Here is a 55,637-nt window from a genome sequence, read left to right on the forward strand (position 1 = left end):
CTATTAAACTTAATGATTCATTGCCTCTAGTCATCTACCGCTATTTATTTTTATCCCTCTTTTACCCCCTTTATTTCATCTAAAACAATAACTTAAATGTATAGCTAACACTCCTATCTACGGTTATGCACTGACTTTTAATGCTGTTATTGGTGACTTTTGTGTCCTAACTTGTGTACCATTTTATTTGTGACTCTATTTTTGGTCACATTTGGTACTCAGAGTCGGAGAGTCAATGAACATTACAGCAGCCAAACTAAAGAGCTTGAACGGTAAAGAGTATGCCGGTAAGCCTGAAATAACGGACGGCGATAACCTATCGTTAAGGATCTCACCAAAGGGCAAGATCTCATTTCAAATACGCTATCGAATTAATGGTAAGCAGGTTCGATATAAATTAGGAACCTATCCAGCAATGACACTTGCACAAGCACGTAATGAATGTGCGGCGCAAATGGCACTGGTAAATCAAAACTTAGATCCTCGGAATATGGAGGCCGTCAACGCGGTTGAGTCGGAGGTAATAGAAAATCCTACGATCAGAGATTGCATTGATTATTGGTATATAAATTATTGCCTAAAAAAGCGCGATAATCCTGCAGGCATAAAGAGCCGTATGGTGTCATGTATAAATGATACGTGGGGTAATCAATATATTTCACTAATGGATAAAACGCACTTTACCGCGTTTTTTAAGTCGATGGGTGATGTATCTATCGAAAAGGGCAGAGGCAAAGGCTTTGCTTTTAATGCCATTATAGAGATCAGATCTGTGTTTAGGTTTTGCATTCGCCAGGGCTTTATTAGCAACACGCAATTTGAAGCGTTAAGGCCAAGCGATTTTGCAACGGATTATGATTCCCGGGAGCATTATTTAACACTAAAAGAGTGCCAGTTAATTTGGTCCAATTTAGATGAAATAAACATGACGGATAGAAACAAAGTGATACTGCGCTGCGCCATGGTGTTTGGTTGTCGTATAAGTGAGTTATGCAAAGCTAAAAAAGATGATTTTGATTTAGATAACCAACTTTTTACAACTCAAAGAGAAAATACAAAGGGCGCTTTGCATTCTATCGTTCGGCCAATACCAAGCGAGTTAATTGAGGACTTAAAATATATAAAATCGCAATCGCCATCGTATAGCTATATGTTTCCTAACCGTGGCGGCGATCATCCTGCTAGCAGCTCAAGCGTGAGCCAAATATCTAAATCGTGTTATGAAGCGATTGAAGGTGTTGGACCGTTTAGGATGCACGACTTTAGGCGGACTATATCAACGCACTTAACGGATGCGGGATGCCCATTGCAATTCACTGAGAAGTTGCTAGGGCATAAGATGAAAGGCGTATTGGCGATATACAATAAATCGCCAATGCTCGAAGGCTTAACTGAGTGGATTAACCGTTGGGTTCTCATGCTGAAAGGCGGTTAGCTTGATCCCTAAGCGCTTCGCAATGCTGATCAACTACTTGAGCATCCCAGCGCTTAGGCTTTCCAACAATTGTAGCCGGCGGGAATTTACCCTCTTTTTCCCATTCCAAAATAGTATTTGGTCTTACGCCGAACAGGGCGGCTACGTCTTTTGTTGCTAAGTATCTGCTTGTTGGTAAACTCATAAATTTTTCTCCCATGCTGCGTAGACACTTTCAATGTGAGGGTGAGTAATAGCTGCTGACGCTTTGATTAACTCATTTTTAAAGCCTTCTGCACTCATATTCTTGATTGTAATTAATCTCTCTGGACTGATTACTACAGGGCAAACTAATGAATCTAAATAGTCCTCGCCATCCCCTCTATATAGCCAGCATTCTTCCTCATTAAACCGCTTAAATTTAAGTATTTTTAATTCGTCTCTTTCTTTCTCAACTTTTCGGTAGGAATACCCTATGTCTTTTATTTTTTCCTTTAAATTTTCATTTTGAGAAATTAGTGATTGAATTTTTTTTGCTGCTTCGTTTGCTAGCTCGAATATGTCAAATTCTGAACTGCCTTCCCTGCCTTGCTCATCTTCGCCTAGAACTTCTATAACTCCTGTTTCTATTTGTTCAGGCTCTGATACCGCAAGCTCACTCAAGGCCCATATTAAAATTTCAGTTTTCATAAATCACCTCTTTCATAATTTTTCAAACGCGAGCTTTCTTTGCTAGCGATTTCAATGCGTGGTTTCAATAGCGCCTTGTTTGCTTTTCCTATAGTGCTATCAGTTAGATCAAGGCCTTTAAATACTTTGGTTTTGTTGTGTTCTTCTTTGATTATTTGGTTGCGCTCGAAGTCGCGCATTTCAATTACTTCATCAAAGTGTTTTTCACAGGCAAAAGCGCCGCGATATTCGTAAGCCTCATTTGCTCTTAGCTTTGCATTGCATTTTCGGCATTTGTAATTGCTCATAAATCACCTACGCTAACTTTTTGGCATAATCAGGGTTCATAGCTCTATAACATGCCGACTTCATACAGCCTTTGGCGTTGTTAAAGCGCTTGTTTAAATCTTCGCGTGTGTCGGGTACTTCGCACTCGAACGTGTCTGAATTAACGCCGTTGTAGAAGTGCCACTTTAGGCGCGGGTTATTTGCACACACATCATTTGCGTAAATCTCTACGCGGTAACCTGCACAACGTTCGGGTATACAGCTTGCCGCATCTTTTAATAGGTCGGCTAAGTAATTCGCATGCGACACATTAGGTTTACCGTTTTGAAGTAGAGCCCAGGCGAACGAATAAACGTATTCGTTTAAATCCATTTCACCGCCTTTTTGCTCTTTTAATTTAAAGCCATGCTGTAACGCTAGGGCTTTGATTTTTGCATTGTTCATGTTTTCACCTTTGCATCTTTCTCTACTCTAACTTTATGTTCACACTTGGTATTGCCATGTGCGCCACAACCGCCTTTTAACTTATGCTTTCCGCAAAGTGCTATTGCTTTTCCCGCCTTACCAACAACACCATTTACAGCGCACTGGTAAACAATTTTGCCGCTCATATTAATTGCTCCTGACTCTTGATTTAGCGCATACCAGGTATGCGCTCTGCGTTTAGTGCGTGGTTTCATTAGGCTGCTTTTGCCTTTTTATTAAGCTTGCCTACTTCATTGCCCCAAACCGACCAGCCTTTAACTCGCTTACGAGAAAATAGCTCGATGCGTGGTACATCACCGGCCAATTCAACACACGCCTCTCTAAACTCATTTGGCTTTTCGCTGTGTTGGCCGATAGGGTAGGCGCCAGAAAACACGCCTCGGCCTAGTATTTCGTCTAGGCTTTCGGTGTCATAGTTACCTACTGCGCGCACTGAGCGGCTTGCTACTTTCGGTTTACCCTTGACTGCGATAATGGCCGACTCGCTACCGGCGCGGGTCCAAAATCCCATGCCGAACAGCGGGTTGTTGTTTATGGTTAGCTTATTCCAAACAAAACCATTCATATTTTTAAGTGTGAAACCCCATGCTTTCACAACGTCTAGGGCTTCTTGTGGCATTGAGCCCACGTACCACATAACCAATATGCAATCGTCCGCCGCAATATCATCAATACGCATAGCTTTTAGCTCGTCTACGCTCATGGTTGACTTGTAGTGGTGTGCTGCGCCGCTTTTCATGCTGCCGCCAGTTTTTTTGTTGCTAAACTGCCAAGCTGGATCAGCATAAATAAGGTTAAATTTTTGGCCGTTAAATTGCTCAAACATGGGGCTCTCCTTACATGCACATTAAGAGTGCTGGGTATTGCAGGCCAATTGGCGCGAAAGGAATGTCGTCATCAAAATCTATGCCTGGCTCCATAGGGTTAGATGCGCCACCGCTCATGTATTGACTATTACTAACGCCTTGCTTCTGCTTTGGAGCAAAACCACCTTGTTGCTGGCTGTTTTGGCCTTGGTTGTTGCCCTGGTAATTATTATTACTATTGCCGTAATTATTATTACCCTGGCTATTTTGCTGGCCTTGGTTGTTTTGACCGTAACCACCTTGCTGCTGCGCACCTTGCGCATTGCTCGCTTGGCCTTGCTGTCTTTGACCTAGCATTTGCATTTGACCTGTAAAGCCATCGACTACAATTTCAGTCGTGAAACGTTCAATGCTTTGTTGGTCGGTCCACTTGCGAGTTTGCAGTTTACCCTCAACGTAAATTTGTGAGCCTTTGCGGCAGTATTCACCAGCAATTTCTGCTAATTTCCCGAAGAAAATAACGCGGTGCCATTCGGTTTTTTCTACCATTTGGCCTGTGTTTTTATCTTTGTAGCTTTCGCTAGTCGCAAGGCTAATTTTTGCTACTGGATTGCCGTTAGGCATGTAACGCACATCAGGATCTTCACCTAAATTGCCCACTAAAATTACTTTGTTTACGCCTCTAGCCATGACGGACTCCTTATTTAATTAAAACTGTTCTAGCGCCGTTATGACCTGGCGTGCTTACAATGCCGTTAAATTCAAGTCGCTCAACTAGCCTTGCTGCTCGGTTGTAACCTATTCTGAATTTGCGTTGAATACGTGATACGGATACGAAACCCTGCTCTATGACAAGCGCTTTTGCTTCTTCATAAAATGCGTCATTGCCGTTGCTGTCTGTATACTTGGCGCTGTGTTCGGCAAGTAGCGACTCGTTGCCATCGTCTTGAACAAGATCTTCCTGTTCGCTGGTCGTACTTTGTTTATCGAACGCATTTCTTAGCTGCTCGCAATGACTTGTCATTAGCTCAAGCGCTATTGTCTGCTTGTGTATTTCATAATCATCAGCGTTATCGAACATGTCGCCTTCAATTTCAAACAGCTCTTTTACGCCTTTAATTTTGAAGTTGTGATTTAGGTAGAATGAAAGCCCATCTTTTGAAAGAGCAATTTCTTTGATTTCGTAACCTTGCTCGATAAGTTCTTTGATATTTTCGGTAGGGTAATCACCTTTAAAGCGTGCAACGTCTTTATCTTTGTTTTGCATAACCAACAAATCGCCAACCTCAAAGCCAGCAAAGTACAGCTTGGTGTCGTATTCGTTATTTGAATTATTCAGCTGATCAAGCATATTGGTTGTTAGTGAATTGGAAATACCGCTACAGTGAAGTGTTTTGGTTTCAATTGACTCAACTAGTTTTAGTAGCAAACCTAATGCGCGTTGCGCTAATGCGGCCTTACAATCAAAAATTAGCGTTTGCTTTTTTTCATGATAAAAAGCTGAGAAGTGAACTGTTTTTGCTATTGAACGAGCGCAAAAATCCGCGCTCACTTCTTCGGTTATTTTTCCCATTTCTTCTTTGCTAGGTTCGTGAGGCCAAGCGTCTACTACTTCATTAATACGCTCTAAAACCTGCGCTTTAGGGTAGTCTTTAGCGCTATAGGTAAAATCTATTCGGTAACCGTTATCAAGCGCTACAAACTGACGCTCTACTTTAAATCCCAAATTGCTCCACTGACTATCTGTTAGCGGCGTAAAAATAACGCCTTGTTCTTCTGCAACCTTACTTTCTAAAACTGAAATACCTGGCAGCTCTGCTGCGAATACATGAATGTTTTTCATTGTTATGCCTACTTAGTTGTTAATAAAACGATGATGGCAACCACTAAAACGCGAACGCTGTTAACCGCTACCATCTTTAAAAAGTCTCGGCGCTGCTGCTTTGCAATAGCGCTTGAGCTGTTACCTTTGATTGCCATGTAATCGTGCATATTTAGTAGTGATCCCAGCTTGTTTCGTAGTCGTCAGCATCAAGCCCTTGGTCTAGCTCTATCTGACCTTTCATTGCGTACACATTGAAAAGTATTTTTTCCATGCTATATAAGCGGCCCATAGCCAAAGCCTCTCCAGGCTTTTTACCATCTACGCGAATGCTTAAAATGTCGTATTTACCCGTTTCCTTGTCTTTGCTTAGGTGCAGACTAAAGTCACAGCTATGCTTGTCTTGGTCAGCTTCTTTGTCTATGTAGACAGATAGTGAATCGCCTGGCTTGTTCCAGGAATAGCCGTTATCGTTTATGATCAGTGTTATATCACCCTCGGATTCATCACCTTCTTGTGCTTCTTTAAGTAGTGAGTTAACAATGTAAGAAAGCGTTATTTTTTCTGGCACTTCGGCTAGCAACTCTGCAAACTCTTTATCAAGCACTTCGGTTAAGCGTGAGTCGTAAAAGCCTTGAGCCGCCACTTTTAGGCGGTTTAAAACAAAGTCGTGATAAGTTGGCAAGTCGTCTAAACTCTCAATTTGCGGCATAATTGCCTTGGTCATTTTTTCTTTTAGCGCCTTACCTAAATCGCTGTAGCTACGAAAAACATTGTCTGCAGTATCTTCGATAAGCGAATCGACCTTTTTGCTAATTGCTATTTCAAGCGCGCCAGCTTGGATTTTTTCATTTAGAATGCGGCCAAACATTTCCTGAACTGTAGTGCTGCTTGGGTCGATTGTTGGCTCGAATGTATTTTCTTTTTTATCTGTCATTTTTCTGTCCTTTATGCTGCCTGATTGCGCTTTGGTGGCTTTGGTAATCCGCCATTTGTTTCGATAATTGCGTGCATTTTTTTGCAAACGTTGAACGCTTCAATACGGTTGCGAGTGAACTTACACCCCGGTAACGTCCAGCCTTCCTCGCCTCTAAACTTTGTGGCCTTAACCACCGCCAAACCGAAGCAAAGATCATCACAGCGTAAGTGTTCAACCATTCTTAGCTGCGGTACTCGTAAATTTGTCATGTAAACCTCTGTAAAGAGCTTGCGCCCGTAGGCGCTCACTCGGTTGGAGTTGGAAACTTATGCTGCTAGCGCTTTATTTAGGCGCTGCTCTAACACTTCGATATAGCTTTCAGCTACGTCTAGCTGGTCACAAATACGGTCTAGCTCGTCATTGTCGGCGCGGTCCTGAGTGCTCGGCCATATATCCAGCGGCGTGTAACCTGTAGGCGCGCTAGTGCTTTCAAATACTGGCGATTTAAAGTTATTACCAAGTAAAGGCTCGACTTCATCTTTTACTGGCTTGTTGGCTTCTGCTAATGCGTCACGCTCTTGCTGCTCAAGCGTTGGGCCTTGCTCAACCGGCTCTTGGCTTACTTGAACTTGCGGCTCTGGATCTGTAGTAACGGCTACAGACTCAAGTTGTAGTTTTTGTTGGTGCATCATTTTTAGCTGCTGGATAACTTGAGCTAACACTTGGATAACTTCATCTAAGCGATCACCGAACTTATCTGCGGTAGGCGTGAACTGCTCTAACTTCTCAATGCGCTCGGCTACCGCTGCGCTAGACTTATCAAAGTAATTCATTGGATCATTGCGGAGGTTGTTAATGCGTTCGCCAATCTCTTGCGCTTGCTTTTGTAATCGCTCTTGTTGTGCAATTGCTTCTTGCTGAATGCGTAATTGCTCGCGCTCTGCTTCAACTGCTTCGGCTGCTTTAGCCGCTTGATACATATTGTTAAGCGCTTCAAGGATATTTTTCTTAGTGTCGATAGCTTCGTGAATAAGCTCTTTGTCGAACGATTCAGTATCTACCAGGTCTACAGCTTCGATTGTGTCAGCAATGAATTGTGAGCTTTGATTTTTACATTGCTCAGTAAAGTCGTGCATTTGCGCTATTTCTTGGCGCTGCTTGTTTAAAAATGCTTCACGCTCTTTAGCTTTGCGTGCGGCTTCTTCTTTGCGGCGCTTATCTTCTGTTTCAAACGCTTCAATGTAAGGGTTGTAAATTTTATCAATGTCACCGATCAGCTTGTCGGAATAAACTTTAACTTCGGCGCAATAAGCCTTGCGCTTATCGTCTATCGCTGTTGTAATTTTGTTGCGCTCAGTTCTGATTTTGCGCGCTTCTTTAAAGTCATCATCATTGCGCATATCAAGCTTTAATTTACGTGGGTACTGCTTACGTAAATCTTTAAGCGTGGTTTCTGTTACGTTTTCAGAAAAAACAAACGGTAAGATCTGAGTTGATTCAACTAACTCAACTAATTCGCCGTTCACTTCTTTTTCAACTTTATTGATAGTCATGGTTATACTCCGTTTCTTAGGTTGTTTAGCGCCTCTGTATGCGCTTGGTTGACTTGAGCCACAAAGTTACTGCTATCTACCTTGTTTGCTCTGCAATGACCCTTTAGCTCTTGCAATAAGTGCTTATGGTTCATTGTTAAAACTGATTCGTTTTCCGCTGTGGTTATGCGGTCTTTGATGTTAGTGTTTAGCCAGACGTGAAACTTTTTATTAGCGTTCAAGCTGCTTTCTTGCTCTTTAGCTTCAAGCTCTGCTTTTTTACGATCTTTTATTTCAATCGCTTTATCGCGTATATCAATGCGGTTAACCGCCATGGCAAATTTGTAAGCTTGCTCGTACTGTTCGCGAAGGGTGGCTAAGCTAGTAGCCTGTTCAATAGCGTCTAAATATTTATCAAACTTGGCATAAGGCAAAGCCCAATCGGGTAGAGTAGGCGGGAACCATTCAGCGCTCATGCGTGGGCCTCCTTTATTACCCTTGTTAATCGGTATATTGATAAATTCACCGTTCGCTTTGAGTCGGTTTTCAACCGGTACGCATGTTGCAAATTCGGTATCAAGTGAGTAAAGGTAGCGACCAATGCCAAATTGCACCGCTGTGCGCTTCATAGCGCCAGATAAAGCACCTTTTAACGCTTCAATTTGCGAATACTCTGAACCATCCCATTTAGTTACCCAGCTATCGCCAAAGCGAATGCTTAAACCGCACAAGTAACCCTTGCCGCCGGCGGCTTCTTTAAATTCGTTTTTCCATCCATCAATGCCGACTACATCGTCTAAACGCTGCTGAATAGCGCGGTTAGTGATGTAAGGAATAACCATTACCCATGGGTTGCTCTTGCTAGATACGCCACTTTGCTGCACACGCCATTCAACATCGTGCGCTTCAAATGGATCGGCTAATAAGCGTTGGATCTCTGCTGCTGTTTTAGTGTTGCTCATTGGTCTAGCTCGCTAGTAGAGTTGGTAAGTTGAACGTGCCAATGCGTTTAAAGCGGCGTACTTCATTGAGGACTTGGCTAAGCTGCTCTATCGCATCGTGATCAGTTAAAAGAACGGTGCATGATTTTTCTGCTTTACCGTCAACGTAAACAAATACGCTTATTGACGGGTCCGTTGCACATGTAACTACGTTTACGTGTGAGCGACTTCTAAAACAAAATGACTCTACAGAAAGCGCCGCTATAAGCGTTTTCGCCTCAAGCGAAAGTGCTGGGAATGTTTGAGAGTTGTTATTCATATAGACACCGTTTTTGTTTAATTCGTTATACAATGACGATAAGTATAACCATTTATACAAAGTGGTCAATACTGTTGTTTAATAAATTATACAAAAAAGGCAAGGAAAAGCGCCTTGATAGGCGCGGAGGGCTGTTATGTACTGCTATCTACGGTTTATTTATTTCACACTTATACGCGTTTGCGGATACGCTAGGGGAGTAACCGCCATTGATATTTAGCCATACAATATGTGTAGCACCTGAATTAATTGCTTGTTGTTTTGCCTGTTCTTTGGCGTTTTCTATCCCAGACGAAGCGGCAAGCCCGCCCCAGCCCGAAGTGCCGCTAACATTGGCAATATAATCACAACGCTCTACATTTTTTGCACTGGTTTCTTTAATCGTGCCTATCGCTTTGGGTGAAGCGCAACCAGTGATAACCAAGATTATAAGAACTGGTAGTATGTTTTTATTCACTCTACACCTCTGCTTTTATTATTTGTTGTATAAATTATTGCAAGAGTGAACAACGGCCTTAGCTGCCATATCTGAATTGGCATTTTCAATATTGCTTAGGATGCATTCATCTGCGTTTTTTGGTGTTAAATAGGTGTGCACACAAACTATTGCGATGAAGGATGAAATAGCGATTGCGACCCCTATATTTCTCATTTTTTGACTCATTACTAACAGCCTTTTGTAAGTAAAGTTAAAAATCTTGTATCAGCTGTTTAACAACGCCAATAATCGTGCAGTTTCCATTTATCGGCAGTGTTGGATAGCTGTTATTAAAAGGCTTTAAGTATTTAGCTCCGCCATCAATAACCAGCTGCTTTAATGTTGCCTCATCGCTATCTTCTAGCCGCGCAACAACAACCTTGCCATGCTCTGCTGGCACGTTGGGGTCAACGATAATAACTGAACCCTCTGGTATAGACTTCCCTCCGTTAAAGCTTGTCATGCTGTCGCCTTTGACACGAAGCGCAAACGAGTCATCGCTCACATTTGCCGTGTGTTGGTAAAATACGGTGTCACTTTGGCGTAGGCTTTCCATATCTATTTCTTTCCATTTACCTGCTTGCACCCATGAAATTAAAGGAGCTTTACCCCTTAGATCTGGCCCAAGTTCTAATTCTACATTCCCTTCTGGCGTGCCAACGCCGGACGCAAGCCACCTGGCATTGCATCTCAATGCTTTCGATAGTTTTAATAGGTTCTCACTAGATGGAACAACTTGACCAGTTCGCCAATGACTAACAGAAGCTCTACCAGTACCAAGCTGCCTGGCTAGTTCACTTCCTTTTACTCCCAAGGTGTTCATTCGAGATATTAATCTTTCTGAGAAACTCATAGCAATCCAAAAGTGTTTAGTTATCTATACATTGTATTTAAAGTTTGTTTATTTGTGTTGAACAATTTCTTTGTATAACCTATTATACAAAAAACAGCATAAGGAGCGCTTTATGAAAACTCAAGACGCTATTGATTACTACAAAACTAAAGCGGCACTAGCCAGAGCTTTAAAATTAACTCGCGGCGCGATCACCCCATGGGTAGAAGCAGGCCGGTTGCCAAAAGGCAGAGCTTGTGAGCTCCAGCTTATTACAGGCGGCCAATTAAAAGTTGATCTGTCTCTATACGAAGATGAACAACCTGAATCAGCAGCGTAAGGAAACTATAAATGCTTTTATCTAAAAAGAGTACGAGAAACGCAAAGCCAAGCGCTCGCTGTCCACTTGAAGCAGCGGCAAGTATCGCGACCGATTTTAATGTATCTGAAATTGCGCGCCTTATGGCTAAGTCACCAACCACACTCAGCAATAAGCTTAATACGAATATTGATTCGCATGTATTAACACTGCAAGAAGCCATTGCTATTCAGCATATCACTGGGGATAGCCGAATTTTAAATGCCTGGGCTTACAGCGAAGGCAAGACTGTTATTGATTTGCCAGAAGTAGGCTTGTCTGACGATGAATTAGCAGATCAGGTTTTGCACCTGCAAGAAACTATTGGCGACTTTGCTAAAACCTTTCGTTTGGCACGGCAAAAAGGCGTGATCACGCAATTAGATTTTAATGCAATACAGAAAAATACCCTTTCTATTATTTCCACAGCTTTGCAGCTTAACGCTGAAATTGAACAGATGGTTAGGCCTGATCCTAATGGACCAGTTGCAGCTAAGTCAGCATCGTTGAAGGTGGCGTGATGAGTGAAAAAAGTAAAGCTAATGATGAAATTTGCTTATCAGCTGAGCAAAAAAGAGAAAGCTATATCAAGTATGACGATGCGACAAAAGGTTTAAGCAAGCTGATAGGCCAAAAGGCTGATCTATTGGGTCTTCACGGTAGCGCACGCGATGGGTTTGTTCTTGATGTTGCAAATGATGTGGAAGGCCTACGAAAAAGATTCGTAAGCCAGTAGAGCAGTCGTGAGTTAGCAGCCCACTTTACCTTGCTCGTAAACGGAAGGGGTTTTGTTGAACTCTTTTTCGAAGTCGATATTAAGCAATGTTAGGCCTTTTTCAGTTAAGTGATAGTCGGCGTTGGAATAAGTGCTGCCTTCATGAGAAACGTAACCATTTTCCAATAAGAAATAGAGGACGCCCTCTAACAATGAGATGTCATTTTTATAGTCGAAATCAGGCGCTTCATAACGTTGCGCGTGGATATGAAGAGATAAAGGGAATTGCTCAGCAAGTTTATTTAATAGTGGCTTTGCAATTCTATTAAAAGAAGAAATATCGAATTTCATGTTGTTGTCCTTTTGTTTGTTGGTTTAGTAATTCGCACTTGCATGCTAGCAGACAAAAGGGCGCTTTTTAATCAGTTTTAATTTTAGGTTTTGTTTATGGATACAGCAGATAGTGCACAAATAGAAATAGAGCAAAACGAGTCTCGTTTAATTGCCAACTTAAAGCAACAAGACGTTGAACCAACAGACGATTGCATTGAGTGCGGCAACGAAATTAACGAAGCACGTAAGAAGGCGATAAAAACCAATTTATGTATTGGTTGCGCAGAAATGCGCGAGTTGCATAGCAGAAACTACGCAACTCGCAGGTAAAACAAAACCCGCATCAGCTTTGGCGGCACGATAGCGGGTTTCAATTTAGCGAGATAATTATGAACAATTTAGCAGAAGTTTACAAGTTCCCTGATAAACGAGGGGGCGAAATTAATCAACATGACACAGGTGGTTATGTGAAAGCAGATATTGAGCAAGGTTATGACAGGCTAGCCCAAAAGCTAACTGACACACTTGCAAACCCACCGGTAAAGCTAAGTGCGCGCGAGTATCAAATTGTATTTGCTGTAATGAGTAAAACGTACCGTTGGCATAAGCGAACTGATTGGATAAACAACGTTCAGCTAAGTGAGCTTACGGGTATATCGCAATCTCACATTAGTGAAATTAAAAATACACTTGTCGAAAAGGGCGTTTTATTTTTTGAGGGGCGCAATATTGGGATAAACCCAATTGTATCTGATTGGGGTAAAAGTTACCCGAAAACGGGTAAAAAGAAAGTTACCCAAAAACGGGTAAAAACTTACCCAAAAACGGGTAACGACTTACCCGAAAACGGGGAAAAACTTACCCAAAAACGGGTAACACAAAAGAAAGAAACTATTACAAAAGAAAAAACAAAAAAAATAAACAAAAAAAGTTTGCTTGAGACTTTAGATTTTTCTACATGGCCTGCATTGCCAAACCAGCAAATATTTGATGATTGGGTCGCTATGCGTAAAGCAAAAAAAGCGAGCATTAGCCAAACCGTGATCAACAACTTCGGCAAGCAATTTCAAATCGCTTTTCAAAATGGCTTGAGCGTTGATGAATGTTTATCTGAGTGCATAACACGGAACTGGCAAGGCTTTAAATATTCTTGGATAGCTAACGCAAACCAAAGCCAGTATTCAAGTATGGCGCAACGCCAATCAAACAACGTAGGCGATCAGCTTGCTTACTTGCAAGACTCACTTGCGCATATTCCAACCCCACACGATGACGAGGTGTTGTAATGAATAATCAATTATCAACACTTCACCAAGACAGCAAGCCACAAGCAAATAGCGTGCTTGTAAAAATCATTGGCGGCGAAGTATTGCCAGCGCTTAAAGCTTACTACCCAAACAGCGATTTTAATTGGCGCGGTAACTTAACGTTATTTGCTAACGAGTATGCAAGTCAGCTTTACGGAATGGGGATTATTGCAAAGCATGTTCGCATGGCACTTGAAGCAGCACGCATACGATCAGCCTCCGAACGACACGCGCCTAATCCAATTGAGTTCAAAATTTTATGCCTGCAGGCACGCGGTATGCCAACGCTTGAGCAGTGTATGAGTGAAATCAGCGAGCAGCGCATTAAAAACTACGGCAAAGATAAAGAATGGTCTGAGCCCTTGGTTTATTGGCTAAACCAGCAAATAGCCGCAGCACGCGCAACACTGGCGGATAACGCATGGCAAAAAATGGCAAAAGACCGCTACACAAATCTTGCTGATAAATACGGCAAGGGCGAGCTAGAACCTATACCGCTCAAAATCGAGTTTAACGAGCCGCCGGCTTACTTGAAGTACGTAGGTTAAGCCATGGCTAAATCATACGAGCAAGATCAAAAAGAGTTTATTCGCGCACTAAAAGAAATTTTAGGGGGTGATTACCAAAACGCGTTAGTCGCAGCAAAAGCAGCAAAAGCCGCAGCGCTGAAAGGAATTAAAACGCCGACACCCAAGCAAATGGGCTTTGCAACAGCAGAAGCTAATCGGGCTATGGCAAGAGCGGCCAAAGAGCATGGCATTGATAGCGTACCGCAGTATATCAAGGACCAAAAAGAGGCAGCTAAAAACAAACATGCAAACCGTAATAAGGCGCATAGTAAAAACAGGCAAGCGGCTAATCGTATGCAAGACGTTAAAGCAAGCCCTGGCAACTTTACATCAAAGAAGGTGCCGGTAAATCAAGGTTACTCGCTTAATGAGCAGCTAGAAAAAACATATCAAAACGCAAGAAAAACAGCTTAGGAGCTAATTATGACTACCAAAAAAAGCACACTCACTCAGTTATCACCAGCCGGCGAAGTTTTTTGTGATGGCTTTATCTCAAATTCAAAGGCGCAGGCATCAAAGGCGATTCAGGACGGCGCAGCGGTAAACCATGACGCAGCATTTGCCAACTTAACCAAGTCCGCCGCTGTATTAGCTGAAAAAAATTGCTTAGATCGCCAAGTGCGTGATGCGCTTATATCAATCGGTGCTCACATTTTAGTACAAGCACAAAAAGAAGCGGTAGCAGCCCAAGAGGCAAAGGCCGAGCCAGCTAAAAAAGCAGATAAGGCCGCGTAATGGCAAAGAAAGTAGTAACCACTACTAACGCCCAATACTACATGCCCCAAATTGGGCAAGCGGTAAGGGCGCTTTTAAAGCAAGGCAAAAATGTTGTTGTCGAGTTTAAAGAGCACAAAGCTAAGCGCTCTTTAGCTCAAAACCGTTTGCTTTGGCTGTGGAACCAGATGATTGCTGATTATTTTCGCGAGCACTACGGGCAAGAAAATAGCTCAGAGGACGTACACGAAGTATTTGTGCGAAGGAAGTTTGGGGTGAAGGTTATTCAAGCTGGCAACGAGGAACCAATAATCGTGCGCAAGCGGACCCGCAAGCTAAACACAAAAGAGTTTTGCGAGTATCTAAATTGGCTAGAGCAATACTGTGCTGAGTATTTAGAGCTTTTACTGCCACAGCCGGACGATCTTTATCACTTGGCTATGTATGGAGAGTCAAACAATGTCGCTCATTAGTAAAAAAATAAGAAATAGCGCACGCGGCCAGCAATGCCAAGTGCGTATGCCTGGCGTATGCAACCGCAATCCTGAAACCACTGTTTTAGCGCATGTTGGTAAGGGTTCAGGTATGGGCCAGAAGTGTGATGATATTCACGCAACTTACGCATGTTCAGCGTGTCACGATGTAATTGATAGGCGTGTACGAATGGGAAGTGCAAACGAGTTACTAGTTTACGCCTATGAGGGCATGGTTAGAACGCAAAAGCTTTTACTCGAGCAAGAATTGATACAGGTGGTGAAATGATTAATTTAACTTTGCCATACCCACCAACAGTTAACCACTATTGGAAATCATCTGTAAAGCGAGTAACCGGCAGTAAAAGCCGAGTAGTTACACGTGTAAGCGACCAAGGGAAGGCGTTTTCTGAGCATGTATTTTGGTTGGTGCGCGAGCAAAAGGCTAATAAAAAGCTTAAAGGTGATTTAAAGCTGGTTGTAAACGTGTACGTGCCGGATAACCGCAGGCGCGATATTGATAACTTGTGTAAGTCTCTATTCGATTCGCTACAGAAAGCCGGCGTTTATGAAGATGATACACAAATCAAAGATTACCGCATGATTCATTGCGGCATCATCAAGGGTGGCAAGGTTACTCTAACTGTAGAGGAAATAGAGCCGTGAATGATAAGCCACTAAAGCTAAGAATGACTCAAGAGCAACACATTTATGGCTGGATGCTTAAACAAGGTTTAATTGAAACTTTTGATTTATCTTGGCCGTGTTTAGCACTAGAAGGTTTACTTGCTAAGCCCGCTGATTTTGAGGCTCACAGAGAAGTTACCGCTATATTTAAACGTATGGGAGTGAGATAATATGCAACCAATTAAGCTACTTGCAAAGCTTACAACTAAAACGCTAAATCTCACTGGTACGTTTGGTGGCAGTGGGCAAGACGTTATTGATTGGCGGACGGCGGCACATGCTTTGGCAGGTTTACCGCAGTGCCAAACCAATTGGGCTTACTTTCGCTATGTGGGTGAGGAGACAAGGCTTAATCGTGTTGTACGCTCGCTAACTATGCACGCAACGCTGTTTGTAAAAATACGCCAATACAAAATAAAGCCAGATACATTAAACGGCTTGGTGATGGCAGCAGTACATGAGTTTGTTCAGCCGGTGTGTGGTGAATGTGATGGTAGTGGTTTAGCACCGGGGCAAAAGGCTACTAACCTAGAAGCTGATACATGCGTTAAGTGTCACGGACGAGGACGCAAGCCAATATCAAACCGCAGTCGATGTAAAATTATCGGTATCGGACATAAAAGCTATACCAGCGCACACGATGAAGTAACAAAGGAGTTGTTGAGGCTTATAGCTGAGTGGGAGCGCGATATATTTAAAAATATACACGTAAAAATGGGTGACGTAGCATGATAACAGCCGCCGAACTTGCAAACGCAACCACACGACTACCAGACCCCGAAACGTTTAGATATAACAGCATTCAAATAATGCTTCATAACGTGCTTGAGCCAACAGCAAGCGATAAGGGCAAAACCACTTACTTAGAGCAAAGCACTGTAACGTTTGTTAAGCGCAGTATATTCGGTATTGATACGTGGGTTGTAGAAAGTATGGATATAAACAACGCGCACAGATAAGTATATTTAAAGCAAGAGCGAGATAAGCATGAATAAGATAACAATAAACGGCAAAACAATTACACACTCAGGCCGTGGCAGTGTGTGTATAAGCAATAACAAAATTACTATTGGTGGCGTGGATATAAAAGACCTAGACACCATTGAAGAAAAAACAGTAAACATTGTCATTGAAGGTAATGTTGAAAACATAATGACCGAAGATGCTGATATAACAGTAAACGGAACAGCCGGCGCAGCAACCACTAAGAATGGAAATATTACGTGCGGCGATGTAAGCGGCGATGTAGAAACTAAAAACGGCAATGTGATGTGTGGAAGTGTCCAGGGTGATGCTACTACAAAGAACGGAAATATTATGAGAGGCCGATAGCATGAAAAAGCCTAGCAAAGAGCAAATAGAAAAAATAAAAGAAGAATTACCGCACCCTAGAGATTGGATGGGAGACTTTTATAAGGTGGTTTGGCAAGACCCAAAAGAGCTAGAGCCAATTGGTATGCTAGGCCGTGAGGCTAAGCGCTCTGAGTTATACGATGTAGAGCTGCTATTTAAAAAGGTTGTTAATGCAAACGGGTATGGGATGAGTTGGGAGCTTGACGAAGGCTTTAAAAGCTTTGATGAGTTTGTGGCAGAGCAGACAGAACAAAGCCAAGCCCCTGTCGATGAGTACGGTATCATTGAAATACTAAAGAAACATAACGCAGAAAGCGCTTTAAATGAGATTACAGCCGTTTTTGATAGGTTTTGCGAGTCTTATATGGGCTCAAGAGAAAGTATACGCAAGGGGGCTTTTACAGAGGTTAATTGCTACTTAATGACTTCGCTTATTGAGGGTAGAAAGGACGCAGAATTGTTAAGGGCAAAAATAACCGACCTAGTAGACTCTTACAATAATTTATATACAGGGAAACCCCATGCTAATAAAGCCAAACAAGATACTAACAGCGATAATGATTAAGTATCCAATACTCATAGACAAGTACCTAACGGAACATTAAAGAACAAAACGGAACAACATCGGAACAAAACAGCGCTCTTAATTAATTTAAGGGCGTTTTTTATTGCCTAAAGCAAAGCTTTAGCGGAACAAAGCGGAACAAATAGCGGAACAATTGAAAATTTAAGTTATTGATATTTAATTGATGTTCGCTTTAAACGGAACAATTGAAGGGGGAATATAACGATTTGTCCTGTTTATCGACTAAATGTTCCTTTTTATATTGCTTAACGTCACCTTATACTTTTAAATAGGAACAAATGAGGTTTAATTTTTCTTAATACCATTTAAGCAAAAGGCACTTAAAAAGCTTATGGAGGTGAGTTGCAATAATGATGGAAAGTAACGTTAACAAAGCCAGCGATTACGCACAGTTGCCAGATGGATTAACTGGTTTGCTTGAAAAGAATAAAGACGCTACGTTTTATGGCGTTGCTAGCGGGCGCTCAATGGAGGGCGTTGGCATATTTGATGGTGATGTGCTTTTGATTGATAGGAGCTTAAACGTAAAGCCAGGCGATGTAATTGTGGCAGTATTAAACGGTCAGTTTGTTTGTAAAATTGCTGACCTTAAAAACAATCAATTATTGTCTGCGAGTGACGAATACGAACCTTACAAGCTCAAAGATGGTGACGAGTTCACTTTAGAGGGAGTGGTAAGCCGGTCTGTTCGCATGTTCCGCCGAAATATTAAGGATAAATTGTAGAGTTATATGGAAAAGATAAAACAACTACCAACTTCAAAATGGGATTGTGCGTTTACCGTTTCGTTTCATCTTACGTGGATTGTGCCCATTTCTTTATTATTTATCCAACTGATTAGTGTTGGTAAATACATAAGCTTTGATATTACTAATCCAAGTAATTGGAAAGAAATTGATAAAACTTTCTCAGTGCCATTTGGTTCATTTCTTTTTATGGTAACTACAACTACGTTGATAGGGCTATATACAAGAAGCCTACAAATAAGTGAGCAATTAAGATTGGCACGTGCTCAGCAGGAACTGTCAAATGAGCAGCTTTTACTTGCTCGAAAACAGGCAGAAAGATACGAATCACAGCTAAATATATCATTAAAGAAAGAAAGCTTTATGCTTTACATGGAGCATACTAAGCAGTTTCAAGAGCATTTGAACCAAATAATTAAATCGTCTAAAGGTGTATTTAGGATGATTAAAAGCACTGATAAAGAAAGAGTGGTCATTAATTATGCGCGGCTTTATAGAAAAACGTTTCCAGAGAACACCCCTACAGAAATGGGTAACTTGACATTAGAGTCAAAAGAACGGGCATTTGACTGTTGTAATCCTCCAATAAATACACGCATTTTAAAAAATTTAAAGCTGGATATGAGTGAGAGAGATATTGAGTTTACATTAAAAGGCTCGATAGAAAGCTTGCTCGCTATAGGTATTTTTGTTAGGGCAAACTCAGATGCTGATGATATATTCAATATGCATTTTTTCATGCTAGATATACTGATGGTCTTGACTGCTCTTCAATCTATAGGGCTCGTGGGTCGAGAAGATGCAGACCACATAAAGAGTGAAACCATGAAATATTTGAAGCCGTTTTTTAAAGAGTCAGAGCAAGATTGATAGAACTTGCAAACCCCCCAAGATTGATATATCTTTTCACATGTTGAAGAAATCCGCTTAGTTTTACGACTGAGCGGATTTTTTTTGCTCTATGCTACTTGCTTTGCCCGGTTTAACAGCCGGGCTTTTTTATGCGTGAAACAAAAGGTTAACTATGAAACTTGTACTTAAGCGTTTTCCAACTCCTATTGGTGCATTTGGTACTTTTGGTGAGTTGTATGATGAAAAAGGCGAGTTTGTTTGTTTTACAGTAGAGCGCGAGTGGAATAACAACAAACCTTCTATTTCGTGTGTGCCTTGTGGAATCTACGACCTAGAGCCCCACGAAAGTCCTAACCATGGAACGTGCTACGCGCTACAGCAACAAAGTTTAGGCGTAACCATCTATGGACCATCACAACGAACGCACATTCTTATACACATCGCAAACAAAGCAACGGAGTTAGCCGGTTGTATTGCACCAGGTAAATCGCTTGGTGTTGTTAGCGGTGAGTGGGCTGTTTTGAATAGTGGCGGCGCTTTTAACTTGTTAATGACTTTGCTTGACGGTAAGCCGGCAACTTTGGAGATAGTAAACGCATGAGCGATAACTTTTTCACTAAAGCAATAGACTTTGTAAGCGGTGGCTTTGGTTCGACAGTTGTAGAAGCCGTTAAAGATTATTTCCCGCCAAGCATGAGCGAGCAAGAGAAGGCCGAACTTTCTTTTCGCATTCAAACGGCCACAGATCAGCAAGCATTACAGATGCAAGAACTAAACAATGAAGCGCAAGCTGAGTTTAATAGACGCATTGCTGAGCTTGAAGGTACGGCTAAAGATTTAAAGTCTATTCCTTTGCTTGGTCCAATAATGCTGTTTTTACGGGGTTGTCAGCGTCCGGTGTGGGGCTATTCGACTCTGTATATTGATTTTAAAGTATTCAGCGGCGCTTGGGTTGGTTTGACGGACACACAAGAAAGCGCCTTGTGGATTATTAACTTTTTAGTGCTTGCCTTTCTATTTGGCGAAAGAGCAATGAAAAACGTTACACCGCTTATTGAGCGGATCATTAAAACAAAATTAGGAAAAGCGTAATGCCACCAGAATCAGGACCAATCCTAAAACACCTCATTGATCTAGGACTTGGTTATGTGTGGTTTATCTTGCTCGCTATATGGGGTGGAACCGTGAACTATATCAACCGCAGAAAAAGCGAAAAGACACCGTTTAGCGTTGTTGAGCTTATTGGTGAGTGGGCGATTAGCGGCTTTGCTGGAATTATCACAGTGCTTATTTGTCAAGAAATGGGTATGTCGGTAACCATAACAGCAGCAACGGCTGGCATATCGGGGCATATGGGCGGTAGGTCTATCTTTTTGCTAGAGCGATATTTTCAAAGTCGCATTGGCTTGAAGGGCGGCAACGGTGACAAGTAGTGTCAAAGTGGACCGATTTAAACGAGCTATTTCAAAAGCAGCACGCAGAAACAGGCGTATCACTTAAAGAATTTTGCGACAGCCACGGTTTAAGCTACAGCACAGCGCGTAAGCACATAAAAACATCAAGAAAAGCACCGCGCAAAGTAGTTAAAGACGAAGGGCAAAAGCTAAAAAGAGCGCCGAACTTTAAACACGGTGGCTATACAAAGTATTTTAAGCAAGGCATTAATCAGTTAGTAGAAGCAACAACGCTAGAAGATGAACTTGATTTATGTCGCGCTCGCATTCACATGGTTATGGACTCGATTGAGGGTATCCAAAAGCTATTAGATGATGCGGGCACGACAAACGAATCGAAAGTGATGCTTTACGAGTCGTTATTTAAAGCTGAAATGTCACTTGATAGAAATGTCATACGTGCTGAGTCGATAACTAAAACGCTATCAAGCCTTGAAACAGACACATTAGCACGCGGCAAGCTTATTGCTGAAACGACACGTATTAAGCAACAAACACAATCCCTGATCAACGCGACCAAACGCGGTAAGCATCAGGCGGAAATTGCAGAGCATGAAGCAGCCAAAGCACGTAAAGAGGCCGGCGGCACTAGTAAGCTTGATGATTTCATTGATAAGCGCACAGGCGGTTTAGATACGGTGGTTAGTCAGTAATGCAACCAAAGCCAGCTAAATACCCTAAGAGCACATGGCTCACAGAAGAAGAACGCTTTAATTTAGATGAAGTAGAGCTGTTAGAGCGATGCGAGCCCTATCTTGATTGTTGGTGGTGGCGTTTAAACAACTTATACATCATAGCGGACGAGAAAGGCCGTGAAGTGTTGTTTCGTTGTCGTATAGCTCAAACCATGCTTTTTGTAACGATGTGGTTTTTAAACATCATCTTAAAAGCGCGCCAGCTTGGCTTTAGTACAGCAATACAGGTTTTTATCCTAGACCATGCCATGTTTAACGATAACAGGCAGTGCGGGGTAATCGCCCAGGGTAAAGAAGAAGCCAGCGCCATATTTTCATCGAAGATACTTTATCCCTACGAGCGGCTACCAAGTTGGCTTAAAACGGGCAAGCGCTCAGTTAAAAGCAAAACTGGCACCGGCATAAAGTTTAATAATGACTCATGGATACGTGTTGCTGTTTCGTTTCGTTCGGGAACACTTCAAGTATTACACGTATCAGAATACGGCAAGATATGCGCTAACTATCCATTACGAGCAGACGAGGTTCAATCTGGCTCACTGAATGCGGTACATGAAGGCTCTTATATTTTTATAGAGTCAACAGCAGAAGGCGCAAGCGGCAATTTCTTTGATATGTCAGTCGATGCCATGGATTTATCAGCATCAGGCATTGCGCTAGGCCAGCAAGATTTTAAATTCCACTTTTATCCATGGTTTGATGATCCTAAGTATGTGGCACCAGTGCCGACAGGTGGTTTAAAACTTTCAAAGGAAAAGGCCAAATACTTCAAAGCAGTTGAAGCAGCTAACGGCGTAAAGCTCACAGACGAGCAAATAAGCTGGTATATAGGCAAGGAGCGCAACCAAAAAGGCAAGATGAAGCAGGAATATCCATCTACACCGATGGAAGCTTTTTTAACATCAGGCCGCAAAGTATTTGATAGCGATGATTTGATGCGTGTCGAAGGGCGCTGCGTTAAGCCTTTGCTCGTTTATGATCTTGAGCCATACACCGGCAACATGAAGAAAATGAACGGCAAGGTTGATTTAAACGCCAAAGGTAGCGATAAGCTGGCCCAATCAACGCTAGGCTATCTGCTTATTTGGGAGTTACCAGACGAAAACGAAGATTATGCGATCGGTAGCGATGTTGCAGAAGGACTTGAACATGGCGATCGCAGCTCATTAGACGTTGTTGCCAAATCGGATGGGCGACAGGTAGCACATTGGTTCGGTCATATAGACCCTAAGCGGTTTGCACACATAAACAAACATATCGGACTTATGTATAACAAGGCCTATATTGGCGTTGAGCGAAACAATCACGGTCATGCGACACTTCAAGAGCTTGTTGAGATTTACCCAACGAGCCGGATTTACACGGAAGAACACATTGATCGCGAAGATACGGACGAAGAAACACGCAAGGTAGGCTGGCACACAAGCGCACAATCAAAACCAATTCTTACCAGTGGACTAGACGCACTACTAACGAATGATGCTGACGGCATTGTTTGGCGCGGTACTTCTAGCGAGCTAAGCACATTTGTTTACGACAAAAAAGGCCGCATGGGCGCACAGCCTGGCGGGTTTGATGATCAGGTAATGAGTTACATGATTGCACAAGAAATGCGAGTAAGAATGCCTAAACGACTAATAAAAGATAATACACCCGCACCACACAACCCTAATCATTGGATGGCAAGATAACAAATGGCTGATCACGTAAAATCAAATAAAGACGGCTTTACGCTAGACAAGCTGTTAACGCTACTTGGTGACATTGATAGCCAACCAGATTGGCGCACGCCAGCAACAAAAGCCTGTGCTTATTACGATGGCGACCAGTTAGCGGAAGAAATACGCGCAATACTTAAACGCCGTGGGCAACCTGAAATAGTACACAACATGATTGGCCCCACTATTGATGGCGTACTTGGTTTAGAAGCGCGCTCGCGCTCTGACTTAATGATCGTGGCCGATGATGATAACGGCGAAGAATTAGCAAAAGGCTTAAACGAAAAGTTTAAGGACGCATGGCGTTTATCACATGCTGATCGTGCGTGCTCGGATGCGTATGCAAGCCAATTAAAAAGCGGCATAGGCTGGGTTGAAGTTACTAAAAACCCTATTCCATTCGCTGCGCCATATCGTGTTAAGTATATTCACCGCCGCGAAGTGTGGTGGGATTGGAACGCTCAAGAAGCAGATAGAAGCGATGCACGTTGGATGCTGCGCAAAAAGTGGATGGATTTAGACGAAGCGTTAGCTACGTTTCCTGAGCACAAAGAGGTTTTAAAAAACTCGGTTAACTTGTGGGAAGATTTTTACAACACGGTTGATAAAGAAGGTGTTGATGATCACGCCTTGCACTCAGCCTGGCATGATAGTCAAAGTTGGAACCGTGGCATGAGCGAATGGCTAGACCAAACGCGCAACCGTGTTTTACTTCAAGTTGTTTACTACAAAGTATGGAAACGCGCACACGTTATCAAGATGAGTGATGGCCGTGTAATCGAATACGATAAAAACAACGATTTACACCGCGCAGCAGTACAAACAGGCAAGGTTAAGCTTGAATACGCCTCATTCCCTAATGTGCGTGAAGCGTGGTTTGTTGGTCCTCACCGCATTATAGATAGAGCCAGTGAAGCGCCTAACGGCATGTATAACTTGATACCATTCATTGGTTACCAAAAAGACGCAAGCGGCGAGCCTTACGGCCTTGTTAGTCGAATGATACCCGCACAAGATGGTATTAATGCCCGCGTGATCCGCCTTAACTACTTACTACAAGCACGCCGTATTGTGGCTGATGAAGATGCTACGCAGTTAAGCGATGACAGATTAAAAGAAGAAGTCGAAAAGCCGGACGGTTATATACCGCTAAATCCTGATCGTAAAAGCAAGTTAAAAGCCGCTGATGCGCTAAGCATTCAAAATGATGTAGGTATCGCAGCACAGCAATTTAACCTCATGCAAAACGATATGAAGTTAATTCAGGATACTGCCGGCGTTTATAACTCGATGTTAGGCCAAGACAGCAATGCGACAAGTGGTGTTGCTATTTCTAACTTGGTTGAACAAGGCACTACAACACTTGCTGAGCTAAACGATAACTTTCACTTTTCGCGCAATCGCGTAGGTGATTTATTGCTTGCTTATATCATTGAGGATTTGAAGCCGCAAAATAACATACAGATAACCGTTAATCGTGATGACAAGGCCAAGCGTAAGGCGATTGTGCTTAATCAGCCTAACGAAGAAGGCAAACGCACAAACGATGTAGCGCGATGGAAGGGCCATTTAGCACTCGCGCCGGTTAAAGCTACGCCAACGTATCGCCAGCAGCAAGCAACACTGCTAAGCAACGTTATGGCGCAAATACCGCCAGAAGCACAAGCGGCAACCATGCCTATGTTTGTTGAATTAATGGACCTGCCAAACAAAGAGGAATTTTTAGCAACACTTCGCCAGGCTTTAAACATTCCAAAGCCAAAAGAAGATATGAGCGAAGAAGAACTTGCACAAGCACAAGCCCAAGCTGAAAAAGCACAGGCAATGGAGCAAATGCAAATGCAAGAGATCCAAGGAAAGCTTGAAAAGCTCATGCTAGAACGAGAGCAGCTAAAAGCTAAAATTCTTGAGCTACAGAAGAAAACCGAAACAGAAGAAGTGAAAGATGACAAAGTAATAGCTGAAACTGAAAAGATTTTAAGTGAAGTACGCAGAAGCAACGCGGAAGTAGCCGCAATGAAATCTAACGTACAAGCCAACATTCAACAGCAACTAGACGCGATACAGGTTTAATTATGAGTGGTTTAATTTCACCAATATTAGAACAAGCTGGGTTTGTTAAAAGTAAGCTTGCGCTTGCTATTGAGTGGGTTGCTGAGCTTGATGGATTTAGCCAGCAATGGAATCTTTCTTCGCCGGTAACAATACCGTTTGGCAGTGATTTTAAGGTTTCTGGTGCCGGTATTTTTTCAAGAGACGGATTTTATTTTGCTGCCTCAAAAGATTCTGATAGGGGTAGGTTTATGATTTCAGGGTCAACTGGAAATGTTTATTTTAACGCTTCAAATATAGGAAACTTATCATCTGAAAAATTACAATCCTTAGCTGATGGTAACCCGCACAAGGTTACCTTTCAAAGAGTTAATGGGGTCGATGCATCATTGTTGGTAGATGGTGAGGTCTACATGAGTAATTCTTGGAGTGATCAAGAGGTCTATTTGGACTCCATAGGGGCACAATGGGGTAATAATACATCCATACCTAGTTTTGAAGGTGCTCTATACAATTTCGAGATTGAAATAGATGGTGTATTGACCAATTCAATCCCGCTAACAAACAAAGAGCAAGGAGCTACACAGTTACCAACTGTCGGCAATGTATCAGCATTTATGCCCAACTACACAGACGCAGTATGGAAAAACAAGGCAAAGCTATGAATCTATATCAACTTTACGCTTTTGTAACCGCTGCGGGCTGGGAGCGTTCACTGTCTACTCGTTGGCCTGATGCGCCTTTAATTAACAATTACCGCTTATTAGTTTTCACTAACCAAGACTTACCAAAGCTTAAAACTGAATATTCAACCGCCGAATTTAAAGAGCTATCTACAGAGAAAACAATTGAAGCAATCAACGCGGGCGAAATCGGGCCATTTATTTGCGATATTAACCAAGCGCGTAAAATTGTTGCGCACTTCACACCAGTAGAGGACGAGCAAAATGCCGTTTAGACCAAACATTACAATCCAGCCTAAAACAACAAATGATGTTTTAGCTTTACTTAATGAGCAACCCAATTTGCCGCAGTTACCAGTAGGCACAGTGCTTAAAATACAAAACAAAAGTGAAGTTGATGTGTTTATCCATGAAACGGACGGCGAGCCGACTTCTAATGACGGTGGCTTAGCTATTTACCATAAGGGCTGGCGCTATGAAACAAACGCAAGCGCACCAGGCATAAAGGCAACGGTTAAGGGAACAACGGTAGCTGTACTTGGCATTGAGGTGGTTGAAAGTGAGTAAACAATTAGAAAGCCTAGACCACATACCAGATGAACACATGGAGCAAATACAGGCTATTGCAAAAATGTGCCACGAAGTTAACCGCGCATATTGCGCAGCGCTTCGAGAAGAACAGCCAGCTTGGGAAGATGCCCCACAATGGCAAGTTGACTCAGCAATTAAAGGCGTAGCGTTCCATATATTAAACCCTGACGCACCGGCAAGTGCTTCGCACGATAGCTGGATGGCCGAAAAAGTCGTTGCTGGCTGGAAGTACGGCAAGGTGAAAGACGCGGATAAAAAAGAGCATCCTTGCATGGTGCCTTTTCACCACCTACCAGTAGAGCAGCAAGCTAAAGACTATATTTTTAGCGCGATAGTAAAACAAGCCATTCACGCGGGGTAAGCATGAACGTACTCAAGCACTGGTTTTTAAAATACATAATGCCAGCGTTTGAGCCGGCTAAGATAGAAAAATCAAATGACGCGGTACGGCCTGCGTCTTATTTAAAAAATGGCCGGCGAGTAACAGCAATTAGCTGGGGAGGTTTCAATGTAAAGCTCCGCAAACCATACAGATAAAGATATTTACGTACTACGCAGAAACGAAGCCGCTTTTGAGCAATCAGAGGCGGCTTTTTTGTGCGATGCACAAAACTCGCAAGGGCAGCGATACGCCTAAATTTTAATTTTCGTAACCATACGTTAAATGGTCGATGGGGTAATAAAGTGGATGAATTAGACGAGATATTAGCAACTGGCACTGATGAAGAAATCGAGGCGGCATTAGCAGGCCTAGATATTGATGGTGAAACACTATTTGGTGGCGAAGATGGCGAAAAAGAGCCTGTAGTAGAAACCAAACAAGAAGCACCAACAGCCGAGCCAGAGCCAAAGCAGGAAGTAAGCGAAGCACCAGCTAAAACAGACGTAGAAGGGGAGTCGTCAACCAAAGAGGGTGAAGCACCAGAAGGTTTTGTTGAAATTGACGGCAAGTATTACGTTGAAGCAACGGACGTTAGCAGTAAAAACGGTCAACACAGTTTGCCGTATGAAGTGCTAGCACAAGCGCGTGAACGCGCAGCAGCAGCCGAAGCCGAAAAACAACGTATCGCCCAAGAAAAAGCAGAGCTTGAAAGTCAGTTTGAGGAAACCAAACGTGTAGCCGAGTTACACAGCAGCCAGTTAAAAGAGGCTGGTATGGACCCACGCAAACTGCCAGGTGAAATGCTTAAAGATCCTGAGCTAATGGAGCGTATTAAAGATGAATACCCGGAGCTTGGCGAATTAGTTAGTGAGTTAGCTAGCCAAATTCAGCAATACGGTTCAAAGAACCAGCCGGCGCCAGAAACACCACAAGCACCTTCACAAAATGAAGTGCAAGAAGCGTTTGCGCAATCACAGCACTTAAAGCAGTGGATGCAAAATGACGTTGATAAGTGGGATATGGCAAAGGTTATTGATGACAAGCTCGCTAAAGACCCATCGTTTGCAAACAAAACAGTCGCAGAGCGATTTAAAGAAGTTGAAAAGCGCGTACAAAGCGCATTTGGCGAACAGCACAAGCCTAAGCCAAGCAACACCGACTCTGCACCAATCCCAAATACACCTACTGACATAGGCACACAGGCAAGTGATTTAAATGCTAGTGCCGGCTTACTTGAAAAAGACGCAGCGACTATCGCAGCCGAAATGGAAGGTATGACGGAGCAGCAAATAGAAGCAATGCTTGAGAGCGCGTCAGATTTTCTCTAGGAAATTAAAATGAGCACAATTACAAAAGCACAAGCGGCCAAAATGTTTGGCGCTGCCCTGTTTACACATACACGCCGTCAAAATACGTTCGTGAACATGCTAACAGGTGCCGCACCAAAAGCGGCTAAAGCAGACAAAGCACACGGCAAAAAGCAAACTGAAAAGGGCGCGCCGGTGGTTATGATCAACGACTTGCAAAGCCAAGCCGGCGACACGGTTGAAATGGATTTATTCCACAACCTTAACGGCTTACCAACAATGGGTGATAAGAAACTGGAAGGCCGAGGCGAAAGCTTGAGCAAAACAGTGTTTGAGTTACGCATTGACCAAGGCCGTAAGATGGTTGATAGCGGCGGTAAAATGTCGCAAAAGCGTACTAAACATGATTTGCTTAGCACTGCTAAAACGTTGCTAGGTAACTACTACAACGACTTAAAAGATGAAGTGGCCATGTACCACCTTGCCGGTGCGCGTGGTTCATATGCGCCAAGCGATTTCATCATTCCAACCGAAGATCATAGCGAATTTAAAGAAATCATGGTCAATGATGTTCTGGCACCAACGTATGACCGTCACCAGTTTGGTGGTGATGCGACTAGCTTTGAAGCGATTGATGCTGCGGATATTATGACGCTAGAAAAGCTGGACGACTTAGCGCTTATTTTGGAAGAACAAGCCAACCCAATGAAGCACATTAGCTTTGAAGCTGACCAAATGGCGAACGAGTCGCCTTTCTTCTTATTATTCGTGACCCCGCGCCAATGGCGTGACCTTTGGGCTTCTGCGACTGATAAAAAGTTACAAGAGCTTCAATCTCGCGCAATTAAACGCGGGCAAGGTTTCAACCACCCTGTATTCAAAGGTGATGTGATCATGTGGCGCAATATTCTTGTGCGTCAATACCGCAAGCCAGTTCGTTTCTTTGCGGGCGATACGGTAACAGTATCTAACAACGATAAGAAAGCAACAACCAAGCAAGTAACAGCCGGTACAACCATTGACCGCGCTATCTTACTTGGTGGTCAAGCGCTTGCGAATGCTTACGGTAAGTCTGATTCAGGCTCGCACTTCTCTATGACTACAGAGAAAACCGACCACGGCAACGCAAACGAAACCGCTATCGTGTGGATGAATGGCTGTAAAAAAGTACGCTTCTCTGATAAGACAGGCCGCGTAAACGATTACGGCACAATGGTCCTTGATACTGCGGTATCTCTACAGTAAGCCCCTTTTAGCCGGAGCAATCCGGCTTTTTTATTTTAACTTTTAGTAATTGGATAAAATTATGAAAGAAACATTTTATAAAGGTGCCGCCGGTAATCTATCGCTTCACCTGGTAACAATTTCGCTTGCTGCTTTAGCTACTGAGGCGACAAAAGTTGTCACTGAGTCTTTACCTATTGGCACGCAAATCACAGGCGTTCGCATTGTGAATGAAGCGCTAGGCACTGGCACTAAGCTAACTGCTCAAGTTGTAAGCCATGAAGGCGATACCACCGACTTAGTTGAGTTTGACACTGAATCGGCGGGCAATGGTGGCGCATTCATTAAGCCGGCTTACATTGGTGATGAAGGCCCAAGCGATTTAGTTGTTAAAAATACGGGTTCTTCTTCTGCTACCGGCGAAGTTGTACTTCAATTAGAGTACCGATACACAGGTTACTAAGCCTTTTCGATACACGTTTAAATCAAGCCCTGCTATTGCGGGGCTTTTTATTGGGGAAAATCCATGAGCAATACAACTAATATCGTTTACATCGGTAAGAAACCTTTTAAAAAAGATACCATATGTAGCACACGCACCATTTTTAAGCAGGGCGTGCCAACACCTGTACCGGCAGAGCTTGCACAACGCTTTTTAGATTTTGGTGAGGTATGGGTGGCTGAAAAAGAAGCCAAGGGCCACATTGAGCGCCAAAAATTCCTAGAGGAACAAGCAGAAAAAGAGCGTCTTGAGCGCGAAGAAGCTGAAAAGCAAGCACAGTTAGATGCAAGCCTTGTTGTAACCGTAGACGGCGAAGAAATTGATTTAGGCAAGTACAGTTCAAAACAGCTTGATACATTCGTTGTAGCGCATGATCTCGTTATTGAAGGTGCTAAAAAGCCGGTGCCTGATTATCAGCTAAAAGTACGCGATGCAATGCGCGCTAAAGCAGCGGACGAAGGCGAAGAATAATTATGGCGCAATTATCTAGCTTGATCCCGTTAGTTCGTGAGCGCTGCGGGGGCGTTCTTGATCAAATGGCGAAAGACCAGCTAGGTCGCGCCTACCAAAAATTTTGTTATGAATCTCGCTTTTTGGCTCGCACTCAAGAAATTGAGCAGGGGCAGGACGGGGCGCTTAACATTGATAGTGATCATGTGTTTGTTAGCGTTGATTTTGTTTTAGATGCTAATGGATACGAGCTTAAAAGCTCAGATGATTACACCGTATCACCCAATGGCACTGTTACGGTTATAAACACAACGCCAAAGGTGCGCGTGTTTTACCATATCGCCCCGCAATTCCTACTACCCAATGACTTTGAAGCGGACAACACCATTGTTAACCGCTGGGCTGATACGATTGCCGATGGAGCCGCAGCGAATTTATTAATGATGCCTAATACCGATTGGACTGATCTGGCAAAGTCTGACTACTACAAGCGCCGTTTTACAGATGGCTACCGCGATGCTTTTCGAGTTGCCGTTAACGCACTGGACGAGCAAAGACCTTCACAACCAAGAGTGTTTTACTAATGGCTATTGTTTCCTCAAATGAAATCTTAATGCGCGTTAATAAGCTACTTAATGATCCAAACTTTACACGATGGACCAAAGAAGAACTGCTTAATTACCTTAATGACGCGCAGCGTGCAATTGTATTGCGCCGACCAGACTCTTATACCGTAGATACCGATGATTTTACGTGTGTAGAAGGCACTAAGCAGTTGTTGCCGGTTGATGCGTTAAAGCTTATTGATGTGACGCGAAATGAATCAGGCAAAGCGATACGCGGGCCATACAATCGCCAAGTGCTCGATGATAACTACGACACATGGTATGCGGGCAAAGAGTCAAGCGAAGTTGAGCTTTATATCTATGACGAGCGCAACCCCAAGACGTTTTATGTTTACCCAGGCGTTATAGCAGACGTAAAGCTAACGCTTGTTTATTCAAAAGCACCGCCGGCTATTAGCTTGGCAGATAATGAAGCGGGCGAAGTCATTGCACTAGATGATATTTACGTTAACGCAATTATTGAATGGATTTTATATCGCTCATACATGAAAGACGCTGAATATGCGGCCAATCCGAATAAGAGCCAAATGCACATGAACGCGTTTAAAAGCCAGCTAGGTGAGAAAAGCCAAGCTGATGTAGCGATGATGAGTGAGGAAAAGGGGTAATAACATGGCAGCAAGCGCAGGCGCGTGGTATCGCGTAGGTAAAGTAAACGTAGTTGGTGGTAGCCAATCAATCGTTGGTGTTGGTACAAACTGGCAAAGCGATGTAATTGCTATCGCTATTGGTGATGCTTTTACGCTAGATGCAAAGACTTGGTACGAAGTGGTTGCAGTCAATAGCGACACAAGCATTACATTAGATCGCGGCTTTGAAGGCGGCACAGACACAGATAAATCATATGCAATTTTACGTAACACTTCCGGCACGATACTCACACGCATAGCCGGACAGGTATCCGTTCAATTCAACCAAAAGCAATTGTTCTTAGATGAATTGCGCACTTGGCTTAACTCAGATAACGAAACAGAAGAATTAACCGACAGCCATGGTTTGAAGCAGTCACTTAAAACGCCATCGCAAATGGTGCGTGATCATGATAATAAGCTCGCTGAGCTAGATGCTATAAACCCTTATCCTTGGGCTATGCGTAAGGTTGACTTTGAGAACGATAGAGCGGCCAACAGCGAAAAGTATGCAGCCAGTGGTTTTGTGCATTTTGGTAAACATTGGGATAATGAAACGCCAAACAAATTTATTGGTGAGGGATTATATACTCATCATTCCATAGAAAACTCACTCCTTTTAGGTAGAGGTACTGGCGATACAAGTGTCAAAGGCAAATCAGACACAATTTATCCTGTAGTTTGCATGGCGGGAGTAGAGATCAAGCTAACTTATCTTGGCGAAAACTCTGCCGGAGGTAGAAATAGAATATCATTCCCACCCGCAGAAAACGGATTGAGAACGTATGACACATCTAACGGCAATGTTGTTGTTCATTCATCGTCAGCTATAGCGCTTGCAAGTGAAACTGATACAAATAAAATAGTCACTGATAGAGTTGATATGTGGGGTTTGGAGTTGTTTCTAAGAGAAATAAACGACAGCGACCCTTTCGTGTATCCACAAGGATTAATACAAAGTCAAAACCCAAGAATTAGCGGCTTATACACAGTTATAGACAACGTAAGACCTGCCAGTTATTTTGCGTGGTTTGCCGGTGATGAAAGCAGCGTAGGGAAAGGCTTTAATTGGCAAACAGCAACCGAAGCGCAAAGAAAAATAATAGCAAGCGATCCAGATAACAATATCTATTTTGATGATGAAACAGGAAAATTTTATCAGTGGTGCGTTCGTGGCCGCAGCTTTGCAGGTGCGGGTAATGGTGATTGGGAAAATGTAAACTCTAAAAAAGCGGCGCTGTCTTGGTCATCTTCATCTAACGAAAATAAGCGCGTAGAAATACAAGGTAGTGGCGATTCCGCCGGCTGGGTTGGCTCAGGCAGTGGTAATCACTACTATGGAGAGTTATCACCAAACCATAAAAAAACGGGCCTCTTTTCTTCTTATGGTGAAGGTGAAGCTCAAAATGCTGTAAATGGCGAAGCGTACTTTTTAGTTTGCGGAACGGTTCTGAGATTAAATAAGGGTGCTTACCATCCAAGCTTTAATCCTTTGGGAACTAGAGGGTTTACAAATTCATCAGGGCAGTCGTCTGTAACTTGGGCCGCTTCAAATATGCGTCAAAAGCCAAGCAGCAAAGGGGATTGTTTTTCATATCCCACCAGTGGATACCCTTACACGGATGGGCTAGTTTTTTCTAGTGGTCCTGACTCATCGACAGGAGGCGTTTTAGGTGGGGGCTCAAAGCGTCCAGACGACCGTTATTATGATGTGATTTATGCTAGCGGTGCTGGCGGTGTTGTTGGTGATTTAAGATACTTAGCTAGAGGACTTGTCGAGAAGGACTTTATAGAGGCGGATCAAAATATAAAGCAGGGAGTTTATAGAGGCATTGAATATATGCCATATACAGGCTTTAAAGTTAACCTGACTCAAGTTAGCGCCGGCGGTTCTGCTGCGTACATTGATAATGGCGATATTAACTATACAAAGTTAGATGGAACGCAGTCAGTTTTCAGCACAGCACCAGCCTACGGCGGCGGGTTGAGCGCCTTAAACCTTGTCTTGGTTCGCGTTTCAGATGGTGTAATATTTAAGACTACCGCTTGGAATAATGAATTTCACTCTAGGCTCATGCAGTGGGATGGATCGCAATACAATGACTGCACAGGAACTTCTGACGAGTACAATACAGAATATCGAGGTTACCTTTTTGATGGCTCATACCCAATAACCGAGTATCCAGCAACCAGCCTTGCTTATTCTAGGGCTAACCAAGGCACGCTAGGCCATTATTTTTATGGAAGGCCAACCAGAAAAGTATTAAGTGAAATTCCTATATCTTTTGAATATTTGCATACTGAGGTTTTTGGCAATCCCTCAGATATTATTGCTACAAGCGACTTTAAAGATGGATGGATCGGAACATGGAACCCTTCATTGCCTGATGGGACGAGTACGCGCCATGTTTTAAGTCGTAAGGTTATTGATGACACAAAAGATTTAAGTACATACACCAATGATCATGGTGAGACCTGGGGAACATCATTAACTGGACATAACCTTGATCAGCCTAAAAACTATGTTACTCACTATTCTATTTTTGCAGAGGGCAATGTTGTTGCCTATCAGTACCCAGCTTTGTCGCTGATAGCAAATGAACATGACAATGTACCAATGAAAGGCAACCCCCCCTCAACAGCTTTCTTCTCAAGCAGGCACGATCTTTATATAGCACTTAGCTACTCGTTAACAGGGCGCGTAAATAAAGATGATTCTGTAGGTACGGTTTCTTATGGTTCGCTGTCATTAGAAAGGTACACGCTGTTATCTAACTCTTTTTACGAGCCAAGACAATCGCCGACACATGCGCCTATAAACCTTTCAGATCCGACAAATGACAGCCCAGCATTTAAAGCCATTTCTTATAACGTAGAAGATTCAGGGCAGGCTTACATACAGTATGCCTACTGCGAGCTTAGCTATGCCTCTGATTGGGGTGACGATAGCAAAATACATATTGGAGATAAGCAAGCGGTGCGCCTGGATGATAACGGTAACGCGGTTATTTATGGCACAGCACGCATTGTAGAGCCTTTAGGGTGGATTAAAAATGACAAATAATCTTTTAAATTTTATCGTCCTAGACGAAAACCAAGAGCCTGCTTTAAATGAGCAAGGTTTACCGCAACTACTTCCACGGCCAGATACTAAAACCACACAGGATATTGAGCGTTTAATTGCGCTCAGCAAACCGGTGGAGGTGATCAATAAATTCGCTGAGCTAACAAGCTTGGGTGAACAGTGGGATTGGGCGCAAAGCTATTACGCTTATTTGGTTGATAAGTATGAAGCTGAGCAATACAACGCAAACCTACCTGAACCAGTTGAAAATGAAGAAGGCGAGCTAATAGAGCCCGAGCCAAAGCCATTACCAGTAGAGCCAGAACAGCCAACCGTAAAAACCGTTGAGGACGTACTTGCGCCATATAGTCACCACATAACCAAGCTCAAGGGAATAGAGCATAAAGGTGTGTGTGTAACGCTTAATGAGGCCAATCAAAACGGGCTATCTGCGCTTAAAAGTGCGCTTGAGCTTGCCACTGAGTTTGGTGAAGTCGAGCAATTTTTTCCAATTAAATTCAATGCGGAAACGTCAAGCGGCGTGCAGGTATTGCTTTTAGAGGATGAAGCGGAATTTAAACAGTTTGGCTTAAATTTCATCATGGCACGCAAGGCGTTATTTGAATAGGGGTAGGTATGTCGACAGCATTAAAAACAGTAAGAACGTTAATAGGCTACATTTTATGTGGCCTTTTATTTATTGGGCCTTTCATTATTTTATCGGTATTCGCCTTGTTTGGTAGCGTGTGGGCTTTCAACAGCCTATACAGTATTGATATAGCTATTTGCAGTATTTGCCATGGCACAAAGCTCGAATCAATATCAGCGCGTAGCTTTAGGCTATCGCACGACAAGCGCTATTATTATCAAATGCGAGTCATTGATATGCTAGCAAAGCCTTTCGATGGTGATAACCATTGCAAGCGTGCTCATAAATGGGAATGCAAGGTTATCAATTTGTAATTCCCGCCCTTCCAAATAACTCAAATTAAAATAAGCGAATCCTATGCCTGCAATATCCGTTAAAACTTTTGCCGGTGAACGGCCTAAAGTCGATCCTCGTTTACTCCCCAATGAATCAGCATCTAAAGCGTATGGTTGTCATTTTGATAATGGCAACCTTTCACCGCTAAAGCGTCCCGCGCTAACCGGTACATCTGTACTACCAAACGCAAAAACAATTTACCAGCACTTAAATGAACATTGGTTTGCATGGGATAAAGAAGTTAACGCAGTGGCGAGTCCTATTGCTGATGATCCATGGCAACGCGTTTACTTTACCGGTGATGGCTACCCAAAAGTTACAAACAACGCCATATTTAGCGGTGAAAACATGCCTGCAAACGCTTACCGTCTTGGCATTCAATCGCCAGAGGTGCCAATTATCGCGATTGTTACCGATGCAGCCACCGATGAAATAGATCCAAATGACGATGAAACACGCTATTACACGCATACGTTTGTCACTGAGCAGGGCGAAGAAGGACCACCAGGTGAAGCGTCACAACGTATTGATATAGAGTATCCCGATGAAGAAGGCACATATGTAACGTTGTCTTTTTCACCACCAAACGTCAATGTATCAAACATTACTCACCGCAGAATATATCGCACAGCAACCGGCGGCGGCATTGCTGATTATTTATTTGTAGCTGAAATCCCTATTTCTCAAAATCAATTTGTTGATGATATTCCAACGGACGAGCTAGGATCTTCACTTGATACTTACGATTATGAAATGCCAAACGAAAACATGATTGGCTTAACGTCAATGGCGAACGGCATACTTGCGGGTTTTTTTGATAGTACGGTTTGCTTTAGCGAGGCATATTTGCCTTATGCTTGGCCTAGTGGTTACCAGCTAACAACTGAGCATGAAATTGTAACCGCTGCTGCGCTTGGGAATACGCTTGCAGTATTAACAAAAGGCTACCCTTACTTATTCAGCGGCATAAGCCCCGATGCGATGGCCGGCCAAAAGCTAGAGTCTAACCAATCATGCACAAGCGCACGCTCAGCGGTGATCGTAAATGGCACGTTGATATACGCGAGCCCTGACGGTTTGATAGGCTTAACCAGCGGCGGGCTAACCATGTTAACTAACCAGGTAATAACGCGTGAACAATGGCAAGAGTATGAGCCCGAAACAATCGAAGCGTATCACCAAGAAGGCCGTTATTTAGCTTTTTACGGTGCCAATTTAGATAAAGCGTTTATATTCGACCCGAACACCGGTGATTTTAGGCATTTTACTGCGACTGCGAATTGTGGATTTAACAGCCTTGTTGATGACACTTTGTATATTTGCCAAGGCGCTAACTTGAGTAAGTGGGAGTCTAGCCCATCTTACATGAGCTACGAATGGCAATCTAAGAGCTTTTCAGCAAGCGACCTAAGCTTTGCATGTGGTTTAGTTAAGGGCGTTAATGTGGCGCTTTCAGGGGTTCGTATTTACGCCGATGACGTAGAGGTTTTGCATTTAGAACCGGGGCAGATACCGAACAACGCTTTTCGGTTACCGCCAACGCGGGGTGACTCATGGAAATTTGAGGTTTATGGACAGGGAGTAATTCACAGCGTTTCAATTGCAACGACAATGCGAGAGGTTGCGGCTTAATGGCAAAATTAAAAAAAGGCACCTTCCCAGGCATAGTAAGAAAAGGCCGACAAGATCCCACCAGTAGCGCTATTACCGAAAACATAGAAATACTCACAGGGCAACGTGGTAATAATCGGGCTTTATTAATTAGCGACCTTGTTGATCTTGACGATATGAAACGTCAGGCACTTATTAATAATGCGAGTGGCGGCACGAATGACGGCGGGTTACCAATTACAACCGGCGGAGTGGAAAGGCCACACGCGCCTGTTAATCTATCGGCCACAGGTGGCTTTACATTTATTGCAGTGAGCTGGGATCACCCCACTTATAGAGGCCATGCCTACGCTGAAATATGGCGCAGTGAAACAGATTCATTTGGCAGTGCTACGCTTATAGCTACCGAAGTCGCAGACGTATTTAGCGATACTGTAAGTATGGGGGCGGAATACTATTATTGGGTTCGTTTTGTAAACGTTGCCGATATGAAAGGACCGACACAGGGCGCAGCCGGTGTTTTTGCAAAAACGCAAAAGTCGGCAGAACTTATACTCGATGAAATTGGCGGGCTGATAGAAAAATCGCATTTGAGTGACTTTCTATCAACGACAGTCGATAAAATACCAGGGCTAGAATATTTAATTGACGATATTGCGCTTAATGAAATACCAGCGTTAAAAGTAAACATTGATAACTTTGATTTAGATATAGACGAGTTACGCGCCGATGTTGACCAACATTTAATTGATATTCCAAGCATACAAGAGCGCATAGAAAGCCTTGATACTATTACGGAGCAGGCAAAGCAAGATGCTGAGGACGCGATAGACAGAGTTGAAGCACTCGACTTTGATACGGATTCATTAGCTAGGCAGCTAATTGAAAGCGCGCTTGTAGGCGATCTAAATTGGGAGGCGAATGCGGTTAAGCTGTATGAGTTTGAATCTAAGCTTGGCGATGTTAATGCACGCATAGAAGCCGAGTTTTTAACAAAGACAGAAGCAAATGAAGCCATAGCCGCTGCAGCAGAAACCATACAAGTAATGATAGAGGAAAATGGAACCGCGTTAAGTGGCGACATTGCAAATACCTACTACACCAAAGCGACTACAGACGAAGCGATAGCCGCTGCAACGCAAACGCTTAGATCATTAATTGAAAACCCCGAAGGCGACAGCGTAGGCGCTACGCTATTCAACGATTACTACACATCAACTGCTACAGACAATGCAATAGCAGCTTATGGCCTACAGTTAAAAAGCGAGATAGAAGATCCGGACGGTGAAAGCCTTGGCGCGCTAATAAAACAAGACTACAGCACAACAGTAGAAACTAATTTAGCTATTAGCCAAGCAACAACGCAGCTTAAATCTACGATAGACGAAGAAGTAAGCGCGACACTTACGCAAGATTACTACACCAAAACAGAAGCTAATGAAGCAATAGCGTCATCAGCTCAATTGCTAAAATCTGAAATTGAAGATCCTATGGGTAACAGCATAGGCGCTACGCTATTTCACGAATACAGCACAAAGGCCAATGTAGACGAAGCCGTATCAAGGGCTATATTTCAAGTAAGTAGCGAGATAGAGCTTGTAAATGAACCATTAGCACAAGCAGTCATTGAAAACGCCCTTGCCAACGACCAGCAAGCGCAAAGGCAAAACATTGTTACTGCAAACATATTGCGGACCCAAGAAGCGACCACAACGCAAACAGAAGCGATGGCACAGTCCATTACGGTGCTAGAAGCTAATTACCTTGATAATGAGTCTCAGATCACGCAACTTAGCGAAGCCTTTGCCGATGCTACGAGCGCGACAGCTAATAACATTATACAGCTTGATACAAAGGTAGATGAAAACAAGGCATTTTTAGAAGTTAATTATTTAACGAAAGTCGATACAGAAAGCGCCATAAGCCAAGCAACAAACGCAATGCAAAGCGCAATAGAAGGGGCTACCTCTGATATTTATGAAAACTTTTTAACCTCTGTAGAGACAGAGCAAGCAATTAGCCAAGCTACAACCGTTTTAAAAAGCGAAATTGAAGATCCAAACGGTAACAGCCTGGGCGCAACGTTATTTAATGACTTTCAAACAAAAGCTGATGCGGACGAGTCAACAGCCTCGGTGAGTCAACAGCTAAGAGCGGAGTATGAGCCAAGTGCTCAAGCAACTATTGAAAACGCGCTTGCTAATGACCTCGCAGAAGAAAGGCGCTTATTTGCAGAGGCGGATATAATTAACCGTCAAAACGTGATAGCGAACGAGCAGCAAGCAGCGGCCGAAAATTTAACACTACTGAATGCCGCCATAGGTGAAAACCAAGCCGGCTTATACCGCTTACAAACAACCTTTGCCAGTAGAACAGAGGCAACAGCTCAAGAAATTTTAAAGCTTGATAGCGATGTTGGCGGGGTTAAAGCGGACCTATTAAACAACTACTTAACTAGCGCAAAAGTAGGCGAAGCAATAGCCAGCGCGGATACTGCGCTACGCGCAATCATAGAAGATCCCGAAGGCAACAGTATAGGCGCGGATTTACAGTTAAACTATTACACAAAGTCTGATACAGAAAGCGCTATAAGCTCAGCCACTAACGCGCTTAGGTCACTTATAGAAGATCCGGAAGGGAGCAGTATTGGCGCGCTTATCGTCAATAATTACACCACCAAAACGGAATCAGAGCAGGCAATAGCAACCGCATCCGAAACGCTGTTATCCGAAGTAAACGGTGTAAGATCATCGCTACAAACAGTAAGCGAGACAGTCGCAACAAACCAAGGTGAGTACAGCGCATTATGGGGTGTTAAGTCTACTGTTAATGGACTCACAACAAGTATTGGTCTTGTTAATGATGGTGTTGAACCTATATTCGCAGTTAAAGGCGCTAAGTTTGCTGTTATAACAGATCAAGATCCTACCAACTTAACACCTATTTTTGCTGTATCGGATGGCAAGACAGTTATTAATACGGCGATTATTGACGAGGCATTTATAAAAAGCCTGGTCACTGATGACCTGCTTGCCAATAGATTGCTTGTTGGCTCAAGGCTGACAACGCCATCAATTAACTACAACCCAAGCAACGGTGCTCGCAGCAGTAACTTTTCGATTGACCCGAACGGTAACATGCTTGCTAAAAGTGCCACGCTTCAATCTGTAACCATTAAAGACAACAACGGCAACGTTGTTATGTCATCTACAGGCGCAATACCGTCCTCTAAAGTGACAGGGCTAGGCAATTTAGCCTCTAAAGACTCATTGAGCTACAACGAGCTAAGCGGCAGGCCAAACCTAGGCTCGCTGGCTTATTTAAACTCACTGGCATATGACAGCATAACGGGCAAACCTTCACTTGGCCCATTCGCAGGACTTAGTAAAATATTGAGTTCAAATGTGACTACGTATATTGCTAACGGTGCTATTGGTTCCGCTCAGATAGATCAGGCGTACATAAATCAGCTATTTGGTAATAACGCCAGCTTTTTTGGCACCGTTTACGCGGAGAATTTAAGCGGGGATATTACCGATACCGCAATAAAAGAGTTTCCTGTTAGAACAATGGACGCAAATAGCTTAACAACTATTGCTACTATAAACGTAGGGAGCGCTAGCTTTGATCGAGTGCTGTATATGAAAAAGGCTTCATTTACTATCACATACAAGGATGCGTCAGACACTAGATTTAGATTTTTAATATACAAAGGCTCCACTAAGCTACTTGATAGAGCGGTAAGAAAAGATACAGGCATTTTGGAAGATGTACTTTTAAATATACCAACCTCAATAACGGGAGAGCTATCTCTTAAAATGATAAGCAATAAAGGCGCTGAAACCATAGGCGGCGGTTTTGGCGGTACTATTTATCCTGGAACAACTCCTTATCTGCCACAAGACGTTTTATTTCAAATATTCAAAAAGGGTTCATCACTTTCATAATGGATAAACCCCCCATAATAGGTTAATATTTTATCACAATGGAAAAGTCACACCTGCAATGCGTGTCATGGTCTAAACACCGTGACCGGCTTAAAGAGCCAATAACTCGAATAGGCAATATTGCAAACGACCCGCACCTATACCAAGAAATCGACAAAGCCTGCTCAAACGAGTGGGCTTTTTTGTTTTTGGTGCCTGATGGTTTCTTTATCTTGTGGCCGCGCCACATTGAAAACCAAACATATATTGAGATCACTGTCGCGTCTTGCTATGGCGGGAACGCAATGATCCGCTATCAACCACACGTTATTGAGCTTGCTAAACGTGGCAATGCTTCATTCATCGAATTTTTAACAGCTAGAAAGGGCTTTAATAAAGCAGCTCCCCGTCATGGGTGGCAGCTCGCTTGTGAGCGTAAAGGCCTAAAAGTATGGCGCAATTATATTAGAGGTTAAGCATGGGCGGTTCTACTGACGTTAAAGAAACCGAATATGAAAAAGAGCTAGCAAAAGTATATGCCGAGGAATGGGGCTACTACCAAGAGAGTATTGTTCCATTTGAAAATCAGGTTATTGAAGATGCTAAGCAGGCCAATGACGAAAGTGTTTACGATGACATAGCCGAGAACACCAACATTGGTTATAAAAAATCGTTTTCAGATGCCAGCAATAACGCACTTTCAAGCATGGAAGCCAATGGCATAAATCCCAATAGCGGCAAGTTTAAAAGCGTTGTTAGTGATATGGCAGACAATGAAGCGTCAGTAACAAGCGATGCTAAGTCACGATCACAAGTGGCCGGCCAAGAGCGTTACATAGGCAAAATGAGTAATGTAATGGCAATGGGCCAAGGGCAATCACAAGAGGCGACAGCAACGCTAAGCGACATAGCAGCAAGCTCGCAACAAAAAGCATTTAATGATGCCAGCAATAGCCGACAGCAAATAGACTCAGTATTAGGCGCTGCGGGTGCATTGGCTGGCGCAGCAGGTAGCTATTACAGCAACTTGCCAGCAGATAACGGGCTCGCTGATATGGATAACGTGATCACAGGCACGCCGAGCAATAATTCTAACCAATGGACCACGTAGGAGAAATGTATGGACGAAGATTTTGAATACGATATTTACGGTATTGATCCCACTAATATCAGAACAGACAGCTATCAAGACGCATTAGCTGATCTAACTCGCCAGCAATTTGAAGATTACAAAAACCGTTTCTTACCAGTTCAAGAAGAATTGTTCGGTCTTGCTACCAGCGACAAACTGTTAAATGAGCAATTAGAGCGCAACGGAAAAAATATAGACACTTCGTTTAAGCAATCAGAAGTGGCCGAGGCACAGCGCTTAGGCCGATACGGTTTAGCACCGGACGAAACAAAACAAAGCAGCGCTAACACAGGCCTTTTAAAAAGCCTTACAACGGCCTCTGTAAATAATGAAACGCGTGAATCTGTAGACGATTTACAAAACCAAATACTAACGGGGCAAGGCGGCGCGCCTCAGTCTCTAGCTGATATTGGAGGTAGCTAATGGGCTATTCAATTATGCAAGCAGGCCAAAGTACGAAGAACAAGGCCACAGGCTCACTTAAAACATTGTCGGATATGGAACAAAACCGTGAAATGACAAATGATAATTTAGATCAGCAGCAGAAAAGCGCGCAAATGAGCGGTACAGCAAGCGGGGCTATGGCCGGCGCTATGATTGGCGGTCCTTGGGGTGCGGCTATTGGCGGTGCAATTGGTTTTGTTGCGGGTTCACTTTAAGGGGTAATGTATGGCAGGCGCATTTGTAGATGGTGCATTGAAAGGCTTTGAAATGATGGAACGCCATCAAGCACGAAAAGATAATAAAGCCCGGTTAGCTGATTTGGATAAACGCAACGACCAACGCTATCAAGATAGTTTAGAGCGACAAGCGCAGTTAGATGAAGAACGAAAAAACAATCGCGAGCAGGATTTAAAATGGCGCGAAAGCCAGGCTAAAGCAAGCGAAGATTATCGCAATAGCACGCTTGAAGCGAACCAGCAGCAAAGGCAGTGGCAGCAAAACTACCAAACGCAGCAGGCGCAGTGGCAAAAAGACCAGCAAGCAATACCCGTAGCGTGGCAGTCGTTTAGAGAGACCGGCCAAGTACCAGAAGAATTAAGCGATGTACTTGCACGCAACAAAGGAATGGACCCGCGCACATATATGAAACCGGAATACCGCGAAGCGGTTAAAGGGCTTAGCGCAAAGCTTGATACGGTGATTAAAAGCGGAAACATGGCCGAGGCCAATTCACCTGAAACCATAAAGTTATTTAACGGTGTATTCAAAGACAAGATTAACTCATCCGTTGGTCAATATGACGAAACCGTTAAATCAAAAATTGCCAGTGTCGATTTTGCTGGTTTTGTGCCGGCAGAGCGTAAAGATGGCAGCGTAGCCCTGGCGTTACAAGTTACCTATGAAAACGGCGCAAAAGAAATCAAGCCAATGACCAAAGGCCGAACGTCTGAGGGTGATGATCCTGTAATGACGTACACGCCTAAAGAGTTAGTAGGCACTATCAAGGCGCGCGCAATGATGGCTGATATGATAGAGCGCCCCGAATATTGGGATAAAATGGGCGCAGAGGTTGCGGCTAACTTTGGCCGTGGCACAAAAGCCAGCTCAAGCCGTGGCAACGATTATCAAAAACAACTCAATTCTATTCAAGATGAAATGACCAAAGCCCTTGCCAAAATTGAGGGCGGTTCAGACTTGGATTACCTAGAAGATGGCGGCAGAGAAGCCGCGAAAAAGCGCGTAAAAGACCTATATCAGAGCCGCATTAATCAGCTTCAAAATGCTTATGGCATTGAATCATCAGGCGGTGATAACGGTGGAGGTGGTAGCCAGTCCAAATACACAAGCAAAATAGATGGTATTGATGCAGGCGGTGTTATCAAGAAATTTATGGAAGCCAACAAAAATCTAACTGAACAACAAGCTACGCAAATAGCTATCCAACAAGGATACTTATCAAATGGCCAATAAAATACTAGACCCATTTACTAATAAAGAAATCGAATTTATTGATCCCTTTGCAAAGCCAGAAGCCGAAGGCGGTATGTCTGCAGCGCTAGGGGCAGGAGTTGATAAGTTACAAGAGCTTGGCTATCGAGCCGTTAAGGGCTTTACTGACGTAGGTGTGCCAGAAGAAGAACAAACAGACGCTATAGGCCGCACTATAGGCCAAGGAGGCACATTATCTAAGTGGGCTCAAGAAGGGATTGACCGCAACGTAAAGGAGCAGGAATCATACGAGCCAACAGTTAAATCATATAAAGACATTGACGGCCTCAGCAGCTTGGCTAGCTATACTGGCGAGCTAGTTGCGGGCTCACTGCCTTACATGGCGGGTGCGGCTACCGGTGTGGGTGCGTTTGGTATGGCTGGCGGCTTAGCTAACGAAGCTTACGAAAAACAACCCGAAGGCGAAAAAGACGAAGTTAAAGCGGTTGCGTCCGGCGCCGGCCAAATGCTACTTGAGCGTTTAGGTATCAAGGTGAGCATGGGCCAACTTGGTAAAGATATTTTAAAAGATGGCGTAGTCGAAACAGCTAAGCGCATGGGGCGTGGTGAACTGGTTGAAGCTGTACGCGATCCAAGCTTTGCTAAGCGCATACTAAAAGGCGCAGGTGCAGAGGGTTTAACAGAAACAGGGCAAGAAGCATTAGCGCAATGGGGCGCAGGCAAGAGCATTGATGAATTTGAAGGCTTAGACGAGGCGTTTGTGGGTGGCGTTTTAGTGGGTGGCGTTATGCGTACCGGCTCAGAAACGGCACAAAAGGCTATGGGCTATCAACAAAAATCAGCAGAAACAGTTAAAAATGGTGCCGATCAGCTTGTTGAAGCAGGCGCAACGCCAGAAGAAGCGATTGAAACAGTTAAAAAGCAGCAATACGACTCAGCAATTAAACAAGGCTTTACAGAGGTTGAAGCCTCAGCAATTGTTGCCCGTACAATGAAAGAAAAATTTGGTATTGATGATCCTGTGTTTGCAGCCGCAGCAGAGCCGGCGAAAGCGCCAGAAGCAGAGGCCGAACAAGAACTTGAGCCACTAAGAACGGATGGTCATTGGACTAAAGAAGATCAAGATATACTTGATGAGTCAAAGGCGGAAGATGCAGAAAAAGCCCGACTCGCAAAAGAAAATATTAACTACGATGCGCCAACAGCCGCAAGGCAAGCAGGCTTTGATCAAACAGCAAAAGCAGCCGGCCAGTATGGTGATATGCTTACCAGCCCCGCGCAGCAATCGTTAAGAGATTTAGAGGCGGGCAACAATTCACCTACAGTAGACGAACGCGTAAAAGCCGCCGCATTTAATAAAGCGCCCACACCAGAAGATCGTTTTAGTCCTATAAAGTATCAGCACGAAGGCGAGCTATTAGGTCCAGACGCTAAAAACGCACAAGGCATAGAAAACGCACCAATAGACGGCCAAGTAATACCAGAGCAAGGCAAGCTACCAACAACAGAGCAAACTAAAAACCGTGAAATGCGCGAGCAAGCACAAGCGGATCTTGAGTCACAGCCTAAAGGCATTGCACAAAAAGATATTATTTTTGGTGAAGATGGCCGACCACAGCAACGCGCAGCAGAGCGTGTAAAACAAGCCGGTAAAGACTCGCAAAATTTATTGCCACAAAAAGATATTGTGTTTGCCGGTAACGAAAGCGGCGTTAATGTTGCTAAAAATGGTGAAGCATTTAAAACGAAACGCGATGCGCTACTAAGTAAAGAAGCACGCGCAGCACGCAGAGCCGGCCACAAAACAAAAGCGGTTAGTTTTGATAATGGCTTTGGCTGGACGATTAAAGGTGATGACGGCACCAAGCAGGATTCAGAGCAGGCAGCAGCGGAGCAAAGTCCTGAGTCTGATACAGTTGCGCAAAATGAACAGGGTGATCAAGCGCAGCCAGCCCAACAAGAAGGTGAAGCGTTATCGTTAAACGTTGACGCGGCACCAGGTAAAGATGAAGATGATAAAAACATTGCTGTTAATGATAAGGTTAACGGCGTTCAAGTTATCGACACGCCAGTAAGTGAACTATCATTATCTAAAGATATACCGCAATTTAAGTCGGGCTCAAATACTGACGGTGTTGTCGAGCCACTAACAGGTAAGTTTGATCCAGTGGGTATGTCACCGGTTCAAGTATGGGTGCGCAATAATGGCAACAAAGAAATAATAACAGGCCGTCACCGCTTTGATTTAGCAAAACGTGATGGTGTTGAAAATATACCGGCGCAGTATCACTATGAGTCAGACGGCTTTACCGCAGACGATGGCAAGCGCTTGGACGCAATATTAAACATTCGAGAAGATAAAGGGCAGGTAGAAGATTATGTCGAACTCTTTAAGCAAGACGGGATCACCGAGTCAGAAGCAAAACAATATGGGTTACTCGACAGAGCAACAGGGCGAACAGCGTTCAAAATCGCAAATAGTGCGACTAATGAAACAATTGAAGCACAGAGGACAGGGCGGATCAGCGCCCAAGCAGCCGAAGCAATAGCCGATGCTGCACCAGGCAATGAGCGTTTACAAGTATTAGGCATAAAATCAATTGCCGATGATCAGCGTTCAATTACGTTTGCTAAAAACTTAATTCACGCCGTATCGGCATTAGATGCTAATCAAGACCAAGGCGGACAGAGCGGCGACTTATTTGGCTTTGATGACTCAGCCATGCAAGAAGCTGAGCAAATGGCAAAAGTGGCCGCAACAAAGCAGCGCGAAATTAGAAACCGTTTGTCTGCTATCCGTGGAGCAGCTAATAAGCCAGAAATTGCCAAGGCCGAAGGTGTTAACGTTAAAAATCCGAAAGCCTTGAAAAAGCGCACAGACGAGTTAGCGAATGAAGTTAAAGCGTGGGATAACTGGCACACAAACCCTGAAATGGTCCAGCAAATACGCGACTCAATATCCGCACCTAATACCGCACCTATTACAGAAACAGCCGCAGAGCCAGAAGCCACAGAGCAAGACAGCGGTCCTGATCTGTTTGGTGATAGCGAGCCGGCTACATTTGACGCAAAAGACGATTTTATAAGTAAGCTTGAGTACACACTTAGAACAAACCCGTCTGGAAACGAATATAAATCTGTAGATGATTATTTAAAAGATATTGTAGCGGCTAGGTTTCATAATTTTAGCGGTAGAGATTTTGGCAAAGGACGCGACAGCGTTACAAAAGATGAATTAAGCTTAGCTAGAGGGGCTTATGACAGGCTGGTTTCAACGGGCGATATAAAGCCCGTTGCCATTAATGATAAAGAGCAGCCAGTAAGCGTTGAAGGCGTAAGCAAGCTAGACAATGCAGCGAGCGCAATTAGCGATAAGAAGCGCGAAGCAGCAGAGCGACTTAAAAAGCTGATTAACTCGCGCAAGGGCCAGTTTAACAGCGGCATTGATCCAGAAGTAATGGTAGCAGTTGCCGAAGTTGGCGCGCTATCTATTGCCGAGGGCGCAGTAAAATTTGCGCAATGGGCTCGCGATGTATTAAATACTACACGAGCAGTGGGCATTAAGGACGAGGACGTTAAGCCATTTTTAAAAGAGGCTTACGGTGCAATGAGTGCAAACCCTGAACGTTATAATATTGACGAAAGCACAGCCGACTCAATGGACTTGCCTAGAAGTGTGCGCAAGTTTGACATAAGCACTATAGAGAGTGAAAGCAATGTACCAACTACCGGCGAAAACTTGGAACAAAATAGCCAAGGCACCGATCAAAAATCAAAACCTGAAAACATTAATGATGATGAATCAAACGGATCTAAACAAAGCAATGGACCGTCAAAGTCAGATACTAAACAAGAGCAACGATCCGACAGTGAGCCTAGCCTATCAGCAAATGATGGTGCCTTACTTGGAGAGAGAAGCGTTGACGACTTATTTAACGCATCAGGGAATGTTAAGGGAACTGCAAATACTGGCAGTGCCGGAAACGATGGACGAAGCAATAGCGACAATGACGCTAGAGCACAGGCTGAACACGGACCAGCAACAGCAACTAACGAAGCTACTGAACGGTTAGCAACTGATCTACAGGCAGAGCAAACAGCCGCTAAAAAATCGCATAACGCTAAGTGGGGCAATGAGTCAGACATATTAAAAAGTGTGCCTGTACTTATGCCCGAGCAAGCAGGCGACATTGCTAAAATAGAAAACAGGTTTTTTGGCACCGAAAACCCTGGCACCGGATACCAAAACACAAACGGTACAGGCACAGGTAAAACCTTTGTTGGCCTAGGCGTGCTAAAACGCTTTGAGCAAACCGGCAAAACTAACGCGCTTGTTGCGGTTCCTAATGACGGCATAGCTCAGCAATGGGTTCAAGCAGCAAAAGAGCACTTTGGTTTAGATGTTTATTTAATCGGCTCAGATGGTGGAGCAAAAGCTAAAGATGCTGGCCGAGGCATTACCATTACAACTTACGCGACACTAGGCAGTAATGACCGATTAATCAGAGACCGCAAGGCGTTTGATATTATTATTGCCGATGAATCTCAAAACCTTATGGGTAGCCAGCAAGCTAAAGTAACCAATGCGCTAGATAGCTTGAGAGCACTAACAAACCATGAGGCGGGTTCAAATAGACGAGCTAAGGCTTATTTAACCGATGAAATCGAAGCGTTAGACAAGAAAATAAAAGCAAAGGCCAAGCGCTTTGAGGCCGATGGAGAGGAAAAGCCAAAAGCACTTGCAGAGGCGAAATCGTTTTATCAAAAAGACCTAACAAAGCTGCACGACAAAATAAAATCGCTCGCCTCTAAATTCAAAGAGGAAGGCCCAACCGATAGCAAAGTGTTATTCCTATCCGCTACACCGTTCCCTTATGTTAAAAACCTAGACTATGCCGAAGGTTATTTATTTAACTACACAGATTATGGCGACAAGTTTGAGGGTGGTTATGATAATGCCTTTACTGGTCGAAATGCGTTTTACATTCAAAACTTTGGGTATCGTTGGAGATACCACAAATTAAACACGCCAGGCGCGGACGTAGATCAAAGCCTTATGGAGCGTCAATTCCATGAGACCATGAAGGAAAAAGGCGTGCTTGGTGGCCGAACGCTTGAAGTAGAAGCAGACTACCGCCGAGACTTTATAAAGGTAGAGACCGCCGCCGGCGAAAAGTTAGATGATTTAATCGAGAAGTGGCGCGATCACTCAGTAGGTGGTGAAGCCGAAGGCGAAACAAGCGAGCGACCTTATTCAGAGTTGGCCGATATTCTTAATAAAACGTTCGACTACACACAAAAAATAAAACTAACAGAAGCAATAAAAGCCGAAGAAGCTGTAAACCGAGTTAAAGAGCATGTAAAGAAAGGCCGAAAGGTTGTGCTTTTCCATTCTTATAACGTTGGTGGTTCGTTTGACCCAATAGAAAAGGTTAGGCAGCTTAAACCTGAATTAATGGCGCAATTTGAATCAGAGTTCCCAGGCATGACCAATATAGACTTTGGCGTGTTGGCTCGTCCGCTTGACTTGTTTGCTGATGAGTTTGGTAACTCAGTAAGGTTTTACAATGGCAATGTGCCAGATAAAGCGCGTAAAGAGGCGAAAGACCTGTTTAATAAAGATAATAGCGGTGTTGATATTATCGTTGTGCAACAAGAGGCGGGCGAGGCCGGCATTAGCTTGCACGATATAACTGGCGGCAAACAGCGTGTATTAATAAACATAGGTATGCCAGTTAAGCCAACGCAATTTATACAGATAGAAGGCCGTATTTATCGTGTAGGTGTAAAAACAGACGCACAATTTGAAAACCTTACAACCGGCACTGCTTTTGAGCGAAACATTTTTGCTAGCAAAATAGCTGGTCGCGCCAGCACCGCAGAAAACTTAGCTATGGGTGAGTTTGCTAGAAGCTTAAAAGAAAGCATTAGTGAGGGCTATTTAGATGCTGCGTACCTTCCAGTTAAAGAAGATATAGGCAAAGGCGGTAAGGTTTCAGACAGACCAACAGAAATAAATAATTGGGATCGTGCTAAGTCTTTTTATTATGCAAACCTAAAACGAAATGCCGGCACAAAGAGCGCAGAAGGTGATGATTATTTTGCTACGCCTGAACCGTTAGGTAAAAAAATGGTTGAATGGTTACAGCCTTCACCGGGTAATAGACTGCTTGAGCCTAGTGTGGGCCATGCCGCTATTGGACGCTGGTTCCCTGGCACAACGAGAAATAAAGCAACAGAGAAAAGCTTTAAACTTACATCGCTAGCTCAAATGAACTTCCCTGGCGAAGTGGATAACATACCGTTTGAAGATTTAAACGTGATCAATAAGTTTGAAGGCATCCCTATGAACCCGCCATTTGGTAAAGGCGGCAAGCTTGCTTATGACCACATTAGAAAAGCAATTACCCACCTTGTAAACGGTGGCCGTATAGTTGCTTTAGTGCCGGACGGGCCAGCAGCAAACAAGCGTTTAGATGCGCTATTAACGGATGAAAAGTTAACGAATATATATCAAGCGGCTGAAATTGATTTACCAGCAGGCGTGTTTGATCGCGCTGGCACAGGCGTAAAAACTAAAATAATAGTGCTAGACCGCTTTGATAATGAAGCAGACGCGCCAGCTATGCAGCGTATTAGCTTTACCGGCGCAAAAGATATTAATGAACTATTCGAGCGCATAAAAGATGTTGAACTAAAGCAACGCAACCAGCCTACGGCAAAAGTGTATGATATTGATCAGTACATGGACGCATCAAGCGAGCCTACAACCAACCGTAAAGGCGAGTCTGTATTTAAAATACAGCTATACGGTTTCCTTCCTACTGATGTTAAAAGCGTTATAGACAAAGAGGCTGCTAGTGAGTTTGGCGCTATTCCTACGCGTGACGAGCAAGTTTATACGCTTGATAATGACGAGGCTAGACAAGACTTTGCAAAATTTATTGCGCAAACTATTGAAGAAGCAAAGGAGAGCGGCATTGAATTTAATTTCAGCCCTCCAAAGAAAAAAGTGCGTGTAGAAGGCCAGCAAAGCAACGAACACTTTGAAGCCACCGGTGAAACGTACACCACCAAGCGCGGCAAAGAGTTTTTAGTAACTGAAATGAAAAACCGCCAAGAGCGTGAAGTTTACTCAGCACTAAAAGAGCTTGCTAAAGAGTTTGGCGGCTGGGCTCGCGGTCAAAAATTCATGTTTAGCAACTTGGATGATATGACACAATTTAATGCGCAAGCTCAGAGCGTAATTAGCGGCGACAATGATATTAAGTTTTCAAAATCTAAAGTTAAGCAAAATGCAAAAGGCGTTAATGCGAAGCAAGCGCAAACAATTGCTGATGACTTTATCGAGAGCTTGAACGGCGCTAATGGGATTAAGGTGCGCATATTATCCACCACTGCCGAAGCAGAAAAAATGTGGCGCATGAGCCTTGACGGCGCAACTGTTAAGGGTGCCTATAGCGAAATGTCCAATACTGTTTATGTTATTGCTGAAAATATTGATAGCGAAACAGACTTAAAACAAACGCTAGCACATGAAACTATCGCGCATGGCGGACTTGATACCGTTATTGGTAAAGAAGCAAAACAAGCATTTATTGATCGCATTAAAAAGACCAAAGGCCGCAAAGCGTTTGAGCAGTATTGGAAAGATGCTAATAACGACTATTGGGATATGAGCGATGATGTAAAAGCAGAAGAAATTTTTGCTCGCTTTGTAGAAAACGAGCCAAGCAAAGGCGAAGTTAAATATTGGTGGAACGCGTTAAAACGCTTTATACGTAAGCAGCTAGATAAGCTTGGTATTGTTTATCGTGAAGATGACGAGTTGACAGCAATGCGTGAAATGCTTGAAAGTATAGTGAAAGGCTTTAAGGCGCAACGTGATCCTGCAGGCCAAAAGGAAAGCAATTTAGCTTACAGTCAATCGGGCAAAAAACTTAGCCGAACAACAGGCGGCGATACCGGCTTTAATGGCGAGATTAATAAGCCAATTAACATTGAAAAAGTTAAAAAGCCTATTAGCTGGGTTATAGATAATATAGATAACTTCGGTCAGTCAGATATTGAGTCCGTATTAAATCAGCTTGATTCTAACGGCTTTTGGAAGGGGACGGACTCTTACACTGCTAAGCAGGCTGTAAAATCATTAACGGCAGACTATTCTCCACTTGAAAAACAAGTTGTTAAAAATGGCTTAACGGTTAGAGATATAAGCCCTGTTTCAGCAGAGCTTGACGTTAAATCAAATAACTTTTACAACAACGACTTCTCTGATTTATCGCCTCAACTTAAAGATGACATTATCGGGTATCTTGAGAGGGACGGTATCAGCGATTATGAAGCTCATAAACTATCAGGGAGCACAGAGCCATTTAAGTTTAGTCGAACAGCCGAAGAAGATACCCGCACAGCAAAACAAAAGCTTGGACTTGAAGAACAAGCAGCAAAAACTTTTTCAGATATGGCTAAAGACAAAGTAAACGAAACCATTGATACGTTAAAGAGCTCGCCATTTTGGAACCGATTAAACGAAGGAATATTTGACGGCCTATCGGGCATTAAAAACGCAGAAGAAGCCGCCGGCGTAACCGACCCAAACAAGCAGGGCTATGTTAGCGCGCGCCTTGCATCCGGCTTGGCCGATGTACTACACGGCGTATTTAACTATGGCGCACCGCAATGGCGCGATGGGATAGTACAGCGCAAAGAAGGCACCAAAGGCTTACTAGAAGTGTTTGGCATGGTTGGCGATGATCTTAACAACTGGCTTGCATGGATGGGCGCGCACAGAGCAGAGCAGTTAAAAGCCCAGGGTAAAGAGAACAATTTAAGTGATGCTGATATTGCCGAGCTTAAAGCTTTAGCTAATGGTAAAGAGCGCTTGTTCGAGCAAACCAGACTTGAGTACAACAAGGTTAACTCAGCTATTCTTGATATGGCCCAGCAAGCAGGCCTATTAAGCAGCGCGCAACGCGCAGGGTTTGACGAGGAATACTACGTGCCGTTTTTCCGTGATATGGGTGAAACAGATCCAGAAATGGACGATATAAAGCGCATGATAGTAGAGCCACACACGCGCAAGGGTATTGCGGGCCAATCAGCGCAAATTAAAAAGCTTAAAGGCGGTACGCAATCAACCAAGGACTTGCTAGAGAATATTATAGCGAGACAAAGCACGCTAATTGATGCGTCATTAAAGAATAAAGCAATGCAAGAGGTTGTTAATAACCTTGATGGCACTGATTATTTAAAATCAGAAACAAGCGAAGATATAGCTAGCCTAAGCCAACAAGATTTAAACAAGCTTGGTAAAGTTAAAGTGATGGTTAACGGTAAGCCACAAGCTTATGTTGTGAGCGACCCAGCACTATTAAGAGCATTGATTCAAGTTAATGACATTGGCAGTCGCAGCTTGTTTAACAAAATAGGACGGAGCGCAAAACGCTTTTTAACAGCCGGCATTACATTGTCACCAGACTTTATATTTAAAAACTTTGTACGTGATGCGGCGCAAGCCTGGATGATCAACAAGGACGGTTTTACATTTGGCTCAGATAGCGCAAAAGGACTTAAAAAAGCATTCAAAGAGGATGAATCGTACCGCAACTTAATATTTAGCGGCGCAGCGTTCCAAGGTGGTTATATTCACGGTGCCGATCCAGAAGCAGGCGCACAACAAATGCGCCGAGCACTGAGAGCCAAAGGATTGACCAGTAAAGAGGTTGAGGGTTACATGGCTACTATTGTAACCAGCGGCGCTACTTTATTAGAAAAGTATCGCGGCATTAGTGACAAATTTGAAAATGCCAACCGATTAAGTACCTATGAGGCAGCTATAGCAGCAGGCAAAAGCAAGCGCCAAGCAGCATACGAAGCAAAGGATTTAATGGACTACAGCTTAAAAGGTAACTTTGCGTTAATCGGCACTATGATAGATATGCTGCCATTCTTTAACGCACGTTTACAGGGCATGAGCAAACTTGTTAGGGCAGCTAAAGCCAGTAATGACGATAGGGTATTGCGCGTGCTGAGTGCAAACCTAGCAATGAAAGGTGTTAAAGTCGCAGCGTTTAGCCTGGCATTGGCTTGGGCTAATGATGACGATGAAGAATACCAGCAATTGCCCGATTGGGATAAGGATATGAACTGGCATATTTTCGCATATGGTGAGCATATAAGAATACCTAAACCGTTTGAGCTCGGTATTGTTTTTGGCACCATGCCAGAGCGACTATTCCATTACGGAACGGGAACGCAAACAGATAAGGACTTAGGTAAAGCAGTTGCCAACGCAGTATTTAATACAATGGCATTGAACCCTATTCCACAAATGGTGTTACCTGCAGCGGAAGTTATGATTAACAAGTCATTCTTTAAACAGGCACCAATTGAAGGGATGGCCGATCAGAATAAGCAAGCAGAGGACCGCTACAACGCTTACACAAGTGACACGGCCAAAGCGATTGCTCAACAGTTTGGTGTATCGCCTAAGAAAGTTGAACATTTAGTTAAAGGTTACACTGGCACGATTGGCGGCTACGTATTAGGTGCAAGTGATATTGTGGCGCGCATGATAACAGGTAAGGTGGCGCCAGAAACACCGGTTAGTCGCTACCCAGTTGTAAAAGCGTTTTATCAAGGAAGTGGGCCAAAAACTAACACCAAGTTTGCTAATGACTTTTATGAAGCATTAGACGCGGCCAATCAGGCTTACGGAAGTTATAAGCGTGCAATGGAGCTTGGCGATACGGCAAGACAGCAAGAGCTTATAGAAAAGGACGGTAAAAAGTTACGCTCTAAAGCAACGCTTGCAAAAGTACAGCGTATGGTTTCTAAATTAAGGAAGGTGCAAAAAGCGATTAATGACAATGATAAATTAGACGCCGCTAAGAAGCGTGCAAAACTGGACGAGATACAGCGCAAGATAAATGCGATTTATCATAAGGCGTATGTCGCTTTAAACTTAGGCGAGTGGTAGAAATAAAAAGCCCGCTATAAAGCGGGCTTTTAACAGAGTATCGAGTCATCAACCAACAATAATATTATAGACAAAAATAAACGCGCCACAGCATAAGCCAAAAAACAATGCGAAGGCTTCTTGTCTTTCACGCCATGCCGCTGAGCCAATATTTAAGCAAAGCAAACTAAGTAACATGATAGGTATTCCTAGCAACCAGGTTACATGGGTGCCAATTGATAATCCTACGATCATACCTGCTAACATTGCCAATATGTGCATTTTTATAATTGCCTGTATTAATATTGCGTAATTAAGCTATAGTAGGTTGATCGTTAAGTCTACGAGAAATTTGCCGCCCAGCCCTTGAATTACACTTCCTAAATCACAATATTCTAGTCCATGTTAGTTGAATAACATTCGTTGTAAAATCTAAATGAGTACCAATTTGTGTACCAAAACGGAAAAAGGCAAGACCATGACACAAGAAAAAAACATTGAAAAACATGAGTTTGGTTCAGATACGGGCAAGCTATTAAACTTAATGATTCATT

The 55,637-nt window shown here is 43.4% G+C and carries 62 protein-coding genes and 2 pseudogenes; 46 read left to right on the forward strand and 18 right to left on the reverse strand.

Annotation, left to right across the window (positions count from 1 at the left end):
• Window positions 1–235 precede the first annotated feature (235 nt).
• The gene (locus tag PSH54_RS18960; protein WP_273606837.1) at window positions 236–1,435 is read left to right on the forward strand and encodes a tyrosine-type recombinase/integrase; all 1,200 of its coding nucleotides are present in this window, start codon (window positions 236–238) and stop codon (window positions 1,433–1,435) included.
• On the opposite strand, the gene PSH54_RS18965 is transcribed toward PSH54_RS18960, so the two are convergent.
• The 17 genes and pseudogenes from PSH54_RS18965 to PSH54_RS19045 all read right to left on the reverse strand — a co-directional run bounded on the left by PSH54_RS18965 (window position 1,416) and on the right by PSH54_RS19045 (window position 10,527).
• A complete protein-coding gene (locus PSH54_RS18965; RefSeq protein WP_138578838.1) occupies window positions 1,416–1,619 on the reverse strand; it encodes a helix-turn-helix transcriptional regulator in 204 nt (67 codons plus the stop codon). The two genes, PSH54_RS18960 and PSH54_RS18965, sit on opposite strands and share 20 nt — an antisense overlap.
• A complete protein-coding gene (locus tag PSH54_RS18970) occupies window positions 1,616–2,104 on the reverse strand; it encodes a hypothetical protein (protein ID WP_273606838.1) in 489 nt (162 codons plus the stop codon). The genes PSH54_RS18965 and PSH54_RS18970 overlap by 4 nt, the downstream gene beginning before the upstream one ends.
• A complete protein-coding gene (locus PSH54_RS18975) occupies window positions 2,101–2,391 on the reverse strand; it encodes a hypothetical protein (RefSeq protein ID WP_273606839.1) in 291 nt (96 codons plus the stop codon). Before PSH54_RS18975 ends, PSH54_RS18970 begins: the two co-directional genes overlap by 4 nt.
• Window positions 2,392–2,398: 7 nt before the next feature.
• Window positions 2,399–2,815 carry a hypothetical protein gene (locus tag PSH54_RS18980; protein ID WP_273606840.1) on the reverse strand — a complete coding sequence of 139 codons (417 nt, stop codon included), beginning with the start codon at window positions 2,813–2,815 and terminating at the stop codon, window positions 2,399–2,401.
• On the reverse strand, window positions 2,812–3,051 hold the full coding sequence (locus PSH54_RS18985) for a hypothetical protein (protein WP_273606841.1): 240 nt from the start codon (window positions 3,049–3,051) through the stop codon (window positions 2,812–2,814). Before PSH54_RS18985 ends, PSH54_RS18980 begins: the two co-directional genes overlap by 4 nt.
• Window positions 3,051–3,683 (reverse strand): MT-A70 family methyltransferase, encoded by a 633-nt coding sequence (locus tag PSH54_RS18990; RefSeq protein ID WP_273606842.1) that lies wholly within the window; start codon window positions 3,681–3,683, stop codon window positions 3,051–3,053. Before PSH54_RS18990 ends, PSH54_RS18985 begins: the two co-directional genes overlap by 1 nt.
• Window positions 3,684–3,693: 10 nt before the next feature.
• Complete coding sequence (gene ssb / locus PSH54_RS18995) at window positions 3,694–4,353, reverse strand: single-stranded DNA-binding protein (RefSeq protein WP_273606843.1); 660 nt, start codon at window positions 4,351–4,353, stop codon at window positions 3,694–3,696.
• 10 nt (window positions 4,354–4,363) lie between these two features.
• Window positions 4,364–4,540 (reverse strand): annotated as a pseudogene (locus PSH54_RS19000) (DNA translocase FtsK); the annotation flags it as partial.
• Window positions 4,541–4,669: 129 nt separating this feature from the next.
• Window positions 4,670–5,506: pseudogene (gene rdgC, locus PSH54_RS19005) on the reverse strand (recombination-associated protein RdgC); the annotation flags it as partial.
• Between the two features lie 8 nt (window positions 5,507–5,514).
• The gene (locus PSH54_RS19010) at window positions 5,515–5,655 is read right to left on the reverse strand and encodes a hypothetical protein (protein ID WP_256845193.1); all 141 of its coding nucleotides are present in this window, start codon (window positions 5,653–5,655) and stop codon (window positions 5,515–5,517) included.
• Between the two features lie 2 nt (window positions 5,656–5,657).
• A complete protein-coding gene (locus PSH54_RS19015) occupies window positions 5,658–6,422 on the reverse strand; it encodes a hypothetical protein (protein ID WP_273606844.1) in 765 nt (254 codons plus the stop codon).
• A gap of 11 nt (window positions 6,423–6,433) precedes the next feature.
• Entirely contained in the window at window positions 6,434–6,673 is a 240-nt protein-coding gene (locus tag PSH54_RS19020) for a hypothetical protein (RefSeq protein ID WP_138578818.1), read from the reverse strand.
• Between the two features lie 57 nt (window positions 6,674–6,730).
• Complete coding sequence (locus PSH54_RS19025) at window positions 6,731–7,957, reverse strand: hypothetical protein (protein WP_273606845.1); 1,227 nt, start codon at window positions 7,955–7,957, stop codon at window positions 6,731–6,733.
• Between the two features lie 2 nt (window positions 7,958–7,959).
• Complete coding sequence (locus PSH54_RS19030) at window positions 7,960–8,898, reverse strand: Rad52/Rad22 family DNA repair protein (RefSeq protein WP_273606846.1); 939 nt, start codon at window positions 8,896–8,898, stop codon at window positions 7,960–7,962.
• 4 nt (window positions 8,899–8,902) lie between these two features.
• On the reverse strand, window positions 8,903–9,196 hold the full coding sequence (locus tag PSH54_RS19035) for a hypothetical protein (protein ID WP_273606847.1): 294 nt from the start codon (window positions 9,194–9,196) through the stop codon (window positions 8,903–8,905).
• Between the two features lie 148 nt (window positions 9,197–9,344).
• Entirely contained in the window at window positions 9,345–9,653 is a 309-nt protein-coding gene (locus PSH54_RS19040; protein ID WP_273606848.1) for a hypothetical protein, read from the reverse strand.
• 232 nt (window positions 9,654–9,885) lie between these two features.
• Window positions 9,886–10,527, reverse strand: coding sequence for a LexA family protein (locus PSH54_RS19045; protein ID WP_337946986.1), 642 nt, complete (start codon window positions 10,525–10,527; stop codon window positions 9,886–9,888).
• Between the two features lie 112 nt (window positions 10,528–10,639).
• Here PSH54_RS19045 and PSH54_RS19050 point away from each other — a divergent pair, with 112 nt between their 5' ends.
• Genes PSH54_RS19050 through PSH54_RS19060 form a run of 3 tightly spaced genes read left to right on the forward strand, consistent with a single transcriptional unit; the run spans window position 10,640 to window position 11,600 of the window.
• Window positions 10,640–10,846, forward strand: coding sequence for a Cro/CI family transcriptional regulator (locus PSH54_RS19050; protein WP_273606849.1), 207 nt, complete (start codon window positions 10,640–10,642; stop codon window positions 10,844–10,846).
• A gap of 11 nt (window positions 10,847–10,857) precedes the next feature.
• Window positions 10,858–11,385 carry a phage regulatory CII family protein gene (locus PSH54_RS19055; protein WP_273606850.1) on the forward strand — a complete coding sequence of 176 codons (528 nt, stop codon included), beginning with the start codon at window positions 10,858–10,860 and terminating at the stop codon, window positions 11,383–11,385.
• Entirely contained in the window at window positions 11,385–11,600 is a 216-nt protein-coding gene (locus PSH54_RS19060; protein WP_256845184.1) for a hypothetical protein, read from the forward strand. The genes PSH54_RS19055 and PSH54_RS19060 overlap by 1 nt, the downstream gene beginning before the upstream one ends.
• 12 nt (window positions 11,601–11,612) lie before the next feature.
• Here the strand turns inward: PSH54_RS19060 and PSH54_RS19065 are convergent, their stop codons facing one another.
• Window positions 11,613–11,930 (reverse strand): hypothetical protein, encoded by a 318-nt coding sequence (locus PSH54_RS19065; protein WP_256845183.1) that lies wholly within the window; start codon window positions 11,928–11,930, stop codon window positions 11,613–11,615.
• 96 nt (window positions 11,931–12,026) lie between these two features.
• Between PSH54_RS19065 and PSH54_RS19070 the strand changes: the two genes are divergently transcribed.
• From PSH54_RS19070 to PSH54_RS19275, 42 genes are all read left to right on the forward strand, one after another.
• Window positions 12,027–12,242, forward strand: a complete 216-nt coding sequence (locus PSH54_RS19070; protein WP_273606851.1) for a hypothetical protein — start codon at window positions 12,027–12,029, stop codon at window positions 12,240–12,242.
• A gap of 59 nt (window positions 12,243–12,301) precedes the next feature.
• The gene (locus PSH54_RS19075) at window positions 12,302–13,198 is read left to right on the forward strand and encodes a replication protein (protein ID WP_273606852.1); all 897 of its coding nucleotides are present in this window, start codon (window positions 12,302–12,304) and stop codon (window positions 13,196–13,198) included.
• A complete protein-coding gene (locus PSH54_RS19080; RefSeq protein WP_273606853.1) occupies window positions 13,198–13,767 on the forward strand; it encodes a hypothetical protein in 570 nt (189 codons plus the stop codon). Before PSH54_RS19075 ends, PSH54_RS19080 begins: the two co-directional genes overlap by 1 nt.
• A 3-nt stretch (window positions 13,768–13,770) precedes the next feature.
• Window positions 13,771–14,202 (forward strand): hypothetical protein, encoded by a 432-nt coding sequence (locus PSH54_RS19085; RefSeq protein WP_273606854.1) that lies wholly within the window; start codon window positions 13,771–13,773, stop codon window positions 14,200–14,202.
• A gap of 9 nt (window positions 14,203–14,211) precedes the next feature.
• Complete coding sequence (locus tag PSH54_RS19090) at window positions 14,212–14,523, forward strand: hypothetical protein (RefSeq protein WP_273606855.1); 312 nt, start codon at window positions 14,212–14,214, stop codon at window positions 14,521–14,523.
• Complete coding sequence (locus PSH54_RS19095) at window positions 14,523–14,975, forward strand: recombination protein NinB (RefSeq protein WP_273606856.1); 453 nt, start codon at window positions 14,523–14,525, stop codon at window positions 14,973–14,975. The genes PSH54_RS19090 and PSH54_RS19095 overlap by 1 nt, the downstream gene beginning before the upstream one ends.
• Window positions 14,962–15,264, forward strand: coding sequence for a DUF1364 domain-containing protein (locus PSH54_RS19100; protein ID WP_273606857.1), 303 nt, complete (start codon window positions 14,962–14,964; stop codon window positions 15,262–15,264). The genes PSH54_RS19095 and PSH54_RS19100 overlap by 14 nt, the downstream gene beginning before the upstream one ends.
• Window positions 15,261–15,641 carry a RusA family crossover junction endodeoxyribonuclease gene (locus PSH54_RS19105; protein ID WP_138578786.1) on the forward strand — a complete coding sequence of 127 codons (381 nt, stop codon included), beginning with the start codon at window positions 15,261–15,263 and terminating at the stop codon, window positions 15,639–15,641. Before PSH54_RS19100 ends, PSH54_RS19105 begins: the two co-directional genes overlap by 4 nt.
• On the forward strand, window positions 15,638–15,832 hold the full coding sequence (locus PSH54_RS19110; protein ID WP_273606858.1) for a hypothetical protein: 195 nt from the start codon (window positions 15,638–15,640) through the stop codon (window positions 15,830–15,832). The genes PSH54_RS19105 and PSH54_RS19110 overlap by 4 nt, the downstream gene beginning before the upstream one ends.
• 1 nt (window position 15,833) lies before the next feature.
• Window positions 15,834–16,394 carry a zinc finger-like domain-containing protein gene (locus PSH54_RS19115; protein WP_273606859.1) on the forward strand — a complete coding sequence of 187 codons (561 nt, stop codon included), beginning with the start codon at window positions 15,834–15,836 and terminating at the stop codon, window positions 16,392–16,394.
• The gene (locus tag PSH54_RS19120) at window positions 16,391–16,621 is read left to right on the forward strand and encodes a hypothetical protein (protein WP_256845172.1); all 231 of its coding nucleotides are present in this window, start codon (window positions 16,391–16,393) and stop codon (window positions 16,619–16,621) included. The genes PSH54_RS19115 and PSH54_RS19120 overlap by 4 nt, the downstream gene beginning before the upstream one ends.
• Before the next feature lie 28 nt (window positions 16,622–16,649).
• Entirely contained in the window at window positions 16,650–16,994 is a 345-nt protein-coding gene (locus tag PSH54_RS19125; RefSeq protein ID WP_273606860.1) for a hypothetical protein, read from the forward strand.
• A 1-nt stretch (window position 16,995) separates the two neighbouring features.
• Window positions 16,996–17,580: a hypothetical protein gene (locus PSH54_RS19130; protein ID WP_273606861.1), complete on the forward strand. Its 585-nt coding sequence runs from the start codon at window positions 16,996–16,998 to the stop codon at window positions 17,578–17,580.
• Between the two features lie 371 nt (window positions 17,581–17,951).
• Complete coding sequence (locus tag PSH54_RS19135; RefSeq protein ID WP_273606862.1) at window positions 17,952–18,326, forward strand: LexA family protein; 375 nt, start codon at window positions 17,952–17,954, stop codon at window positions 18,324–18,326.
• Window positions 18,327–18,332: 6 nt separating this feature from the next.
• Window positions 18,333–19,217: a hypothetical protein gene (locus PSH54_RS19140; RefSeq protein WP_273606863.1), complete on the forward strand. Its 885-nt coding sequence runs from the start codon at window positions 18,333–18,335 to the stop codon at window positions 19,215–19,217.
• A 154-nt stretch (window positions 19,218–19,371) separates the two neighbouring features.
• Window positions 19,372–19,800, forward strand: coding sequence for a DUF5675 family protein (locus PSH54_RS19145; RefSeq protein ID WP_273606864.1), 429 nt, complete (start codon window positions 19,372–19,374; stop codon window positions 19,798–19,800).
• A complete protein-coding gene (locus PSH54_RS19150; RefSeq protein WP_256845167.1) occupies window positions 19,797–20,291 on the forward strand; it encodes a hypothetical protein in 495 nt (164 codons plus the stop codon). The genes PSH54_RS19145 and PSH54_RS19150 overlap by 4 nt, the downstream gene beginning before the upstream one ends.
• Entirely contained in the window at window positions 20,291–20,632 is a 342-nt protein-coding gene (locus tag PSH54_RS19155) for a phage holin family protein (protein ID WP_138578766.1), read from the forward strand. Before PSH54_RS19150 ends, PSH54_RS19155 begins: the two co-directional genes overlap by 1 nt.
• Window positions 20,632–21,306, forward strand: coding sequence for a hypothetical protein (locus tag PSH54_RS19160; RefSeq protein ID WP_273606865.1), 675 nt, complete (start codon window positions 20,632–20,634; stop codon window positions 21,304–21,306). Before PSH54_RS19155 ends, PSH54_RS19160 begins: the two co-directional genes overlap by 1 nt.
• Window positions 21,306–23,039 (forward strand): hypothetical protein, encoded by a 1,734-nt coding sequence (locus PSH54_RS19165; RefSeq protein ID WP_273606866.1) that lies wholly within the window; start codon window positions 21,306–21,308, stop codon window positions 23,037–23,039. The genes PSH54_RS19160 and PSH54_RS19165 overlap by 1 nt, the downstream gene beginning before the upstream one ends.
• Window positions 23,040–23,042: 3 nt before the next feature.
• Window positions 23,043–25,139, forward strand: coding sequence for a portal protein (locus PSH54_RS19170; protein ID WP_273606867.1), 2,097 nt, complete (start codon window positions 23,043–23,045; stop codon window positions 25,137–25,139).
• 2 nt (window positions 25,140–25,141) lie between these two features.
• A complete protein-coding gene (locus PSH54_RS19175) occupies window positions 25,142–25,783 on the forward strand; it encodes a hypothetical protein (protein ID WP_273606868.1) in 642 nt (213 codons plus the stop codon).
• Entirely contained in the window at window positions 25,780–26,076 is a 297-nt protein-coding gene (locus PSH54_RS19180) for a hypothetical protein (RefSeq protein ID WP_273606869.1), read from the forward strand. The genes PSH54_RS19175 and PSH54_RS19180 overlap by 4 nt, the downstream gene beginning before the upstream one ends.
• Window positions 26,066–26,368, forward strand: coding sequence for a hypothetical protein (locus PSH54_RS19185; protein WP_273606870.1), 303 nt, complete (start codon window positions 26,066–26,068; stop codon window positions 26,366–26,368). Before PSH54_RS19180 ends, PSH54_RS19185 begins: the two co-directional genes overlap by 11 nt.
• Complete coding sequence (locus PSH54_RS19190; protein ID WP_273606871.1) at window positions 26,361–26,753, forward strand: RyR domain-containing protein; 393 nt, start codon at window positions 26,361–26,363, stop codon at window positions 26,751–26,753. Before PSH54_RS19185 ends, PSH54_RS19190 begins: the two co-directional genes overlap by 8 nt.
• Window positions 26,754–27,076: 323 nt before the next feature.
• Window positions 27,077–28,102, forward strand: coding sequence for a hypothetical protein (locus PSH54_RS19195; RefSeq protein ID WP_273606872.1), 1,026 nt, complete (start codon window positions 27,077–27,079; stop codon window positions 28,100–28,102).
• 9 nt (window positions 28,103–28,111) lie between these two features.
• On the forward strand, window positions 28,112–29,326 hold the full coding sequence (locus PSH54_RS19200) for a N4-gp56 family major capsid protein (protein WP_273606873.1): 1,215 nt from the start codon (window positions 28,112–28,114) through the stop codon (window positions 29,324–29,326).
• Between the two features lie 61 nt (window positions 29,327–29,387).
• Window positions 29,388–29,768, forward strand: a complete 381-nt coding sequence (locus PSH54_RS19205; protein WP_273606874.1) for a hypothetical protein — start codon at window positions 29,388–29,390, stop codon at window positions 29,766–29,768.
• A 63-nt stretch (window positions 29,769–29,831) separates the two neighbouring features.
• Window positions 29,832–30,278: a hypothetical protein gene (locus tag PSH54_RS19210; RefSeq protein ID WP_273606875.1), complete on the forward strand. Its 447-nt coding sequence runs from the start codon at window positions 29,832–29,834 to the stop codon at window positions 30,276–30,278.
• Window positions 30,279–30,280: 2 nt separating this feature from the next.
• Window positions 30,281–30,841, forward strand: coding sequence for a hypothetical protein (locus tag PSH54_RS19215; protein ID WP_273606876.1), 561 nt, complete (start codon window positions 30,281–30,283; stop codon window positions 30,839–30,841).
• On the forward strand, window positions 30,841–31,491 hold the full coding sequence (locus PSH54_RS19220) for a phage adaptor protein (RefSeq protein WP_273606877.1): 651 nt from the start codon (window positions 30,841–30,843) through the stop codon (window positions 31,489–31,491). The genes PSH54_RS19215 and PSH54_RS19220 overlap by 1 nt, the downstream gene beginning before the upstream one ends.
• A 4-nt stretch (window positions 31,492–31,495) precedes the next feature.
• Window positions 31,496–34,576 (forward strand): hypothetical protein, encoded by a 3,081-nt coding sequence (locus PSH54_RS19225; RefSeq protein ID WP_273606878.1) that lies wholly within the window; start codon window positions 31,496–31,498, stop codon window positions 34,574–34,576.
• Window positions 34,566–35,204: a hypothetical protein gene (locus PSH54_RS19230; RefSeq protein ID WP_273606879.1), complete on the forward strand. Its 639-nt coding sequence runs from the start codon at window positions 34,566–34,568 to the stop codon at window positions 35,202–35,204. The genes PSH54_RS19225 and PSH54_RS19230 overlap by 11 nt, the downstream gene beginning before the upstream one ends.
• Window positions 35,205–35,212: 8 nt before the next feature.
• Window positions 35,213–35,539: a hypothetical protein gene (locus tag PSH54_RS19235; RefSeq protein ID WP_273606880.1), complete on the forward strand. Its 327-nt coding sequence runs from the start codon at window positions 35,213–35,215 to the stop codon at window positions 35,537–35,539.
• A 43-nt stretch (window positions 35,540–35,582) separates the two neighbouring features.
• Window positions 35,583–37,193: a hypothetical protein gene (locus tag PSH54_RS19240; protein ID WP_273606881.1), complete on the forward strand. Its 1,611-nt coding sequence runs from the start codon at window positions 35,583–35,585 to the stop codon at window positions 37,191–37,193.
• Window positions 37,193–41,119 carry a phage tail tip fiber protein gene (locus tag PSH54_RS19245; protein WP_273606882.1) on the forward strand — a complete coding sequence of 1,309 codons (3,927 nt, stop codon included), beginning with the start codon at window positions 37,193–37,195 and terminating at the stop codon, window positions 41,117–41,119. The genes PSH54_RS19240 and PSH54_RS19245 overlap by 1 nt, the downstream gene beginning before the upstream one ends.
• 38 nt (window positions 41,120–41,157) lie before the next feature.
• Window positions 41,158–41,574, forward strand: a complete 417-nt coding sequence (locus PSH54_RS19250) for a hypothetical protein (RefSeq protein ID WP_273606883.1) — start codon at window positions 41,158–41,160, stop codon at window positions 41,572–41,574.
• Window positions 41,575–41,576: 2 nt separating this feature from the next.
• A complete protein-coding gene (locus tag PSH54_RS19255; protein WP_273606884.1) occupies window positions 41,577–42,209 on the forward strand; it encodes a hypothetical protein in 633 nt (210 codons plus the stop codon).
• Window positions 42,210–42,218: 9 nt separating this feature from the next.
• The gene (locus PSH54_RS19260; protein WP_273606885.1) at window positions 42,219–42,653 is read left to right on the forward strand and encodes a hypothetical protein; all 435 of its coding nucleotides are present in this window, start codon (window positions 42,219–42,221) and stop codon (window positions 42,651–42,653) included.
• Window positions 42,653–42,889: a bacteriocin gene (locus PSH54_RS19265; protein ID WP_138578732.1), complete on the forward strand. Its 237-nt coding sequence runs from the start codon at window positions 42,653–42,655 to the stop codon at window positions 42,887–42,889. Before PSH54_RS19260 ends, PSH54_RS19265 begins: the two co-directional genes overlap by 1 nt.
• A gap of 10 nt (window positions 42,890–42,899) precedes the next feature.
• The gene (locus tag PSH54_RS19270) at window positions 42,900–44,144 is read left to right on the forward strand and encodes a hypothetical protein (protein ID WP_273606886.1); all 1,245 of its coding nucleotides are present in this window, start codon (window positions 42,900–42,902) and stop codon (window positions 44,142–44,144) included.
• Entirely contained in the window at window positions 44,134–55,104 is a 10,971-nt protein-coding gene (locus PSH54_RS19275; RefSeq protein WP_273606887.1) for an LPD38 domain-containing protein, read from the forward strand. Before PSH54_RS19270 ends, PSH54_RS19275 begins: the two co-directional genes overlap by 11 nt.
• The last annotated feature ends 533 nt before the right edge of the window (window positions 55,105–55,637 follow it).

The organism is Pseudoalteromonas sp. Angola-30, from assembly GCF_028599215.1.
Lineage (GTDB): Bacteria > Pseudomonadota > Gammaproteobacteria > Enterobacterales > Alteromonadaceae > Pseudoalteromonas > Pseudoalteromonas atlantica.

Bases quoted from the DNA above. Each gene is read 5' to 3' on its own strand.
- PSH54_RS18975 (WP_273606839.1), bottom strand. From the start codon at position 2,391: ATGAGCAATTACAAATGCCGAAAATGCAATGCAAAGCTAAGAGCAAAT.
- PSH54_RS19050 (WP_273606849.1), top strand. From the start codon at position 10,640: ATGAAAACTCAAGACGCTATTGATTACTACAAAACTAAAGCGGCACTA.
- PSH54_RS18970 (WP_273606838.1), bottom strand. From the start codon at position 2,104: ATGAAAACTGAAATTTTAATATGGGCCTTGAGTGAGCTTGCGGTATCA.
- PSH54_RS18980 (WP_273606840.1), bottom strand. From the start codon at position 2,815: ATGAACAATGCAAAAATCAAAGCCCTAGCGTTACAGCATGGCTTTAAA.
- PSH54_RS19135 (WP_273606862.1), top strand. From the start codon at position 17,952: ATGATGGAAAGTAACGTTAACAAAGCCAGCGATTACGCACAGTTGCCA.
- ssb (WP_273606843.1), bottom strand. From the start codon at position 4,353: ATGGCTAGAGGCGTAAACAAAGTAATTTTAGTGGGCAATTTAGGTGAA.
- PSH54_RS19230 (WP_273606879.1), top strand. From the start codon at position 34,566: ATGACAAATAATCTTTTAAATTTTATCGTCCTAGACGAAAACCAAGAG.
- PSH54_RS19205 (WP_273606874.1), top strand. From the start codon at position 29,388: ATGAAAGAAACATTTTATAAAGGTGCCGCCGGTAATCTATCGCTTCAC.
- PSH54_RS19070 (WP_273606851.1), top strand. From the start codon at position 12,027: ATGGATACAGCAGATAGTGCACAAATAGAAATAGAGCAAAACGAGTCT.
- PSH54_RS19085 (WP_273606854.1), top strand. From the start codon at position 13,771: ATGGCTAAATCATACGAGCAAGATCAAAAAGAGTTTATTCGCGCACTA.
- PSH54_RS19175 (WP_273606868.1), top strand. From the start codon at position 25,142: ATGAGTGGTTTAATTTCACCAATATTAGAACAAGCTGGGTTTGTTAAA.
- PSH54_RS19020 (WP_138578818.1), bottom strand. From the start codon at position 6,673: ATGACAAATTTACGAGTACCGCAGCTAAGAATGGTTGAACACTTACGC.
- PSH54_RS19240 (WP_273606881.1), top strand. From the start codon at position 35,583: ATGCCTGCAATATCCGTTAAAACTTTTGCCGGTGAACGGCCTAAAGTC.
- PSH54_RS19155 (WP_138578766.1), top strand. From the start codon at position 20,291: ATGCCACCAGAATCAGGACCAATCCTAAAACACCTCATTGATCTAGGA.
- PSH54_RS19075 (WP_273606852.1), top strand. From the start codon at position 12,302: ATGAACAATTTAGCAGAAGTTTACAAGTTCCCTGATAAACGAGGGGGC.
- PSH54_RS19215 (WP_273606876.1), top strand. From the start codon at position 30,281: ATGGCGCAATTATCTAGCTTGATCCCGTTAGTTCGTGAGCGCTGCGGG.
- PSH54_RS19180 (WP_273606869.1), top strand. From the start codon at position 25,780: ATGAATCTATATCAACTTTACGCTTTTGTAACCGCTGCGGGCTGGGAG.
- PSH54_RS19275 (WP_273606887.1), top strand. From the start codon at position 44,134: ATGGCCAATAAAATACTAGACCCATTTACTAATAAAGAAATCGAATTT.
- PSH54_RS19150 (WP_256845167.1), top strand. From the start codon at position 19,797: ATGAGCGATAACTTTTTCACTAAAGCAATAGACTTTGTAAGCGGTGGC.
- PSH54_RS19130 (WP_273606861.1), top strand. From the start codon at position 16,996: ATGAAAAAGCCTAGCAAAGAGCAAATAGAAAAAATAAAAGAAGAATTA.
- PSH54_RS19120 (WP_256845172.1), top strand. From the start codon at position 16,391: ATGATAACAGCCGCCGAACTTGCAAACGCAACCACACGACTACCAGAC.
- PSH54_RS18990 (WP_273606842.1), bottom strand. From the start codon at position 3,683: ATGTTTGAGCAATTTAACGGCCAAAAATTTAACCTTATTTATGCTGAT.
- PSH54_RS19220 (WP_273606877.1), top strand. From the start codon at position 30,841: ATGGCTATTGTTTCCTCAAATGAAATCTTAATGCGCGTTAATAAGCTA.
- PSH54_RS19060 (WP_256845184.1), top strand. From the start codon at position 11,385: ATGAGTGAAAAAAGTAAAGCTAATGATGAAATTTGCTTATCAGCTGAG.
- PSH54_RS19140 (WP_273606863.1), top strand. From the start codon at position 18,333: ATGGAAAAGATAAAACAACTACCAACTTCAAAATGGGATTGTGCGTTT.
- PSH54_RS19250 (WP_273606883.1), top strand. From the start codon at position 41,158: ATGGAAAAGTCACACCTGCAATGCGTGTCATGGTCTAAACACCGTGAC.
- PSH54_RS19235 (WP_273606880.1), top strand. From the start codon at position 35,213: ATGTCGACAGCATTAAAAACAGTAAGAACGTTAATAGGCTACATTTTA.
- PSH54_RS19090 (WP_273606855.1), top strand. From the start codon at position 14,212: ATGACTACCAAAAAAAGCACACTCACTCAGTTATCACCAGCCGGCGAA.
- PSH54_RS19170 (WP_273606867.1), top strand. From the start codon at position 23,043: ATGGCTGATCACGTAAAATCAAATAAAGACGGCTTTACGCTAGACAAG.
- PSH54_RS18965 (WP_138578838.1), bottom strand. From the start codon at position 1,619: ATGAGTTTACCAACAAGCAGATACTTAGCAACAAAAGACGTAGCCGCC.
- PSH54_RS19015 (WP_273606844.1), bottom strand. From the start codon at position 6,422: ATGACAGATAAAAAAGAAAATACATTCGAGCCAACAATCGACCCAAGC.
- PSH54_RS19125 (WP_273606860.1), top strand. From the start codon at position 16,650: ATGAATAAGATAACAATAAACGGCAAAACAATTACACACTCAGGCCGT.
- PSH54_RS18985 (WP_273606841.1), bottom strand. From the start codon at position 3,051: ATGAAACCACGCACTAAACGCAGAGCGCATACCTGGTATGCGCTAAAT.
- PSH54_RS19165 (WP_273606866.1), top strand. From the start codon at position 21,306: ATGCAACCAAAGCCAGCTAAATACCCTAAGAGCACATGGCTCACAGAA.
- PSH54_RS19035 (WP_273606847.1), bottom strand. From the start codon at position 9,196: ATGAATAACAACTCTCAAACATTCCCAGCACTTTCGCTTGAGGCGAAA.
- PSH54_RS19055 (WP_273606850.1), top strand. From the start codon at position 10,858: ATGCTTTTATCTAAAAAGAGTACGAGAAACGCAAAGCCAAGCGCTCGC.
- PSH54_RS19080 (WP_273606853.1), top strand. From the start codon at position 13,198: ATGAATAATCAATTATCAACACTTCACCAAGACAGCAAGCCACAAGCA.
- PSH54_RS19045 (WP_337946986.1), bottom strand. From the start codon at position 10,527: ATGAGTTTCTCAGAAAGATTAATATCTCGAATGAACACCTTGGGAGTA.
- PSH54_RS19245 (WP_273606882.1), top strand. From the start codon at position 37,193: ATGGCAAAATTAAAAAAAGGCACCTTCCCAGGCATAGTAAGAAAAGGC.
- PSH54_RS19010 (WP_256845193.1), bottom strand. From the start codon at position 5,655: ATGCACGATTACATGGCAATCAAAGGTAACAGCTCAAGCGCTATTGCA.
- PSH54_RS19255 (WP_273606884.1), top strand. From the start codon at position 41,577: ATGGGCGGTTCTACTGACGTTAAAGAAACCGAATATGAAAAAGAGCTA.
- PSH54_RS19145 (WP_273606864.1), top strand. From the start codon at position 19,372: ATGAAACTTGTACTTAAGCGTTTTCCAACTCCTATTGGTGCATTTGGT.
- PSH54_RS19115 (WP_273606859.1), top strand. From the start codon at position 15,834: ATGCAACCAATTAAGCTACTTGCAAAGCTTACAACTAAAACGCTAAAT.
- PSH54_RS19095 (WP_273606856.1), top strand. From the start codon at position 14,523: ATGGCAAAGAAAGTAGTAACCACTACTAACGCCCAATACTACATGCCC.
- PSH54_RS19105 (WP_138578786.1), top strand. From the start codon at position 15,261: ATGATTAATTTAACTTTGCCATACCCACCAACAGTTAACCACTATTGG.
- PSH54_RS19210 (WP_273606875.1), top strand. From the start codon at position 29,832: ATGAGCAATACAACTAATATCGTTTACATCGGTAAGAAACCTTTTAAA.
- PSH54_RS19030 (WP_273606846.1), bottom strand. From the start codon at position 8,898: ATGAGCAACACTAAAACAGCAGCAGAGATCCAACGCTTATTAGCCGAT.
- PSH54_RS19025 (WP_273606845.1), bottom strand. From the start codon at position 7,957: ATGACTATCAATAAAGTTGAAAAAGAAGTGAACGGCGAATTAGTTGAG.
- PSH54_RS19100 (WP_273606857.1), top strand. From the start codon at position 14,962: ATGTCGCTCATTAGTAAAAAAATAAGAAATAGCGCACGCGGCCAGCAA.
- PSH54_RS19225 (WP_273606878.1), top strand. From the start codon at position 31,496: ATGGCAGCAAGCGCAGGCGCGTGGTATCGCGTAGGTAAAGTAAACGTA.
- PSH54_RS19200 (WP_273606873.1), top strand. From the start codon at position 28,112: ATGAGCACAATTACAAAAGCACAAGCGGCCAAAATGTTTGGCGCTGCC.
- PSH54_RS19065 (WP_256845183.1), bottom strand. From the start codon at position 11,930: ATGAAATTCGATATTTCTTCTTTTAATAGAATTGCAAAGCCACTATTA.
- PSH54_RS19260 (WP_273606885.1), top strand. From the start codon at position 42,219: ATGGACGAAGATTTTGAATACGATATTTACGGTATTGATCCCACTAAT.
- PSH54_RS19270 (WP_273606886.1), top strand. From the start codon at position 42,900: ATGGCAGGCGCATTTGTAGATGGTGCATTGAAAGGCTTTGAAATGATG.
- PSH54_RS19265 (WP_138578732.1), top strand. From the start codon at position 42,653: ATGGGCTATTCAATTATGCAAGCAGGCCAAAGTACGAAGAACAAGGCC.
- PSH54_RS19185 (WP_273606870.1), top strand. From the start codon at position 26,066: ATGCCGTTTAGACCAAACATTACAATCCAGCCTAAAACAACAAATGAT.
- PSH54_RS18960 (WP_273606837.1), top strand. From the start codon at position 236: ATGAACATTACAGCAGCCAAACTAAAGAGCTTGAACGGTAAAGAGTAT.